The sequence below is a fragment of the Streptomyces sp. NPDC107498 genome (assembly GCF_055582805.1).
The window spans coordinates 173,014-229,788 of sequence record NZ_JBVJPE010000012.1; the positions used below are offsets into that span (position 1 = coordinate 173,014).

The window sequence follows — 56,775 nt, forward strand, 5'->3', positions numbered from 1 at the left end:
AGCGCGCGGCGGCCGGAGGCGACCTCCGTGAGCAGGGTCCGCACGGAGTCCACGTCCGCTTCCCCGACGCCTTCGACATTCTCGACGTTCTCGATGTCTTCGATCTCGTGGAGGAGCCCGATCGCCTCGGCCGCCTCGTGCCGCGCGGTCTCCGCGGCCGCGTTGGCGCGCTGGACCCGGAGCCTCGTCTCGGTCAGCCAGGTGCGTGCCTCGTCGAGGGTGGCCGCCGCGGCCACCCGCGCCGCGGCCGTCCGGGCATCCGCGCGACGGTCCTCGGCGCAGTCGGGGAGGAGGCGCGAGAGGACTCGGGCCAGGGCCTGTCCGACGTCCTCGCGCGCGGCCTCGTCCCCGTCCCGGGGGCCGTCGGCGCCGGAGGGCTCCCCGGGGGAGGCCTCCGGGCGGTCCGCGAACAACTCGGCGGCGTCGACCGGGCGGCGCCCGGCGGTGTGCCCGCTCATGTCGGCGAACAGTTCCGTCGCGAGGGCGCGGGCGGTCCGTTCCCGCAGTTCCCGCTCCGCGCCGGCCAGCGCGCCGTCGGTCTCGGCGCACCAGGTCTCCAGCTCGGACGTGGACTGCGTCCCGAGGACGAGCGGCTCGGGAACGCGTACGGAGACGGCGGCGCCGTACTGCTTCCCGCGCTCCTCCCGGGCCAGGGAGAGCGCCGCGATCCGCGCGTTGCGCGTCTTCACCCCGCGCACGGCCGCGTCCCGGGCGGCCGCCGCCCGGAGGGCCGCCTCGCGGGCGGCCTCCTGACGGCGCCGCGTGGCCTCGCGCACCGCCGAGTCGCGCACGGCCGCGCGCAACTCGGCGGCGGTGAAGGACTGGTCGAGCTGGTACGCCGTGCATTTGGGCCCGCTCATCGCTCCCCCAGACTCTGTGTCCGCTGTGACTGGTGTGCCGTACGCCAATCCCGGTACCGGGCGAGCGCCCAGAGCCCGTACCCCGCCCCGATCACGAAGGGGACCGGTGACCACGCCCGCAGGGTGACGATCGCCCAGATCGCGGTGCCGAGCGCCAGGTAGAGGAGACAGCCCCCGCCGCAGGCGATCGTGCTCCTCCGCAGGGGCTGCAGCTGCGTCGCCAGCGCTCCCTGCCGGTCGGGCAGCCGACGGCGGAGGCCGGCGAGACGGGACCGGAGGGACCACCCCGGGTGGTAGTCCCCGCCGAGCCCCGCCGCCAGCGCCAACTCGCAGGCGAGCGGAATCCCGCAGGTCACCGTCGCGGCGGGGACGAACCGTCCCAGGAACTCCCCCTCGCCGATCAGGGCGCCCAGGACCAGCGGAAGACCGACCGGCAGGGCGAACAGCAGGGCCACTCCGCCGAGGGCGCGCAGCACGGCCTCCCCGGTGCCGGCCCGCCGGTGCTCCTCGGAATCCCGCCACTCGTGCCGGTGGGCCGTCGCCGCGGCCGCGTGGGCGCGGCGCAGGTCCTCCAGGCGACGGGCCTCGGCGACGGCGGCCGGAAGGGCGCGGGTGGCCGCCAGATGGCGGACGGGGTCCCCGCCGTCGGCCAGCAGCGCGTCGAACCAGCCGGTCCTGCCCCGGACGGACGCCGCGGCGGACTCGACCCGCTCGCGCAACGCCCGTGCCCAGTCCGGGGCCACCGCGACGGCCAGTGCCTCCACCCGGATATCGGACCCCACGAGTTCTCGCCGGACCCTGGTCGGCAACGCGGTCGACCTCCGCAGCTCGTCCCACCGGGCGTTCAGGTCGCGCCACCGCCGGTCGACGTCGGCGAGCTGTCCGGCGCCCTCGCCGAACGTCGCGAGGGCGGCGACCAGATCGCCCGCGTACAGTTCGTCGACGAGCTCGCGCGCGGCCCGGCGTGCGTCGTCGTCATGCGGCGACGAGGCCTGTTCGGCGAGGGCGAGCAGGTCCTCGGGAAGCATGCGCCTGCCGCGGTAGACGGGCGGCATCGTCGGGTCGAGCCAGTGCAGCAGCCGCAGCAGCTTCGCGTCCGGGGCGTCGGGGCCGGGCAGGTGGACGTCGACCAGGTCCACCAGGTCTTCGAGGTCGTCGTACTCGGGATCCTCGAACTGCGCCAGCCAGTTGCGCAGTTGGCGCCACCCCTGACTGGGGTCGTCCCGGTCTCCCATGGAGACGAAGAACCGGCGCGCGGCGGTCTCCCAGTCCGCTGCCAGGGCCCGGGCCAGCTCCGCCTTCTCCGTGTGCTTCACGCCCTTGAACTGCAGGGGCCTGCGACCGGTGGCGCCCGCCGGCCGCGTGCCGGGAGGGGGCGGCTCCTCCGGCACCTCCGGGGACCCGCCCCCGATCCACCCGCGGACCTCGGCGGCGCCCCAGCGGCGCCCCGGGTCCCGGACCAGCAGCCCGCCGCACAGCAGCCGCACCCGCTCGTCCGGCACGTCCGACACGTCGACCGGCCGCGTCGCCAGGTGATGCCGGACCGCCTGCTCGGACAGGCCCTCGAACGGGGCGCGACCGGTGGCCAGTTGCCGGGCGATCGCCCCCACGGCCCACCAGTCCTGCGAGCCCGAGACCTCCGCGCCGAACACGTACTCCGGGGCCGCGTACGCCAGCGTCCCGAACACGCGCTGCGTGAACCGGGACGTCGCGTCCAGCGATTTGCTCACGCCGAAGTCGGCCAGCGCCAGCTCCAGCGGCTCCCTGTGGCGGAGGAGCACGTTCGACGGCTTCAGGTCGCCGTGCACGATCCCCGCGCCGTGCAGATGGGCCACCGCCGCCGTCAACTGGGAGACGACCTCGGACAGGACGTCCGGCGCCACCGGGGTCCCGGTGGCGACCAGGTCCTCCAGCGATCCTCCGGGGAGGTACTCCGACACCTCGAAGTCACGCCCGTCCGAGAAGCCCGTCTCGATCACGCGCGCCACGTGGCTGCTCTCCAGCCCCCGCAGGCGCTCCCAGACCTCCGGTGCGACCCGGACCCCGCGGCGGTACACCTTCGCGACGAACTCGGCCCCCGTGGCGTCGCGGACGAGCAGCACATCCGCCTCGCGGCCCTGGTGGGGCAACTCCCGCACCACCGCGAACCGTTCGGCCAGGGCCGAGGGTAATCGCAGCAGGGCCCGGGCCTCTCCGCCGCCGTCACGAAGCGTCACGGCGGCGTCGGGCTCCCCTCCGCCGGAACCCGCGTCGTCACGACGCGTCACATCGGCTGCCGAAGCCCACTCTTCCAAACCGTCACCCCCCGCGGCGGGATTCTATCCGGCCGGGTCTTGCGTCCAGGTGGCCAAAGAGAGAAATGGTCTTCCGCATCACCGGGGGCGGACGGGGGTACGGCCGGGGGTCACGGCTCCGGGGTCGCGTCCGGCGCCCGCCGCGCGCGCGTCAGCCGGTCGAGGTCCGCCGCGCTCACCGGGGCCGCCCCCGTGAGGGTGCCGACCAGCGCCTGGGCGAGGACGGTCGCGGAGCCGAGCCGGGCGTCCTCGCGCTCGTCGCCGGTGACCTTCCCGATGACGGCGTCCCGGACCGCGTCCGAGACGGCGGGGTCCCCGAACAGTTCGGGGAAGGACAACGCCGTCATGCAGACGCCCACGTTGGCGGAGAGGATCGCCTGACCGGCCAGCTCGGGGCTCATGCGCAGGCGCCCGGCGTCGCGGCAGCGCTCCACGGCCTTCAGGAGGATCGCCTGCGCCTCCTTGACCGCCTGCGGCTTGGCGTCGCCCGTCGGCGTGAACATCAGGCGGTAGAGGTGCGGGTTGCGCAGCGCGAACGCGACGTGGCTGTCCCAGGCCGTGCTCAGGTCCGCGACCGGGTCCTCGGTGAGCGGATTGCGCCGCTTCTCGGCGAGGAAGCGCGCGAAGCCGATGTCGGCCACCGCCGTGAGCAGCCCCTGCTTGTCGCCGAACTGGCGGTAGATCTCGGGCATGCCCACCTTCGCCCGGTCGCAGATGGCCCGGGTCGAGATGGCCAGCGCGTCCTTGGTGGCGAGCAGTTCCCCGGTGGCTTCCAGGATGCGCTCTCGTGCCGTCGACATGGCCCCCACGATAACAGCGCTAACACCGCGGACCTGGGCGGATTCCGTGCCGGGAGGCCTGTGGGCGCGCGCCGCCCCACGCGTGTTATCGACGCTAACTAACTGTGTTAGCGTGTGAAACATGCCCGGGGTCGACGTGCCCGGGCCGCCCCGCCGTCCGCGACGAAAGGAACCGCCATGACCGTGTCCACCACCCTGCGCGATGTGATCGGCCTGCCCCAGGAGCTGCCGCGCCTGGGCGAGTCGGCGCTGATCATGATCGACTTCCAGAACACCTACCGCACCGGCGTCATGCGGCTCGACGGCGCGGAGGAGGCCCTGGCCGCCGGCGCCCGGCTGCTCGCCGCCGCCCGCGCCGCGGGCGCCCCGGTGGTCCACGTCGTCAACGACGGCGGTGAGGGCACTCCGTACGACATCCGGGCCGAGATCGGCTCGATCAGCGACGAGGTCGCCCCGGCCGAGGGCGAGAAGGTCGTCGTCAAGCAGTTCCCCAACGCCTTCCACGCCACGGACCTGGAGGAGACCCTCAAGGGGCTCGGCGTGGGCGGCGACCTGGTCGTCGCCGGCTTCATGACCCACATGTGCGTCCTCTTCACCGCCCAGGGCGCCTTCAACCTCGGCTACCGGCCGACCGTGGTCGCCGAGGCCACCGCCACCCGCCCCCTGGAGGCGCCGTCCGGCGCCGCCCTGACGGCGGAGGCCCTCCAGGCCGCGAGCCTCACGACGGTCCGGGACCTGTTCGGCACGGTGGCCCGCACGGTCGACGAGCTGGTCGCCCCGGCACCCGTCGGGTGACCCCGGAGGACGGCCCGGCCGCACCCGACCGGGGCCCGGAGGGCGGCACTTCCGGCTTCTGGCGGGCCCGACCGGGGTCGGGAGGGCGGCACCTCCGGCTTCGGCGGCACCTCCGGCTTCGGCGGGCCCGACCGGGGTCCGGAGGAGGGCACTTCCGGCTTCGGCGGGTTCGGCCGCGCCTTCGGCACCCGGAGTTCACCCGAGGTGTGCCTGGAGAGCGCCTGGTGCTCGGTTGCGGGTCGCCCGCCTCGGCGGTAATGGCGGTCGGCCCGTGACGACCCCTCCGGGCCTCCCCGTGCCGTGCCCCCTGGAGGACGTGTGCCCCCCGCCGTCGAGGCCGCCCGCGCCGAGGACGAGACCGTACGCGACGAGGCGGAGCGGCACCGCGGCGACGAGCGGCGGCGGTTCGCGGTCCTGCGGGCCCCGGTCGCCGCCGCCCTGCTCACCGCGGTGCTGTTCTGCCTCGCCACCCGGCTCTCCCGCACGTACCCCTTCGGCCCGGTGACCCGGAACACCGTCGACCTCGGCCAGCAGTACCTGCCGTTCCACGCCTACTGGCGGGCCTTCCTGCTCGGCGAGACGCACGGGGACGCCTTCCTCAACTGGAACTCCGGCTTCGGCTCCAACTTCCTCGGTGACATCGGCACGTACCTGAGCAGCCCCTTCGACCTGCTGGTCGTGCTCTTCCCGGCGGACCGCGTCGAACTCGCGCTGTACGTCGTCACCGCCGCCAAGATAGCCGCCGCGGCGGCCGCGATGGCGCTGCTGCTGCCGCGGCTGCGCCCCGGCCCGTGGCCGGTCGCCGCCGTGCTCGGCACCGCGTACGCCCTCTCCGGCTGGACCCTCGACCACGGCGCCACCGTCCCGATGTGGCTCGACGGGCTCGTCGCCCTCCCGCTCCTCTGCCTGGTCGGCGAATGGGCCCGCGCCGGCCGCCGCCCCGTCCTCGGCCCCCTCGTCGTCGCCCTGGCCTGGATCGCCAACTTCTACACCGCGTACATGGCGACGCTCGGCGCCGCCGTCGTCCTCGCCGTCCGCCTCCTCACCGCCGAGGAGACCGCCGACGCCCGCCGGCGCCTCGCCGGGATGCTGCGCGCCGCCCGGAGCGTCCTCATCGGCATCGGGCTCGCCGCGCCGCTCGTCACGGTCGTCTTCCTCGCCACGAAGGTCGCCGACCCCACCCCCGTGACCGTCTTCGCGCCGGCCCCCTGGACGGACGTCCTCGCCCGGTTCCTGCCCGCCACCCGAAGCGTCGACAGCCCCGCCCTCTCCATCGGCACGCCCGCCCTCGCCCTCGCGCTGACGCTGCCCTTCAACCGGGCCGTCGCCCCGCGCGTCCGGGCGGGCTGGACGGCCGCGATCGTCCTGGTCGCGCTCTCCCTCCAGTGGGAGCCCACGCATTTGCTGTGGCACGCGGGCGCCTCGCCCAACGGCATTCCGTACCGTCAGGCCTTCGTCCTGTGCGGCCTGCTGCTCATCGCCGCCTGGTTCTCCATCGCCCGGGGCGTGCCCCGGCCGACCGCGCTCCTCGGGGGCGTGGCGCTGCTCGGCGCCCTGGCGTGGGCGGCCCGGGGGAGCGTCGACATCGACGGCTGGACCTTCCCGACCTCCGGCGCGGCCGCGCTCCTCGCGCTCGCCGCCGTCCCCCTCGCCCTGGCCGCCGACCGCCGGAGCCACCCGCGGGTGCCGCCGGACCGGGCGCTCCGCGCGCGCGTGCTCCCCGCCCCGGCCCGCGACGGCCGGAACCTCGCGCGCGTGCTCCCCGTCCTGGCCGTGGTCCTGCTCGTCGCCGCGCAGGCGGGCGAGGCGGCCGTCAGCGGGAAGCGGATCGAGGAGCAGCGGCGGAGCGAGGTCGCCTGGTCGCCCCGGATCGGCCCCTGGCAGACGACCGCCGCGGCCGAGACGGCCCGCGCGGACGCCTGGCCCCGGTACCGCACGGACCCCGGCGAGGTGCCCGGAGGCAACGACGTGCTGCTCGTCGGAGGACAGGGCGCCGACTACTACAGCAGCCTCACCTCTGACACGACCTCCCGGACCCTGGCCTCCCTCGGCTTCGGTCACTACGCGAAGGGCCGGCACCCGGTCAGCCTCGACAACCCCGTCACGGACGCCCTCTTCTCCATCGGCACCCGGTTGCGCTCGGAGCCCGCGGAGCCCCTGCGGCAGGACGCCGCGCCCCGCGCCACGGTCACCGCCACCACCACCCCCGTGCCGCCCCTGGTCACCGTCCGCCCGCCGGGGCGGCCGGCCACGCACCCCGGGGACTCGGCCTTCGCCCGGCAGGAACGCCTGCTCGGCGCCGACGTGTACGAGCTGCCCGCCCCGCGTCGCACCGGACGCGCCCTCACCGCCCGCTGCCCCGCGGGCTCCCAGGTCTGGTTCTGGGCGCCCGAGTACAAGGGCACGGCGACCCTGGCCGGGCGGGGGCCCGTGGAGTTCGACGGCAGGCCGCCCGCCGTCCGCGCCCCCATGCGGGCCCTCGGCACCGTCCCGGGCTCCGGCGCCGTACGGATCGAGCTGCGGCCCGAGGGCAAGCTGCGGCTGCCCCGGCAACCGGTCGGCTGCCTGGTCGGCGCCCGGCTCGACTCCGCGGTGCGGCGGCTCACCGCCGACGGCGCCACGCGCGTGCGTGCCACCGGACACACCGTCACGGCCGAACTGCCGCCGGGCAGCAGGGGCATCGCGGTCCTCGCCGCACCGCGCGTCTCCGGCTGGCGCTGCGCCGCCGGTGACGCGGACGCCCGCCCCGCGCGCGCGTACGAGGGCCTCGTCGCCGTCCCCCTCGACGGGCGGGCGAGCACCGTCAGCTGCTCCTTCCGGCCGCCGGGACTGAAGCTCGGCGGCGCCGTCGGCGCGGCGGCGCTCCTCGCGCTCGTCGTGACGTGGCTCCCGAGCCGCCGACGGACCCGCCGGTGACGGGGTTTCCGCCGGAGACGACAAGAGTTCACCCGGAGTGCACGCACGGCTCGTTCGCCGGGAGGAGTCGGCCGTTACCGTGCCCGCCGTAACGGTGTTGAATTGTTCGAATCAGTGTGGGGATCCCGAGTGCCGAAACTGTCCGTCGTCGTGCCGTTCCACAATGTCGGGGCATACGCGCCCGACACCTTGCGCAGTCTCGCGAACAACGCGGATCCGGAATTCGAGTTCCTGCTGATCGACGACTGCTCGACGGACGACACCCCGGAGATCCTCGACCGCTGGCGGGGCCGCCTGCCGAACGCCACCGTCATCCGGCACGAGACGAACCGGGGCGTCGCCCAGGCCCGCAACACCGGAATCGACGCGGCGCGCGGCGACTACCTCACGTTCCTCGACGGCGACGACTGGTACGCGCCCGGCCACCTGAGCGCCGCCGTGGCCGGGATCTCCCGCCTGGGCTGCGATTTCGCCCGCACCGACCACGTCCTCTCGGAGGGCCGCAAACGGCAGATCCGCTATGCCCCGGCCAAGCGGCGCGACACCGTGATGGACCCCAGGGACGGAATCTCGCCGGCCAGCATGGTGACGATGGTCGACTATCCCTTCGTCCCCTTCGGCATTTACAGCGGACGTCTCTTCGAGAAGGGGGAATCCCGCTTCGAGACGTCCCTGAGGACCGCCGAGGACCGGCTCTGGATCTGGCGGCTCCACCTCAAGGCGCGCACGTTCGCGGCGCTCTCCCTGCACGGCGTCTTCTACCGACGGGGCGTCACCACCTCGCTCACCCAGATCACCGACAACCGGCAGCTGGACTTCATCCCCTCGTACGACCTCCTGCTCGACGACGTCTCCCGGGACGCGGAGGCCGACCGCTTCCTCCCGAAGGCGGTCCGCACCTACTGCGCGATGATCGCCTTCCACACGGGGAAAGCGGCCACGTACGAGCCCGCCGTCGCCGCGCGGCTGCGGGCCGACGTCCGCGACGCCCTGCACCGCATGCCGCAGGAGGTCCTCGACGAGACCCTCGCCACCATGGACACCCCGCGCAGCACCCTCCTCCGGAGCCTGCGCGACACCGGAAGGACCGCCTGACCCATGGCCCCCGACGCCGCAGCCCCCGACCTGCCGGTCCAGATCTTCCAGGTGTCCACCCTGTACGGCGCGGCCACCCTCGCCGCCGCGCTCGACGCCGGACAGTTCGGCCCCCGCGACTCCGCCCGCAGGCTCCTGCTGATCTCGCACAACGCCGAGATCCCGGAGACCGCGCTGCGCCTGGAGACCATGACCGGGTACGAGCGGATCGCCGCCCGCTTCGACGGCACCCTCGACTGGAACGAGACGATCCACCCGTACCACCCCGCCGCCTGGGCCCCCCGCCCCGAGGAGGCCCCGCTCTGGCAGCGCGTCCTGCGCACCGCCTGGGACCTGGGCGCCGGCCCGGTCGAGCTGATCGTCGAATCCATCCAGGTCAACCCGGCCAAGGCGCTCGCCGGCGCCTTCCCCGAGAGCACCGTGCACGTCTACGCCGACGGTCTGATGAGCTACGGCCCGACCCGCTCCGACCTCGCGCAGTCGATCGCCTGCCGCATCCGCCGCGTGCTCCACCTCGACCTGGTGCCGGGCCTCCGCCCCCTCCTCCTGAGCGAGTACGGGGTCGAGCCCGAACTCGTCCCCGACACCGCCTTCCGCGCCGTCCTCGCCGAGCTCGCCGAGGAGGCGGCCGACGACCCGCGGATCGCGCGGGCGGCCGCCGCCGGGCCGACGGCCCTGCTGCTCGGCCAGTACCTCGCCGCCCTCTCCCTGCTCACCCCGGAGGAGGAAGAGGAACTGCACGTACGGATGCTGCGCGGGGCCGCCGCGGCCGGCCACCGGTCGGTGGTCTTCAAGCCGCACCCGACCGCGCCCGCCCGCTACTCCCAGGCCCTGGACGAGGAGGCCGCGCGGAGCGGCGTGCGGCTCACGGTCCTCGACGGGCCGCTGCTCGCCGAGACCTTCTACGAGCGCTGCCGGCCCGCGCTCGTCGTCGGCTGCTTCTCCACCGCGCTGCTCACCGCCGCCGTCTACTACGGCGTCCCCGTCGCGCGCGTGGGCACCGCCGAGGTCCTCGAACGGCTCACCCCCTTCGAGAACAGCAACCGCGTCCCGCTCACCGTCGTCGACCACCTGGTCGCGGACCTGGAGGGCGGCGAGGAGCCCGCCGTGCCCGGACCGGCCCCGGCCTCGCTCACGCCCCTGGTCAGGGCCGTCGGCTACTGCATGCGCCACAAGGCCCACCCGGGGCTCCGCGAGGAGGCCGCCGCCTTCCTGGCGGAGCACCACGCCGACCCCCGCACCGCGCACCACTTCACCGCGGAACGGCTGACCCAGCTCGGCCTCCCGGGCGGCGGCCCCGCCCCGGAGCGGACCGGCGCGTCCCGGCTGCGCCGCGGCCTGGCCCGGAGCCGACGCGGCTGAGCCGTGCCCGGCGGGCCCGGGCCGGCCCCGCCCGCCGGGGGCCGGTGCCGCCGGCGCTCACTGCCCGGCGGACCTGACCAGGGTGAAGACCGCGCCCTCCGGGTCCGCCACCAGGGCGAGCCGGCCCGCCGTGCCCTCGCGCGGCGGACGCAGCACCCGACCGCCGAGCTCCAGGACCAGCTCCGCTGCCGCGTCCGTGTCGGCGACCTCGAAGTACGTCATCCAGTGCGGGCCCCGGTCCCGGGGGAGGGCGTTGCCGATGCCGTGCAGCGAGGCCACCGGGTCCCCGGCCACGTGGAGCGTCGCGTAGTCGTGGTCGGCCGAGACGACCGGCTTCACCTCGTAGCCGAAGACCGAGCGGTAGAACTTGCCGACCGAGGACGTCTCGTACGTGAGGAGCTCGTTCCACACCGGCGTCCCCGGCGGTCCCGCCGTCGCCGTGCCGTGGTGCGCCTCCGCCTGCCAGACGCCGAAGACCGCGCCGGACGGGTCGGAGCAGATGACCAGACGGCCCGCCTCGCCCGCGTCCAGCGGGCCGACGGCGACCGTGCCGCCGCAGCAGCGGATGTCCTCGGCGGTCTCGTCGGCGTCCGCCGTGGCCAGATAGGGGGTCCAGGCGATCCGCAGGTGCCGGTCGGGCGGCAGTTGGCCGATGCCGGCCACCTCCTCGCCGCCGAGCAGCGCGCGCACGTACGGGCCGAGCTGCTGCGGACCGGGGACGAACTCCCAGCCGAAGAGGGCGCGGTAGAACTCCTGCGTGGCGTCGATCCCGTGCACCATCAGGCTCACCCAGCAGGGTGTGCCGGGCGGGCGCGGAGTCGCCTCGGTCATCGTCACCCTCTCCTCGGACCGTCGTCGTGGCCGTGCTCCGTCCGATGGTGACATCGACGGGGGCACGACGTGCCCAGGCCACACCGGACGTGGCGCGATCCCGTCGGAGGTCGCCGGGGCCGTCCCCCGCGGCCGTGCGGCTGCGCGAGGATGGCTCCCATGAAGCCCATCATCTCCGCAAGCGAACTGCTGAGCGAGTCGGCCGGGGTCCGGCCGCCGGTCCTCCTGGACGTCCGCTGGACGCTCGGCGGCCCGCCCGGGCGGCCCGCCTACGAGGCCGGTCACCTTCCCGGCGCGGTCTACGTCGACCTGGACGCGGAACTCGCGGGGCCGCCCGGGAGCGGCGGCCGCCACCCGCTGCCCGATCCGGAGGCCTTCGGGGCCGCGATGCGCCGGGCGGGCGTCTCGGCGGACCGGCCGGTCGTCGTCTACGACGGGGGCCTCGGCTGGGCCGCGGCCCGTGCCTGGTGGCTGCTCCGCTGGGCGGGCCACCCGGACGTGCGGGTCCTGGACGGGGGCCTGGCGGCCTGGACGGGAGAGCTCACGGAGAAGGTCCCCACCCCGGAGCCGGGCGACTTCCGGCCGGAGCCGGGCGCCCTGGAACTGCTCGACGCCGACGCGGCCGCGGCGCTGCCCGGTGCGGGCCTGCTCCTGGACGCGCGGGCGGCCGAGCGCTACCGGGGCGACGTGGAGCCGATCGACCGGGTCGGCGGACACATCCCGGGCGCGGTCTCGGCTCCCACGACGGAGAACGTCGACGCCGGGGGCCTCTTCCTGGGGGCCGACGCCCTGCGGGACCGCTTCACCGCGCTCGGCGCGACCGGGGACGCCCCGGTCGCCGTCTACTGCGGCTCGGGCGTCTCGGGCGCCCACGAGGTGCTCGCCCTGGAGATCGCGGGTATCCCCGCGGGCCTCTACGCCGGTTCCTGGTCGGAGTGGTCCTCGGACCCCGCCCGCCCGATCGCCACGGGCCCGGACCCGCGCTGAGCCCGTACGGCGGGGCCCGCGCCGCCGGGCGACGCGGGCCCCGCCGTCCCCACACGGGGGACGGCCCCGCGCCCCGTGCACGCGGGCGCGTACGGCCGTCAGTCCTGCTTCTTCCTGCGGGTTCCGAAGACGATCTCGTCCCAGCTTGGCACGGCGGCGCGGCGGCCCGGGCGGACGCCGTCCGCCTCGGCCTGGCGGTCCGTGGCACCGTGCAGGCGGTCACGGTGGCCCGAGACCGCGCGGGGCATCAGGACGTCGGCGTAGGCCGAGCCCGCGCCCGCCGAGGCGGCCGGGGCCGGCGGCTCCTCCGCCTCCGCCTCCTCCGAGGGCTCGCTGTCCGGCTGCTCGGGCACGACCATGTCGCCGCGGAAGCTCGGCACGGCCTCCAGGAGGCTCGTCAGCGAGTCCCGCTCCCGCTCCTCCTCCGGCTCGACGGGCGCGGGAGCCCGCTCCAGCTGCCGGTCGGAACGGTCGATCTGGCGGTCCAGGGCCCGGTCGAGCGGCCTGTCCCGGGGCAGCCGGGCGATGCGCGGCACGAAGGGGAAGCTCGGCTCCGGCGCGGCGGCGATCGTGTCGTCCGTCTCGCCGATCAGGGCCCGTGCCTCGTCGTCCACGGCCTGGACCAGCCGCCGCGGCGGGTCGTACGTCCAGCTGGCCGTGTGGACCTCGCCCGCGACCCGGTAGACGAGCAGCACCTCCCAGGTGCCGTCGTCGCGCCGCCAGGAGTCCCACTGCACGGTGTCCTTCTCGGCGCCGCGCAGCAGCAGTCGCTCCTGCACCGCCTCGCCGAGCTGCGGGCCGCTGTTCTCCCCGGGCCTGCGGACCGGGGTCTTGCGGGCGCGCTCGGCCATGAAGGCGCGCTCGGCGAGCACGGGGCCCTCGAAGCGCCGTACGCGGTCGACGGGGATGCCGGCGAGCTGGGCGACCTCCTCGGCGGAGGCACCGGCTCGTATCCGCGCCTGGATGTCGCGGGGGCGGAGGTGGCTCTCCACCTCGATCTCGATCTGGCCGAGGCGCGCGCGGTCGTTGCGCACGGCGGCACGGAGCCGCTCGTCGATCGGAAGTGTGTACTCCGTGCTGTCAGCAGCCTTCAGCACCAGTCGTGTGCCGTCGTTGGAGACGGCCACGACACGCAGTTCGGGCATGGGGACCTCCCGGGTGGTGCCTGCCGACGTCACGTGCGTCGCTGCTTCCGCTAGTCGAGTGTGGCCTGCCCGGGTGCAGCCTGCCACTACCTTGCCGAGTTGCCCGGCGTGTCGGGCATGGACCCTGGAACGCCGTTATGGCACGGTTACCTGTTCGCTACCCGGAGTGACTGGCGGTCACTCTCTGCAGTCGGTTCCCGTGCGATGCCGCGGCGCCGCCGGTTCGAGCGCCGTGTCCGGCCCCCTCCCCTTGATCCCGGGCACCCGTGAGGGCGTCCGGACCCAGGGTTCGTCAATGTACTCCATTCGGGCCACCTGGGTGGACCGGCGCGCCGCCCAACTTCTCGGGCGGTACGGGAGTTGAGTCTCCGTGATCTTCCCCCGTACGTGTCACTCTTCACAGAAACAGCAGAAACGGAACTATTCGCTTCTCCCGTTTGTCCCTTCTGGGTGCAAGGCGAACGGATGAGCCATCAGGGGTCGGAGATGCGTCACGGGCCGGAAATCGACGGGGACGAGCCGGGGGAGGGGAGGAAGAGCGGTGGAAGGATCGACCTGAGCGTGGCTCAGGTCTCCAGCAGTGCCCTGGCCGCGGTCATCGCCGCCAAACTCGCCTCGACCCTCGGCGTGTACGGCACGATCCTCGGCGCCGGTGTGATCAGCGTCATCGCGACCTGCGGCGGTCCGCTCTTCCAACAGCTCTTCAGGCGCACCGGCGAACAGGTCCGCGACGTGACCGCGGCCGCCAGGCCGAAGGCGCGACAGGTCCCGGTCCCGGCCGGGTCGCGGGACGACCGCACCCTCGTGTCGGGCACCCTCCAGGCTCCGCCACCGCCCGCCGGGGAGTTCGACGAGGAGTCCGCCGGGGAGTTCGGCGAGGCGACCACGCACGGCACCCGCGTCCGGGGCTGGAAGCGCCCGGCGATCGCCGCCGCCCTGGTCTTCGGCGTCACCATGGGCGGCATCACCGCCTACGAGCTGGTCGCCGGACAGGACTTCAGCGGCAAGCAGGGCACCACCACCTTCGGCTCCGTCGTCCGGGGCGGCGGAAGCACCGGCCGGGACGCGACCGACCGGGACCAGGAGCTCACGCCGCCGCCGTCGGGGACCGCCGACGGCACCGGGCGGCAGCGGAACGGCGCCGGCACCCCCACGACGGGGTCCACGCCGGCCCCGGGCGGCCGGGAGACCGGAACGGGAACGCCCTCGACGGAGCCCGCCCCCTCCGCCTCCGCCGGTGACGGGACGACGCCCGCCCCGACGCCGCCGCCCGCTCCGACGACGGAACCGACGCGGCCGACGGAACCGACGCGGCCGACCGCGCCGACCCGGGACCCGTCCACCGGCACGGGGCGGCCCGAGGTCCCCGTGGTCCCGGCGCCGACCGGGGCCGACGCCGGGACCGGCACGGGAGCCGGGTGACCGTCAGTCGCCCAGGACCCGGCGCAGGTAGTCGTTGGCGAACAGCCGGTCCGGGTCGAGCCGGTCGCGCAGCGCCGTGAACTCGGCGAAGCGCGGGTAGGCCTCGGAGAAGTAGGCGGCGTCACGGGTGTGGACCTTGCCCCAGTGGGGCCGGCCCCCGTGCGCCGTCATGATGCGCTCCACCGCGGTGAAGTACGCCTGGTGGGGCGTTCCCCTGTAGAGGTGGACGGCGATGTACGCGGTCTCCCGCCCCGAGGCCGTGGACAGCGCGATGTCGTCCGCCGGGGCCGTCCGCACCTCCACCGGGAAGCTCACCTTGAGCGGCGAGCGCTCGACCATCGCCTTGACCTCGCGCAGCGCGGCGACCGCCGCCTCGCGCGGAAGCGCGTACTCCATCTCCAGGAAGCGGACCCGGCGCGGCGAGGTGAAGACCTTGTACGGGACGTCGGTGTACGTACGGGCCGACAGGGCGCGGCTGGAGACCTTGGCGATCGACGGGATCACCGTCGGCACCGCGCGGCCCAGCGAGCAGGCGAGCTGGAAGACCCCGTTGGAGAGGAGCTCGTCCTCGATCCAGCCGCTGATCCGTCCGGGGGGAGCGGCGGGGCCCGCGCTGCGGTTGTTGCGCTTGGTGTTGCAGTTGTCCGTGTGGGGGAACCAGTAGAACTCGAAGTGCTCGTTCTCCGCGTGCAGCGCGTCGAACTCCGAGGTGACCCGGTCGAAGGTCATCGGCTCCTCGCGCGCGGTGAGCAGGAAGACCGGCTCCACCGCGAAGGTGATCGCCGTGACCACCCCGAGGGCGCCGAGGCCGATCCTGGCGGCCGCGAAGACCTCCGGATTCTCCTTCTCCGAACAGGTGAGCAGTTCGCCCGAGGCCGTCACCAGCTCCAGCTCGCGGATCTGCGCGGCGATGGACGCCGATTCGCGGCCCGTGCCGTGCGTGCCGGTGGAGGTGGCGCCGGCGACGGTCTGCTCCATGATGTCGCCCATGTTCGTGAGCGACAGGCCCTCCCGGGCCAGCGCCACGTTGAGCCGCTTCAGCGGCGTGCCCGACTCGACCGTCACGGTCATCGCGCCGCGGTCGATCCGCCGGATCCCGGTCAGCAGGCCCGGCCGGATCAGCACGCCGTCGGTGGCCGCGATCGAGGTGAAGGAGTGGCCGGTGCCGACCGTCTTCACCCGCAGGCCGTCCTCGGCCGCGCGGCGCACCGCCTCTGCGAGCTCCTCGGCCGAGGCCGGACTCACCTCGCGCACCGGGCGGGAGGTGACGTTCCCCGCCCAGTTACGCCACGGGCTGCCCGCCGTCCTGGCGCTCCCCGATCCCGCTGTTGTCGTCCCGCTCACGCTGCCCCTCCCGGTTCGGCACCGGCTTGCGCAGCCGGCGGTGTCCGAGGAGACCCACCACGACCGCGAGCGCGCCCGAGACGACGGGCACCACGTACCCCGCCTCGGCCCCCGACGCGTCGACCACCCAGCCGGCGGCCGAGGAGCCGAGCGCCACGCCGACCGCGAGCCCGGTACCCGTCCAGGTCATGCCCTCGGTCAGCTTGGTGCGCGGTACGTGCGCTTCGACGAGGGCCATGGTGGTCACCATCGTCGGTGCGATGGACAGGCCCGCGACAAAGAGCGCCACGGCCAGCAACGGCAGGTTCCCGGCCAGTAGGAGGGGGATCATACTCACGGCCATCGCACAGATGCCCAGGAGCCACCTGCGGGACGCCTCCCCCCTGAGGTGGAGCAGTCCGAAGACGGCGCCGGCCGCACCGGACCCCAGCGCGTAGACGGCCAGGACGAGACTCGCGGCGGCCTTCCGGCCCTGCTCCTCGGCGAAGGCCACGGTCACCACGTCCACCGAGCCGAAGATCGCGCCGGTGGCGACGAAGGCGAGGGTGAGGACCTGGAGGCCGCGGGAGCGGAGCGCGGAGGCGCCCCGGGCACCGTGCTGGGGGTGGGGGACCGGCTCGGTGGCGCGCTGCGAGGTCAGCCAGAAGACGCCGACGGCCAGGAACGCCCCGGCGAACAGCGGGCCGGCCTCGGGGAACCAGGCGGTCGACAGGCCGATCGAGAGGATCGGCCCGAAGATGAAGCACACCTCGTCGACGATCGACTCCCAGGAGTACGCCGTGTGCAGGCGCCGCTCCTCGCCCCGGTAGATCTCCGCCCACCGGGCGCGGGTCATCGCGCCGACGCTCGGCACGCAGCCGATCACGCCCGTGAAGACGAAGAGGGTCCAGTCCGGGGCCTTCTGCTGCACGCAGAGGAGGAGGCCGGCGGCCGCGGCGAGCGAGACCAGCGTCACCGGGCGGAGCACCCTGCGCTGTCCGTGCCGGTCGACCAGGCGCGAGACGAGCGGGCCGAGGACCGCGGCGGACATCGCGAGCGTCGCCGAGAGCGCCCCGGCGAGGCCGTATCGGCCGGTGACCTGCGAAATCATGGTCACGATGCCGATGCCCATCATGGACAGCGGCATTCGGCCGAGGAAGCCCGCGACGGAGAACGAGGCGGTTCCGGGAGCCGCGAAGATCGCGCGGTAGGGACTGGGCAAGAGAGGTCCTTGATCAACACGTGTAATTAATAGCTAAAGCCTACGGTGTTGAAGTCGATCGGTCATCCTCGTTTTTCGGCCGAAGGATCCCGCGGACGCCAGGCCGCGCCCGTCACCGGCCGAGCCGGGTGGGAGGATCGGTGCCATGTCCGATCAGCACGATCCCGCCCCGTACGACGCCCTGCTGCTGCTCTCCTTCGGCGGCCCCGAGGGCCCGGACGACGTGGTCCCGTTCCTGGAGAACGTGACCCGCGGCCGCGGCATCCCGAAGGAACGGCTCAAGGAAGTGGGGCAGCACTACTTCCTCTTCGGCGGCGTCTCCCCGATCAACGACCAGAACCGCGCGCTCCTCGACGCGCTGCGGACGGACTTCGAGCAGGCCGGACTCGGCCTGCCGGTCTACTGGGGGAACCGGAACTGGGCGCCGTACCTCACCGACACCCTCCGCGAGATGGTCACCGACGGACGGCGCCGCATCGCCGTCCTCACCACCAGCGCGTACGCCTCCTACTCCGGCTGCCGCCAGTACCGCGAGAACCTCGCCGACGCACTCGCCGCCCTGGAGGCGGAGGGGCTCCCGCTGCCCCGGGTCGACAAGCTCCGGCACTACTTCAACCACCCCGGCTTCGTCGGTCCCATGGTCGAGGGCGTCCTCGCCTCGCTCGCCGAGCTCGACCCTGCCGTGCGGGACCGCGCCCACCTCGCCTTCACCACCCACTCCATCCCCGACTCCGCCGCCGACACCTCCGGCCCGGTCACCGGACACGGCGGGGGCGGGGCCTACGTGCGCCAGCACCTCGACGTCGCACGGGTCATCGTCGACGCCGTCCGCGAGGAGACCGGCGTCGACCACCCGTGGAGGCTCGTCTACCAGTCCCGCAGCGGCGCCCCCCACATCCCGTGGCTGGAACCCGACATCTGCGACCACCTGGAGGAGCTGCACCGGGCCGGCGCGCCCGCCGCCGTCATGGTCCCGGTCGGCTTCGTCTCCGACCACATGGAGGTCCTCTACGACCTCGACACCGAGGCCACGGCCAAGGCGGCCGAGCTCGGCCTGCCCGTCCGCCGCTCGGCGACCGTCGGGGCCGACCCGCGCTTCGCCGCCGCCGTCCGCGAGCTCGTCCTGGAGCGGGCGGCGCACGAGCGGGGGAGCAGGGCGGAGCGGTGCGCCCTGGGCGCGCTCGGGGCCTCCCACGACCTCTGCCCGATCGGCTGCTGCCCGGCCAGGGCCGAACGGCCGGCGGCGGCCGGTGCCGACAGCCCGTACGCGTGAAGGAGCCGACGTGACCGACCCCCTGCTCACCGAACTGCTCGACGTCGCCCTGGAGGCCGCCCGGCGGGCCGGAGCGCTGCTGCGCGACGGCCGGCCCGACGACCTCGCCGTGGCGAGGACCAAGTCGAGCCCCGTCGACGTGGTCACCGAGATGGACATCGCCGCCGAGAAGCTGATCACCGGCTTCCTCGCCGAGCACCGCCCGCACGACGGCCTCCTCGGCGAGGAGGGCGCGTCGACCCCCGGGACCAGCGGGATCCGCTGGGTGATCGACCCGCTCGACGGCACCGTGAACTACCTGTACGGCCTGCCCACCTGGGCGGTCTCGATCGCCGCCGAGCGGGACGGCGAGACCGTCGTCGGCGTCGTCGAGGCGCCGATGCGCGGCGAGACCTACCGGGCGGTCCTCGGCGGCGGAGCGTACGCGGGGGAGCGGCGCCTCGCCGTCCGCCCCTCGCCCGGGCTCGACCAGGCCCTCCTCGGCACCGGCTTCGGGTACCTCCAGGCCCGCCGCGCCCACCAGGCCGACGTGGCCCGGCGGATCATCCCGCGCGTCCGCGACATCCGGCGCGGCGGCTCGGCCGCCATCGACCTCTGCGACGTCGCCGCCGGCCGCCTCGACGCGTACTACGAGCGCGGCCTCAGCCCCTGGGACCTCGCGGCGGGCGCGCTCGTCGCCCGCGAGGCCGGCGGCCTCACCGGCGGCCGTCCCGGGGAGCCGGAGTCGGGCGAGCTGACGCTCGCGGCCTCCCCGGGCCTCTTCGGGCCGCTCCAGGAGCTCCTGGAGGAGCTGGGGGCCTGGCACGACTAGGAGGTCCCGTCGATCGGGCCCGGTGGGCCGGGAGACGGACGCACGTGGGCCCCGGTGCCGGGACGGCGCCGGGGCCCACGCACGCGTGTTACGGGTCAGACGCCCGGCAAGGCCACCTCCACGCCGTGCTCGGCGGCCAGCCGGTGCAGGTCCTCCAGCTCCGCCTGCTCCACCTCCGCCAGGTAGTCGTCGCCCGTCTCACGGGCCCGCGTGAGGTCCGTCTGCGTGGTCCTGATGCGGTGCAGCAGTCCTGCGGTGAAAGCGTCCATCGTGCGCCCCCTCCTCGTGGGTCCGGTGGCACGGGGGTGTGCCGAGGGTGGGTGAATCACGCACTGCGAACTCTGGGGGACAGAGAGCTGTAGGTGGCGCGCCACATACGGGGCGTGATCACGGGGTGTGCAGTCGTCCTCCCCAACGCCTTCCTCAGAGAAACCTCAACTGGCCCGCGAATCCGGTGAATTCTTCGTTCCGGCCTGCGCGCCCCGCCGCGCGCCCCCTCCGGCCCGAGGCCCCGCACCCCCGTCTTACAGCCGGTTTATGCGCGTACGGGGCAGGATGGACACGCACAGTCAGTGCTCGGATTTCAGCCGGTCCCCACCCCGGACAGCGGCTCAACGGGAAGGATGTACGACGTGCGCGTACTCGTCGTCGAGGACGAGCAGCTGCTCGCCGATGCGGTGGCCACCGGACTGCGCCGGGAGGCCATGGCCGTCGACGTCGTGTACGACGGCGCCGCGGCCCTGGAGCGCGTCGGGGTCAACGACTACGACGTCGTCGTCCTCGACCGCGACCTCCCGCTCGTCCACGGCGACGACGTCTGCCGCAAGATCGTCGAGCTCGGCATGCCCACCCGCGTCCTGATGCTCACCGCCTCCGGCGACGTCAGCGACCGCGTCGAGGGCCTGGAGCTCGGGGCGGACGACTACCTCCCCAAGCCCTTCGCCTTCACCGAGCTCACCGCGCGCGTGCGCGCCCTCGGCCGCCGCACCACCGTCCCGCTCCCGCCCGTCCTGGAGCGCGCCGGCATCAAGCTCGACCCCAACCGCCGCGAGGTCTTCCGCGAGGGCCGGGAGGTCCAGCTCGCGCCGAAGGAGTTCGCCGTCCTGGAGGTCCTCATGCGCAGCGAGGGCGCCGTCGTCTCGGCGGAGCAGCTCCTGGAGAAGGCCTGGGACGAGAACACCGACCCGTTCACCAACGTCGTGCGCGTCACCGTCATGACCCTCCGGCGCAAGCTCGGCGAGCCGCCCGTCATCGTCACCGTCCCCGGCTCCGGGTACCGGATCTGACCCGATGGCCACCACTCCCGCGCCCCACCCCCAGGCGCCCCCGAAGCCGACCTGGGACCCCCGGGACCCGGTCCGGCCGCTGCTGCGCCCGACCATCCGGATACGGCTCACGCTGCTCTACGGCGGGATGTTCCTGATCGCCGGCATCCTGCTGCTGTCGATCATCTACCTCTTCACCGCCCAGGCGCTGAGCGACAGCACCTCCCAGCTGCCCTTCAAGGTCGTCAACGGCACGGTCCAGCCCACCACCTCCTGGTGCCAGCTGCCCGACTCGCCCACCGGCGACCAGCTCAACAACGCCGTCACGCTCTGTCTGCGGCACCAGAGCGACCGGGCCCTGGAGGACCTCCTGCGCCGGTCCCTGTTCGCCCTGCTCGGCCTGAGCATCATCGCCTTCGCCTTCGGCTACGCCATGGCGGGACGGGTGCTCTCCCCGCTCGGCCGGATCACCCGGACCGCCCGCCAGGTGGCCAGTTCGGACCTGTCCCGGCGGATCGAGCTGGACGGCCCCGACGACGAGCTCAAGGAGCTCGCCGACACCTTCGACGAGATGCTGGACCGCCTGGAGCGGGCCTTCACGGCCCAGCAGCGCTTCGTCGCGAACGCCTCGCACGAGCTGCGGACCCCGCTCGCGATCAACCGCACCCTCCTGGAGGTCCACCTCTCGGACCCCGGGGCACCGGTGGAGCTCCAACAGCTCGGCAAGACCCTGCTCGCCACCAACGAGCGCAGCGAACAGCTCGTCGAGGGCCTGCTGCTGCTCGCCCGCAGCGACAACCAGATCATCGAGCGCAAACCGGTCGACCTGGCCGAGGTCGCCGAGCGCGGCGTCGACCAGGTGCACGCCGAGGCCGAGGCCAAGGGCGTGGAGATCCGGGGCGAGCGCGCGGCCGCCGTCGTCCAGGGCAACGGCGTGCTCCTCGAACGGATCGCGCTGAACCTCCTCCAGAACGCCGTGCGGTACAACGTGCCGGAGGGCGGCTGGGTGGAGGTCACCACCGAGGTCGGGGACGGCCAGGCGGTCCTGGTCGTCTCGAACACGGGACCGGTGGTCCCCGCGTACGAGATCGACAACCTCTTCGAGCCGTTCAGGAGGCTCCGGCAGGAGCGGACCGGCAGCGACAAGGGGGTCGGTCTCGGCCTGTCGATCGCCCGGTCCGTGGCCCGCGCCCACGGCGGCCGTATCATCGCGGAGCCGCGCGAGGGCGGCGGGCTCGTGATGCGCGTCACTCTGCCGATCTGACACACTGCACGAGCCGACCGGTTCCGTTCGCTTTGCGCGGAATTCCGGAGCCCCGCTCCTGAGACGCTCATGTGTGATCGATCACAGGGGAAGGTGTTCGGTCCTCCACTCTCCGTGACCGGGAAATCCCTCGGAAAACCAGGAAAAGTCCGGGTTTCCGGGGCCCGGAATGACGGGAAGTACACGGGGTGGCGCCTGCGAGGGCCGCCCACGGGACCGTGTACGGTCCGGTTCGCCACCCGAAGCCGATCACTCGTGAGAGGGCGCGACGGGTGTCGATTGAGTAACAGACCTTGATGTGAGGCAAAATCTCCGCCTCAGGTCGGGCACAAGTCCGACCTCTCACGCGTTACGTGCGCTGGAGACACCGCAACCACCCAGAGGGGGAGAGCGACATGGCAACGGATTACGACACCCCACGCAAGACCGACGACGACGTCGACTCGGACAGCCTTGAAGAACTGAAGGCCCGCCGGAACGACAAGTCGACCTCGACCGTCGACGTCGACGAGTTCGAGGCCGCCGAAGGCCTGGAGCTTCCCGGCGCCGACCTCTCGAACGAGGAGCTGGCCGTCCGGGTCCTGCCCAAGCAGGCCGACGAGTTCACCTGCATGAGCTGCTTCCTCGTGCACCACCGCAGCCAGCTGGCCCGGGAGAAGAACGGCCAGCCGATCTGCCGCGACTGCGACTGAGACCGCTCGACCGTGGCAGGTGACACACCGTCCCGGAAGCGGCGTCTGCGGCTCCCCGGGAGTCCGAAGACGCGCAAGGGCGGCCCGGGCCCGGCAGAGGGCGCCCAGGAGGCCCCTGAAGCCGAGCGCACCGCCCCCCTGCCCTCCCTCGGAGCACGTGACGACGAGCGGGGCCTCCCGGCCTCGCTCGAAGCGGTCGTCGAGGTCGCCGAGTCGGATCCGGCGCGCCCGCCGGCGGGGCAGGACGACGCACCGGCCGACGCCCGGCAGGGCGGACGCCTCGGCGCCGTCAAGCGGCTGGCCAACCCCGCGCGGGCCCGGCTCGACCGGATCAGGATCGGCTCCGACCGGATCGACGCCGTCCGGCGCGGCGTCGCACAGGGCGTGAAGCGCGGCGGGGACGGCGCCAAGGCCGGCCTCGGCTATCTGGCCGACCGGCTGATCGAGCTCGCCCCGCGGATCCCCGTCCGCGACCTGGCGACCCTGCGCAGACAGTTCCCCGGCCTCGGCCCCGAGCAGCTCGCCGACAAACTCGTCGCCGGCGCGGCGAACGCGAGCTCGACCGTGGGCGCGGGCGTCGGCGCCGCCGCCATGCTCCCCGTGCCCCCGGCCCTGCCCGCCGAGCTGGCGGCCGAGATCACCGGCGTCGCCGCCGTGGAGCTCAAACTCATCGCCGAACTGCACGAGGTCTACGGACTCCGGCCCCCCGGCCGGCTCTCCCAGCGCTCGGCGGCCTATCTGACCTCCTGGGCGGAGGAGCGGGGCATCGACCCCACCAAGCCCACCACGGTGAACGCCGCACTCGGCGGTCAGCTCAAGCGCGAGCTGCGCCAGCAGATCACCAAGCGCATGGTGCGCAACCTGCCGAACCTCATGCCCTTCATGGTGGGCGCCGCCGTCGGCGCCGTCATGAACCGCCGCGACACCAGGAAACTCGCCGGGCACATCCGCAAGGACCTCCGGGCCCGCCAGGTCCCCTGGGACGCCCTCCCGGAACTGCCTCCGCTGGAGCAGCCCGAGAACCCCGAGGAACCGGCCTTCTGACGCGGGCGGACGCGCCGGGTCAGGCGCGCTCCGCCTCCAGGGCCGCGACCAGCGCCTCCGGATCGCGGCTGGACAGGTACACGTACGGCGTCGGGTCCGCCGGGTCGGTCACCTCGACCCGTACCGCCCCCGGAACGTAGCTCCGCATCAGCATGAAGGCGCGCGGGTCCGCCTTGTGGGTGCGCCAGGCGCGCGCCTCCTCCGCGTCGAGGGCCTCGGCCGCCCCGAGCGCCGCGACCGGGATCCGCGCGTCGCCCGCCACCAGCGAACCGGCCACCACCCGGATCCGGGCGGAGCCGTACGAGGAGACCACCACCCCGGCGATCACCGCCGCCGCGATCAGGCCGCCCAGCATCGGGACCGTGCCCAGCGGGAACATGACCAGGGCGCCGGACAGGCCGAACAGACCCACGATCAGCCACCACGAGCGGGGCGCCGTCAGCCGCTCGTCGAAGCGCGGCGCGACGGAGGACGCGGGGGAGGGGTTCGGGGACGGTGCGGAAGGCTGCATGCGTCCAAGCTTGGCACGGCGCGACCTGCGCCCATCCGCGCGGGTAAGGTCTGCGGCTGTGACTGCAACATCTGCCGCCCTCACCCCGCCGGCCGACGCCATACCGCCGGTACGCCACCCGGACGCGCCGGCACCCGGCGAGCCGCTCGGGGCGCACTACGCGTACTGCTTCGGGTGCGGTGGCGGGCAGCCCCACGGCCTCCACCTGGAAGCGCGCGCGGGCGAGGGCGTGACCGTCACCGCCGAGTTCACGGTGACCCCCGACCACCAGGGCGCCCCCGGCCTCGCGCACGGCGGCGTCCTCGCCACCGCGCTCGACGAGACCCTCGGCTCCCTGAACTGGCTGCTGCGGGTCATCGCCGTGACCGGACGCCTGGAGACCGACTTCGCCCGGCCCGTCCCGGTCGGCACCGTGCTCCACCTGGAGGCCGCCGTCACCGCCGTGCACGGCCGAAAGATCTACTCGACCGCCGTCGGACGGATCGGCGGGCCCGAGGGCCCCGTCGCCGTCCGCGCCGACGCCCTCTTCGTCGAGGTCAAGGTCGACCACTTCATCGACAACGGCCGCCCGGAGGAGATCCACGCCGCCATGTCCGACCCCGACCAGGTCCGGCGCGCCCGCGCCTTCGAGGTGAACCCCTGATGCGCAACCCCGTCGACGTACTGATCCGGCGAGTGGACCCGGACGTGCCGATCCCGGCCTACGGGCATCCCGGCGACGCCGGTGCCGACCTCGTGACCACCGAGGCCGTCGTCCTGGCCCCCGGGGAGCGCGCCGTACTGCCCACCGGGGTCTCCATCGCCCTGCCGGACGGGTACGCGGCCTTCGTGCACCCGCGCTCCGGTCTCGCCGCCCGCTGCGGAGTGGCGCTCGTGAATGCCCCGGGGACGGTGGATGCCGGGTACCGTGGAGAGATCAAGGTGATCGTGGTCAATCTCGATCCGCGCGAGGACGTGCGGTTCGAACGATTCGATCGGATTGCCCAACTTGTCGTCCAGCAGGTCGAGAAGGTCCGCTTCCACGAGGTGGCGGAACTTCCCGGTTCGGCGCGGGCCGAGGGGGGCTTCGGGTCCACCGGCGGTCACGCCGCCGTGGGCGGCACGACGGGTGGGAATCGATACGCTTCGGTCGTATCCGACCGGGAAGGACAGTGACGTGTTCGGACGTCGCAAGAAGAGCGGTGCCGCCGAGGACGCGGCGGGCGAGGCCGAGCAGGTCGTCGACGCGGTGGAGGGCGAGGACGCGGCCGAGCCGCGCCGCGTGAACCTTCCGCCGGCGCCCCGGCCCGACGGGCCCTGGGACATCTCCGAGGTCGCCAAGCCCGACGAGGGCCGTGTGGACCTCGGCGGGATCTTCGTGCCCGGAGTCGAGGGCATGGAGCTGCGGGTCGAGGTGGCGGGCGACGCGATCGTCGCGGCCACCGTCGTCCTGCGCGACAGCGCCGTACAGCTGCAGGCCTTCGCCGCACCCAAGAACGAGGGCATCTGGGGCGAGGTCCGCGACGAGATCGCCACCGGCATCGTCCAGCAGGGCGGTGCCATCGACGAGGTCGAGGGCCCGCTCGGCTGGGAGCTGCGGGCCCAGGTCCCGGTGCAGCTGCCGGACGGCAACCGCGGCGTGCAGCTGGTCCGCTTCGTGGGCGTCGACGGGCCCCGCTGGTTCCTGCGCGGAGTGATCTCCGGGCAGGGCGCGGTCCAGCCCGAGGCCGCCGGCCTCCTGGAGCAGATCGTCCGGGACACCGTGGTCGTCCGCGGCGACGGCCCGATGGCCCCGCGCGACCCGATCGTCCTCAAGCTGCCGAACGACGCGCAGATGGTGCCGGACGGCGTGCAGCAGGAGGAGCAGGAGAACTCCCGCTTCTCCGGCGGCATGGGCCAGCTCCAGCGCGGCCCGGAGATCTCCGAGATCCGCTGAACCCGTCGGGCCGCTCGGCCCGGCGTGATCGAGACACGGCCGGTGGGCCGCTCCCCGTACGAGAGGTACGGGGAGCGGCCCACCGGCCGTTCCGCGCGGGCCCGGCCCCCGTCCGCCGTTCTCCACAGGCCCGGGCCCCGGCTCTGGCCCTTGGGCCCGGGCGCGGACCATACTGACCGCGCAAGTGATCGAGGAGGGGGAGCGCAGGATGAGCGAGAGCAGCACCAGGTCCGCCACGGCCGTCGTCGAGGACCCGGCCGGACCGCCGATGGTCCGCGTCGAGGGCCTGCGCCGCTCGTACGGCACGGGCGAGGCCGCCGTCCACGCCCTGCGCGGCGTCTCCTTCGACATCCCGCGCGGCGAGCTCGTCGCGCTCAAGGGCCGCTCCGGCTCCGGCAAGACGACCCTGCTCAACCTCGTGGGCGGCCTCGACACCGCCGACGGCGGCCGGATCGTCATCGACGGCACCGACCTCTCCACGCTCGGCGAGAGCGGGCTCCTGGAACTGCGCCGCGACCGGATCGGCTTCGTCTTCCAGTCCTTCGGGCTGCTCCCGATCCTCTCCGCCGCCGAGAACGTGGGCGTGCCCCTGCGCCTGCGCAGGACGGACCCCGGGGAGCGCGAGGAGCGGGTCGCCCTGATGCTCGGGCTCGTGGGCCTCGCCGACCACGCGAACCAGCGGCCGGGCGAGCTCTCGGGCGGTCAGCAGCAGCGCGTCGCCATCGCCCGCGCCCTCGCCAACAAGCCGGCGCTGCTGATAGCCGACGAGCCCACGGGCCAGCTGGACGCCGAGACCGGCCTCGCCGTCATGCAACTGCTGCGCGCCGTGGTGCGCAGCGAGGGCTGCACGGCCCTCGTCGCCACCCACGACCCCCAGCTCCTGGGCCTCGCGGACCGGGTCCTGGAGCTGAGCGACGGCGAGATCATCGAGCACTGACGCGAGGGGGACGCCGACGGCGGGGCGGGTCGCGGGGCACATCAGGATCACGTCAATACCGCCCCGGGCCCCTCCCCGCGTGCGGAATGTCCGATTGGCTGGACGTAGGGTCGAGCCATGGGACGCGGCAAGCTTCGGATCTACCTCGGCGCTGCGCCGGGCGTCGGCAAGACCTGCGCGATGCTCGCCGAGGCCCACCGCCGGGTGGAGCGCGGCACGGACTGCGTGGTGGCGTTCGTGGAGCACCACGGGCGACCGCGCACGGAGGCCTTGCTGCACGGCCTGGAGGAGGTCCCGCGCCGCGCCCTGGAGCACCGGGGGTCGGTCCGCACGGAGATGGACGTCGACGCCGTCCTCGCCCGCCGCCCCGCCGTCGCCCTCGTCGACGAGCTCGCCCACACGAACGTGCCGGGCTCCCGGAACCCCAAGCGGTGGCAGGACGTCGCCGAACTCCTCGCGGCCGGCATCGACGTCGTGTCGACCGTCAACATCCAGCACCTGGAGTCCCTCGGGGACGTCGTCGAGGCGATCACCGGGGTGCGCCAGCCGGAGACCGTCCCCGACGAGGTGGTGCGCCGGGCCGACCAGATCGAGCTGGTCGACATGTCCCCGGAGGCGCTGCGACGACGGATGGCCCACGGCAACGTCTACACCTCGGACAAGGTCGACGCGGCCCTCTCCAACTACTTCCGCCCCGGTAACCTCACGGCCCTGCGCGAGCTGGCCCTGCTCTGGACCGCCGACCGGGTCGACGAGCACCTCCGCCGGTACCGCGGCGAGCACAACATCCGCTCCACCTGGCAGGCCCGCGAGCGCATCGTCGTCGGCCTGACCGGCGGCCCCGAGGGCCGCACCCTCATACGACGCGCCACCCGGCTCGCGGAGAAGGGCGCCGGCGGCGAGGTCCTCGCCGTCTACATCGCCCGCAGCGACGGGCTCACCGCCGCCTCCCCGAAGGAGCTGGCCGTCCAGCGCACCCTCGTCGAGGACCTCGGCGGAACGTTCCACCACGTCATCGGCGACGACATCCCCCCGGCGCTCCTGGAATTCGCCCGCGGGGTCAACGCCACCCAGATCGTCCTCGGCTCCAGCCGCCGCCGGACCTGGCAGTACGTGCTCGGCCCCGGCGTCGGCCAGACCGTGGCCCGCGACTCCGGTCCCGACCTCGACGTCCACATCGTCACCCACGGCGAGGTCGCCAAGGGCCGGGGCCTGCCCGTCGCGCGCGGAGCCCGCCTCGGCCGCTCCCGGATCCTCGGCGGCTGGCTCGTCGGCGTCGCGGGCCCGATCGCCCTGGCCCTGCTCCTCACGCACGTCGACGCCGACCTCGGCCTCGCCAACGACATGCTGCTCTTCCTCGCCCTGACCGTGGCCGCCGCGCTGCTCGGCGGGTTCCTCCCGGCGCTCGCCTCGGCCGCCGCCGGCTCCCTCCTCCTCAACTGGTTCTTCACCCCGCCGGTCCACCGCCTGACCGTCTCCGACCCCCTGAACATCGTCGCCATCGCCGTCTTCTTCGGCGTCGCGATGTCGGTCGCCTCCGTGGTGGACCTCGCCGCCCGGCGCACCCACCAGGCGGCCCGGCTGCGCGCCGAGTCCGAGGTGCTCTCCTACCTGGCCGGCAGCGTGCTGCGCGGCGAGACGAGCCTGGAGGCCCTCCTGGAACGGGTCCGCGAGACCTTCTCCATGGAGTCGGTGGCCCTCCTGGAGCGCGCGGACGGGACCGAGCCGTGGACACGGGCGGCGAGCGTCGGACCCCAGCCCGTGGCCCGACCGGAGGACGCGGACGTCGACATGCCCGTCGGCGACCACCTGGCGCTCGCCCTGACCGGCCGGGTGCTGCCCGCCGAGGACCGGCGGGTGCTCGGCGCCTTCGCCGCCCAGGCCGCGGTCGTCCTCGACCGGCAGCGGCTCGTCGGCGAGGCGGAGGAGGCCCGGAAACTGGCCGAGGGCAACAAGATCCGCACCTCCCTGCTCGCCGCCGTCAGCCACGACCTGCGGACCCCGCTCGCGAGCATCAAGGCCTCCGTCTCCTCCCTCCGTTCCGACGACGTCGAATGGTCCGAGCAGGACCGGGCCGAGCTCCTGGAGGGCATCGAGGCCGGCGCCGACCGCCTCGACCACCTCGTGGGCAACCTCCTCGACATGTCCCGCCTCCGGACCGGCACCGTCACCCCCCTGATCCGCGCCGTCGACCTCGACGAGGTCGTCCCCATGGCCCTCGGGGGAGTGCCGGACGGCAGCGTCGAGCTCGACGTCCCCGAGACGCTGCCCATGGTCGAGGTCGACAAGGGCCTCCTGGAGCGGGCCGTCGCCAACATCGTGGAGAACGCCGTGAAGTACAGCCCCGAGGGCGTGCCCGTCGCCGTCGCCGCCAGCGTCCTGGGGGACCGGGTCGAGCTGCGGGTCGTGGACCGCGGCCCCGGCGTCCCCGACAAGGCCAAGGACGGCATCTTCGAGCCCTTCCAGCGCCTCGGCGACGCCCCGCGCGGCTCCGGCGTCGGCCTCGGCCTCGCGGTCGCCCGCGGCTTCGCCGAGGCCATGGGCGGGACGCTCGGCGCCGAGGACACCCCCGGCGGCGGCCTCACCATGGTGCTCACCCTGCGCGCCGCGAGGCCCACGGGCGGGCCCAAGGCGCCGACCGCGGACCTCGCGGCGCAGACCGTGACCTGACACCGCGACCCGACCGCCGGGCCCCGGCCCGGCCCGATCCGACCACAGGCCCCGCCCCGGCCCGACCGTCGCGCCCGGCCCGACCGCCGGGCCGAGCCCCGCACCCGTACCCCCATCCCCGTACCCCCCTCCCCGTACCCCCCTCCCCGTACCCGCCCCCCCAACCGAGAAGGCAGGCCCCCTCCATGACCCGGGTCCTCGTGGTCGACGACGAGCCGCAGATCGTCCGTGCCCTGGTGATCAACCTGAAGGCACGGAAGTACGAGGTCGACGCCGCGCCCGACGGCGCCACCGCCCTCCGGCTCGCCGCCGAACGCCATCCCGACGTCGTCGTCCTCGACCTCGGACTGCCCGACATGGACGGCGTCGACGTGATCAAGGACCTGCGCGGCCGGACGAGGGTGCCGATCCTGGTCCTGTCCGCCCGGCAGACCTCCGACGAGAAGGTCGAGGCGCTCGACGCGGGCGCCGACGACTACGTCACCAAGCCCTTCGGCATGGACGAGCTGCTCGCCCGGCTGCGCGCGGCCGTGCGCCGTGCCGAGCCGGTCGGCGGCGCCGAGGACGGGGCCGCCGTGGTCGAGACCGAGGGCTTCACGGTCGACCTGGCCGCGAAGAAGGTGCACCGCGACGGGCGCGACGTCCGGCTCACCCCCACCGAGTGGCACCTCCTGGAGGTCCTCGTCCGCAACGGCGGCCGGCTCGTCAGCCAGAAGCAGCTGCTCCAGGAGGTCTGGGGACCCTCGTACGGCACGGAGACCAACTACCTCCGGGTCTACATGGCGCAGCTCCGCCGCAAGCTGGAGACCGACCCCTCGCACCCGCGCCACTTCGTCACCGAACCGGGCATGGGGTACCGCTTCGAACGCTGAAGCGGAGGGCGTGCGGACGGGTGGTCCGGGGCCGCTCCCGGTGACAGCGGCGGCCGGTACGCTTTCTGTATGAGTGCTGCACCACGTACAGAGAAGCCGGCCGGAAGGTTTCGCCGGATGCTCGACCGGCTCTCCTCCTCCCCGGAGGACCTGGAGTCGGAGGAGCTCCAGGAGGACGCCGAGGCCTCGGGGTGCACGCGTATCTCCGACTGCTCCGACCGACAGATAGTCAAGGTGACTGGTACCTTGCGCACGGTCACGCTGCGTCCCCGGGCCGGTGTGCCCGCGCTGGAGGCCGAACTCTTCGACGGCACGGCACCGCTCGACGTCGTGTGGCTCGGCCGGCGCTCCATCGTGGGCATCGAACCGGGCCGCAAGCTGATCGCCTCCGGCCGGATCTCCATGAGCCACGGCCGGCGGGTCCTCTTCAACCCCAAATACGAGCTCCGACCGCTCGGACAGGAGTAGCCGGTGACGTCCCTCGACAAGCCGACCGCGGACCGGTCGACCCCGGACCAGGACGCCCAGGCGGACAAGGCCGTGACCGAGGCCGCGCTCTTCGAGGCCTTCGGCGGTCTGCGGGGCATGATCGAGACGGTCCTGCCCGGCCTGCTGTTCGTCACGATCTTCACGATCAACAAGGACCTGCACGTCTCGGCCATCGCCGCGCTCGCGGTCTCGCTGGTCCTGGTGGCCGTCCGGCTGATCCGCCGGGACACCGTCAAGCACGCCTTCAGCGGCGTCTTCGGCGTCGCCTTCGGCGTGGTCTTCGCGATGATGACGGGCAACGCCAAGGACTTCTACCTGCCGGGCATGCTCTACACCCTGGGCCTCGCCCTGGCGTACATCGTCACCGCGCTCGCCGGAGTGCCCCTGATCGGCCTGATCCTCGGCCCGGTCTTCAAGGAGAACCTCTCCTGGCGCACCCGCAACCCGGGCCGCAAGAAGGCCTACACCAAGGCCAGCTGGGCCTGGGGCCTGATCCTGCTCGGCAAGTGCGCGATCCTCTTCCCGATGTACTGGTGGGCCGACACCACCAAGTTCGGCTGGGTGCTCATCGCCCTCAAGATCCCGCCGTTCCTGCTGGCGGTCTACCTCACCTGGATGTTCCTCGCGAAGGCCCCGGCGCCGATCGACGTCTTCGCCGAGATGGAGGCCGAGGAGCGCGCCGAGAAGGAGCGCAAGGCGGCCGCCGCCGCGCAGCGCCACCCGGAGGTCTGAGACGCGGTGCGCGGAAGGGCCCGGACCTGCTCGACAGGTCCGGGCCCTTCCGTACGCACTCCGGGCGCCAGGCCGGGGCGTCAGGCTTCCGAGTCGGTCTCGCGGCGGACCTGGAGGAGGTCCTCCAGCTGCTCCTCGCGGGCCTGCGCGGCCACGAACAGCAGCTCGTCGCCGGCCTCCAGGGTCTCCTCGGGGCTTGGCGTCAGCACCCGCGAACCGCGGATGATCGTCACCAGCGAGGTGTCCTGCGGCCAGGCCACGTCCCCGACGGCGGTTCCGGCGACCGCCGACTCCGGCGGGAGCGTCAGCTCGACCAGGTTCGCGTCGCCGTGGCTGAAGCGGAGCAGCCGGACCAGGTCGCCGACGCTCACCGCCTCCTCCACCAGGGCCGACATCAGTCGCGGCGTCGAGACGGCCACGTCCACGCCCCAGGCCTCGTTGAACAGCCACTCGTTCTTCGGGTTGTTCACCCGGGCGACCACGCGCGGCACGCCGTACTCGGTCTTGGCGAGCAGCGAGACGACCAGGTTCACCTTGTCGTCGCCGGTCGCCGCGATCACCACGTTGCAGCGCTGCAGCGCCGCCTCGTCCAGCGAGGTGATCTCGCAGGCGTCGGCGAGCAGCCACTCCGCCTGCGGCACCCGCTCCACCGAGATGGCGGTCGGCGCCTTGTCGACCAGCAGGACCTCGTGCCCGTTCTCCAGGAGCTCGCCCGCGATGGAACGGCCCACCGCCCCCGCGCCCGCAATAGCGACACGCATCAGTGACCGCCCTCCTCGGGACCCTCGGCGAAGGCCGCCTCGACCTTCGCGATCTCGTCCGTACGCATCATCACGTGCACCAGGTCACCTTCCTGGAGCACCGTCTGCGAGGTCGGCAGAATCGCTTCGCCCAGCCGGGTGAGGAAGGCGACGCGGACGCCGGTCTCCTCCTGGAGCAGGCTCACCTTGTGGCCGATCCACGCCGGGGAGGTGTGCACCTCGGCGAGCTGCACGCCACCGCTCGGGTCGCGCCACAGCGGCTCCGCGCCCGAGGGCAGCAGCCGGCGGAGCATCTGGTCGGCGGTCCAGCGGACCGTCGCGACCGTCGGGATCCCGAGGCGCTGGTAGACCTCGGCGCGACGCGGATCGTAGATCCGCGCCGCCACGTTCTCGATGCCGAACATCTCGCGCGCGACCCGCGCCGCGATGATGTTGGAGTTGTCACCGCTGCTCACCGCGGCGAAGGCACCGGCTTCCTCGATCCCGGCCTCGCGCAGCGTGTCCTGGTCGAAGCCCACGCCCGTGACCCGCCGACCGCCGAAGCCCGACCCCAGACGGCGGAAAGCCGTCGGGTCCTGGTCCACGACCGCGACGGTGTGCCCCTGCTGTTCGAGGGTCTGCGCGAGAGCGGCTCCCACTCGCCCGCAGCCCATGATGACGATGTGCACGTCCCCTTACCCCGCACTCCTGATCGCCCTGCTGACCTGCGAATACACCCTGCTCACAACTTTCCTCGCCCGATCGGCCCGGGCCGTGGCGGACAACGCCCTGACGGGTCGCCCGGTCCGAGCTTAAGCGGCAACGCTGGCGGGGACCGCATCCGAGGTGGTACGGAGGGAGATTCGGTGCGGATCGGGGGTGCCGGTGCGCGTGGCTCTTTTCGAACGCTTACGATCCTCTCCGTGTCCAAACTGACCGACGTGCCCAAACGGATCCTGATCGGGCGGGCCCTGCGCAGCGACAAGCTGGGAGAGACCCTTCTCCCGAAGCGGATCGCCCTCCCCGTCTTCGCCTCCGACCCGCTGTCCTCGGTGGCGTACGCCCCCGGTGAGGTGCTGCTCGTCCTCTCCGTCGCCGGCCTGTCGGCCTACCACTTCAGCCCGTGGATCGCACTCGCGGTCGTCGTCCTGATGTTCACGGTGGTCGCGTCGTACCGGCAGAACGTGCACGCGTACCCGAGCGGCGGTGGCGACTACGAGGTCGCCACCACCAACCTCGGACCGAAGGCCGGGCTCACCGTCGCGAGCGCCCTGCTCGTCGACTACGTCCTGACCGTCGCCGTGTCGATCGCCTCGGGCATCGAGAACCTCGGCTCGGCCGTCCCGTTCATCGTCGAGCACAAGGTGCCCTCGGCGATCGCGGTCATCGTCCTCCTCACCCTCATGAACCTCCGGGGCGTGAAGGAGTCGGGCAGCCTCTTCGCCGTCCCGACGTACGTCTTCGTCGCGGGCGTCTTCATCATGATCGCCTGGGGGGCCTGGCGCGGCCTCGTCCTCGGCGACACCATGAAGGCCCCCACCGCCGCCTTCGAGATCAAGGCCGAGCACCAGGGACTCGCCGGCTTCGCGCTGGTCTTCCTGCTGCTGCGCGCCTTCTCCTCCGGCTGTGCCGCCCTCACCGGCGTCGAGGCCATCTCCAACGGCGTCCCGGCCTTCCGCAAGCCGAAGTCGAAGAACGCCGCCACCACGCTCGCCCTCATGGGCGGCCTGGCCGTCACCATGTTCTGCGGCATCATCTTCCTGGCCATGGCCACCGACGTCCGGATGGCCGAGAACCCCGCCGAGGACCTGCTGCACAACGGGCAGCCGCTCGGCGCGGGCTACGTCCAGGACCCGGTCATCTCCCAGGTCGCGGCCGCCGTCTTCGGCGACGGCACGTTCTTCTTCGTCGTCCTCGCCGCCGCCACCGCCCTCGTCCTCTTCCTGGCCGCCAACACCGCGTACAACGGCTTCCCGCTCCTCGGCTCGATCCTCGCCCAGGACCGCTACCTGCCGCGCCAGCTGCACACCCGCGGCGACCGCCTCGCCTTCTCCAACGGCATCGTGCTCCTCGCCGGCGCCGCCGCCCTGCTCGTCTGGATCTACGGAGCCGACTCCACCCGGCTGATCCAGCTCTACATCGTCGGCGTCTTCGTCTCCTTCACGCTCAGCCAGATCGGCATGGTCCGGCACTGGAACCGGCACCTGAGGACGGAGCGCGACCCGGCCCAGCGCCGCCACATGATCCGCTCCCGCGCGATCAACGCCTTCGGCGCCTTCTTCACCGGCCTCGTGCTCGTCGTCGTCCTCGCCACCAAGTTCACCCACGGCGCCTGGGTGGCCCTGCTCGGCATGGTGATCTTCTACGTGACGATGACCGCGATCCGCCGCCACTACGACTCCGTGGCGGCCGAGATCGCCGCCGCCGAGGAGCGCCCCGACGAGTACGTCCGGCCCTCCCGGGTCCGCTCGGTCGTCCTCGTCTCCAAGCTCCACAAGCCCACCCTGCGCGCCCTCGCGTACGCCAAGCTCATGCACCCCGGCGACCTCGAAGCGCTCACCGTCAACGTCGACCCGGTCGAGACGAAGGCGCTCAAGGAGGAGTGGGAGCGGCGCGGCATCAACGTCCCGCTGAAGATCCTCGACTCGCCGTACCGCGAGATCACCCGCCCGGTCATCGACTACGTCAAGACCCTGCGGCAGCAGAGCCCGCGCGACGCCGTCTCCGTCTACATCCCCGAGTACGTCGTCGGCCACTGGTACGAGCACCTGCTCCACAACCAGTCCGCGCTCCGCCTCAAGGGCCGGCTGCTCTTCACCCCCGGCGTGATGGTCACGTCCGTCCCGTACCAGCTCCAGTCCTCCGAGGCCGCGAAGAAGCGGGCCAGGAGGCGCCAGGAGTGGAACGCGCCGGGCTCCGTCCGCCGCGGACCGGTGGAGAAGCGCCAGAAGGAACCCACCGCAAAGAACAACTGAGAAACAGCAACTAGACTGGTGGGCTGCCGTCGGACCGAGGTCCGCCCGGCAGCCCCCTTTCTTCTCCCCCTTCTCCCTGGAGTCCCCGGTCATGCAGAACATCCCTGTTACGTCGCTGGTCGGGGCGGAGTACGAGGTAGAGGTCGGTCCGGTCGCCCACGGCGGTCACTGCATCGCCCGTACGGAAGCCGGCCGGGTCCTCTTCGTCCGCCACGCCCTGCCCGGCGAGCGCGTCCGGGTGCGGGTCACCGAGGGCGAGGAGACCTCCCGCTTCCTGCGCGCCGACGCGATCGAGATCCTGGACGCCTCCAAGGACCGCGTCGAGGCCCCCTGCCCCTTCGCCGGGCCCGGCAAGTGCGGCGGCTGCGACTGGCAGCACGCCAAGCCCGGCGCCCAGCGCCGGCTGAAGGGTGAGGTCATCGCGGAACAGCTCCAGCGCCTGGCCGGGCTCACCCCGGAGGAGGCCGGCTGGGACGGCACCGTCATGCCCGCCGAGGGCGACAAGCTCCCCGCGGGCGAGGTCCCGCAGTGGCGCACCCGCGTCCAGTACGCCGTCGACGCCGAGGGCCACGCGGGCCTGCGCAAGCACCGCTCCCACGAGGTCGAGGTCATCGACCACTGCATGATCGCCGCCGAGGGCGTCTCGGAGCTCGGCATCGAGAAGCGCAGCTGGGAGGGCATGGCCGCCGTCGAGGCCATCGCGGCCTCCGGCTCGAACGACCGCCAGGTCATCCTCACCCCCCGCCCGGGCGCCCGTCTCCCCCTGGTGGAGCTGGACAAGCCGGTCTCCGTGATGCGCGTCGACGAGAAGGACGGCGGCGTCCACCGCGTCCACGGCCGCGCCTTCGTCCGCGAGCGCGCCGACGACCGCACCCACCGCGTCGGCAGCGGCGGCTTCTGGCAGGTCCACCCGAAGGCCGCGCAGACCCTGATGCTCGCCGTCATGCAGGGCCTCACCCCCCGCAAGGGCGAGACGGCCCTCGACCTCTACTGCGGCGTCGGCCTCTTCGCGGGCGCCCTCGCCGACCGCGTCGGCGACCAGGGCGCGGTCCTCGGCATCGAGTCCGGCAAGCGCGCGGTCGAGGACGCCCGCCACAACCTGGCCGGCTTCCCGCGCGTCCGCATCGAACAGGGCAAGGTCGAGTCGGTCCTCCCGCGCACCGGCATCACCGAGGTCGACCTCATCGTCCTGGACCCGCCCCGCGCGGGCGCCGGCAAGCAGACGGTCCACCACCTGGCCGCCCTGGGCGCCCGCCGCATCGCCTACGTGGCCTGCGACCCGGCAGCCCTAGCCCGGGACATCTCCTACTTCGCGGAACGCGGCTACAAGGTCCGGACCCTGCGCGCGTTCGACCTCTTCCCGATGACGCACCACGTGGAGTGCGTGGCGATCCTGGAGCCGGTGAAGAAGGACGCCTGAGTCGGGGATCGCGCGTGGGGCCGGGTGACCCCACGCGCTGTTCGTTCAGGGGCTCAGGGTGAGGGGATCAGCGAGCGGAGCTTCTCGCGGGTCTCGGGGTCTGTCGAGTAGATGATCGTGCCGATCATGCCCCGGGTCAGCAGCACCTTGTAGGTGTTGCGGACCAGGCGGTCGACGTCCTCGTCCGGGGTGGCCCTGGTGAAGGACGGGTCCTTGGACGCCGTTCGGTCCACGACCCAGCGGTCGGTCCGCCAGACGAGGTCCGGGCCCATGATCACGCCGGACCAGTCGTACTCGAAGCCCTGTGCCGTGTAGACGCAGCCGACCTGGCCGAACCCCGCGGGGTCGGTCGCCCACAGCGGTGCCGGCGGGGCGCCGAGCAGGGAGCGGTCGCCTGCCAGGTTCCAAGGCTTCGCCCAGTCGCCGACGACCACGTCGGCCGGCAGCTCTGTCATGCTTGGTGTGATCTTCGTCGTCCACTTCCAGCAGTAGCCCGCGGACAGCCGGGCCTCGTAGTCCTCGGCGCGCCGCGCGGCCAGGAACGCCTCCAGTTCCTGAGGGCTCTCGGCCGTGAGCAACCGCACCTTGCCGTCGGGCTCCCACTCCAGGGGCCCGTCACCCTCCAGTCCCAGAAGCCCGGTCACCCAGCGCAGGTAGCCGTCGCTGCCACCGCACCGGAACTGGCTGTCCAGCTCCACCACCGTGCACTCCAGCCCCTGCTCGGCCGCCGCCTCGCGGATCTCCTCCACCGTTCCCATCTCGCCCGGGCGGACCACCTGGTGCTGGTCCAGGAGAAACACAGGCACCCGGGCCGCGTCGATCAGCTCCGCCACCTGGGGGCGGCCGGTGCGCAGGGCGGCCCTGGTGTACCGGTTCGCGGAGGTCTTCCGGAGCCGGTGAGCCTCGTCGCAGACGAGGACGTCCAGATCGTTGGGCTCGGCCTCCATGAAGCTGTTGAAGTAGCGGAACAGCTTCTGGACCTCGGGCTTGCGGGCTCCCGCGACCTTGCGCATCGTCTTGGTGAACGACTGCGAGCCCGTGGCGTGGAGGGCGGGCACCCCACGCCGGTACAGGTCGCCGAGCAGGGACAGAGCGATCACGCTCTTGCCAGAGCCCGGGCCGCCGGCCACCACGACCACCTGCTTGTGGTGGGACCGCCGTGCCTTCCTCACAGCCGACATCACCGTCTCGTAGGCGAGCCGCTGCTCACCCAGGAGCACGAACTGCTCCCGGTTGCGGACCTCTTCCGCCGCCACGGCCATGAGCTGCTTGGACGGCCTGACCTTGCCCTGGAGCAGGATGTCGGCCGCGTCGCTGCCGGGCTTCGGTGCCAGCACCGAGCGCAGGTAGTCCATGAACGCGCCGCGCTGCTCACCGGTGAACATCCTGCCCCGGCGGTCCTCCGTGACGGCGCGCAGTCCGGCCACGCCGAACTCGGTCGCGTTGTGCAGGTACGCCACGCCGGCGATCGACTCCGGCGCCCGCTCCAGGGCCCCGTTGAACGACACCAGGTAGTCGCAGTAGCCGCGTACCTGCTCGATCGGGTTGAGGACGGGTTCCGCGTACGCGTCGACGCGGCACCGCACAGGGTCGTCGTCCTCCGGCTCGGCGTTGCTCCACTGCTTCAACTCGACCACGACGTAGGACGGTCCGCCGGTGGTCGGATGGACACCGGCGAGTATCACGTCCGCCCGCTTGCTCGTCAGGGGGAGCCCGTACTCCAACAGCATCTCCACATCGCCGAGTCCGGCCTCGACCAGTGTGTTGGTGAGTGCCGGGATGCTGCGTTCCCAGGAGCGGACCTCCGCGGGGTGCGGCCGGTGGCGGTGCTTGTGCAGGAAGTTCTCGCTCAGCAGCTCTGCCAGTCGTCCTTCGAGGTGGGTGCGGGTGGCCAACGACGCCGCGGACTCACGGAACAGCAAGGGAACGCCCCCAGGCAGCACGAAGTAGCTCGTGCGGGTGGGGGCATGTCCTTCAGTTCCGCGGAAGCGGAGCGGAAGCCCGGCGGGCCGCTGAGATGGTCACCGCAATCCTAGGGCAGGGGTCGGAGGCGGTTCCTGGGGGCGGGACGAAGCGGTCGGGGCGGGTGCGCCGTGGGCCGGGTCCCGAGGGGCCTCGGCACAGCTCCCGACCGCAGCCCGCAGCCCCGCGAAGTCGGTCCGCACGGGTGCGAGGCGGAGGAGGCTGGAGAGGCCGATGGTCTTCTGGGTCGGGCAGCGGGTGTTCAGCACCTTCGTGGGCAGGACGTAGAAGATCCACTGGTCCAGGTCCAGGGGGTCGAGCGTCCGCTTGTCCTCGTGGTGCAGCAGGCAAAAGACATAGACGTCCGAGGAGCGCAGCGCCTCCGGTGCGGAGGTGCCTGTGCGGGCGTCCCAGGAGGCGGTGGGCGCGATGCCGAACGTGGGGACGGACGGCCGGGACTGGGCCCACGACTGGAGGTACGCGGTCGACTTGACCTCGACGCGCCACTCCTCGGGTGTCCGGACGTCGACGGCGTCCCACTCGGTGCGGACGCCGTCGGCCACACCGAGTGCCATGGCCACCAGGTACTCGGCCAGCACGCCGCGCATGGTGTTGCCCGCCAGGTCCGAGCACGCCCAGCTCCAGAAGTCGGCCAGCGCGGCCACGCGTTCGTCGTCGGCCCGGATCGGCTCGTCTCCGCTGCGGCGCGAGACGGGCAGCGGGTCGAGAGGGGAGTTCATGTGGTCCTCCGGTCCTCGGGCTGGTGGGGGCACTCGAGGGTCATAGGATGATGTTGCAAAATCACAGCACGGCGCTGGGGGAACCATGGACGAACTGGTCGAGTTCAAGACGGACAGCGGTGCCTCGGTCGTGGTCGCCGTCGCGGAGCAGAGCCGTGGTGCCCGGCCGGTCTCCCGCGGGGACGGCGTGCTGAGGCAGGCGGGGCAGACCTTCAACGGCGCCCTGGAGAGCATCCACACCGCGGCCGAGTCGGCACTGCGCGTCTTCCGTGACGGCGAGCTCAAGCCCGACACCGTCGAGATCGAGTTCGGCGTGAGGCTCACCGCCGAGGCGGGCGCGGTGATCGCCAAGACGTCCATGGAAGGGCACCTTGTCGTGAAGCTGAGCTGGACGCCGTCCGCCGGGACGACCCCGGCTGGTTGATGAGCTCCAAGTCCTGGCAGGTGCGGGTCACCACCACCGCCGATGTGGGTTCCGGCTTCCTGGTGACCGAACGTCATGTACTCACCTGTGCGCACGTCGTGGACGGCGCGGAGCACGTCGACGTGACGTTCGCCCAGCACCCGGACCTGTCGCCCTGCCGCGCGACCGTGATCGCCACCGGCGAGTGGCGCCGGGACGGCGAGGACCGGGGCGACGTCGCGGTGCTCGAACTCGAACGGCCGGTGAGCGTGACCCCGGCCCGGTTCGCCACCGTGCACGCACCGCTCGCCCATCAGGCGGTCCGGCTGACCGCGTACGGCTTCCCCCGTGGGTACGACGAGGGCATCCTCGGTGAGTTCCGGAGCACCAGCGACCAGCTGATCGCAGGGGAGTGGCTTCAGCTGGAGGCCTGGACGGGCCACGGCGCACCCCTGGAGGAGGGGTTCAGCGGAGCCGCGGTCGTCCGGGAGGACACCGGCGAGGTGGTGGGCATGGTGACCGCCCGCCACCCGGAGGGCGGCGGCGGGCGCATGCTCCCCGTCAGAGCGCTCGTCCGCCGCTGGCCCGACGCGGCCGATCTGGTGCCCGTGCCCGACCACAAGCCCGGCTCCGTGGCCGCCCTGCGCGATCTCATCCAGCGGTGCGCGGACGATCACGCCCCCGAGACGGCGTACCTGAGCGTCATGGAGAAGCTGTCGCCGCTGCCTCCGCCTCCGCCCGCCGGTGGCTTCCTCTCCCTCTGGGACGTGGCCTGGTTCCTTCTGACGGAGGTCAAGCCGGCACCGGGGACCGCCCCGTGGGCGGATTTCGCGGCGCACCTCGCCGGCCGTTCCCCGGACCCGGCCGTCCGGCGCGGGCTGCTGGCCTGGGCCGAGGAGCACGGGGCGGGGACCGCCCCCCGAGGATCGTGGGCACCGGATCCGGTGACATGGTCCCCGATCCTCGTCGAGATCGAATACAGCGGCTCCGACCGCGACACGTACCTCGTCTCGGTCCACGCGGTCCGGGACGGGCGGGCGCGGCTCGTGGCCAGCAGCACCCTCGCCCGGGGACGCGTGCAGGAGTACGTGAGGGAGCACCTCGGCCACGCCTTCGCGCACATCGACCGTGAGAACGGTGACGAGCTCATCGCGTTCGCGGTCCCGGGAGACTGGCTCGGCGAACCCGTCGACGAGTGGCACACCAGCGCGGACGATGCGGCTCCGCTGGGGTGCTCCTCGCCGGTCGTGGTGATGGACCTGAGGCGTCGGCGGGAGTCCAGGCTCCAGTTCAGGCTCCAGAAGGCCTGGGAGACCCTCGACCGCCGGACGGAGGGCGCCGCTTGGCACCGGGTGGAGTGCGACAGCTTCCAGGATCCCGCCAAGCTCACCGTCAGGCTCCGTCTGTTGGAGACGACCGCCGTGGGATACGGGTCGCCGCTCTCCTCTGCGCGGTCGCGCGATCTGTTGCGGGCGGGTCTGAACGCGGCGGTTCCCGTCGTCGTCTGGTCACGGGCCGGTTGCTCCGACCGCCACGACGGGGCCACCGCGGCCGAGCACGCCTGCACGGGCGCCCGCTTCCTCGACACCCTGCAGGAACAGCTCGCGTCCGTGCCGCTGGCCGAGCTCCCGCGCCGGGTGCACACCCTGCGGCAAGAGGCGTACCTGGCCGACGAGCACTGGGCCACCGGTCTGACCCTCGTCTGGGAGGACCCCCGGTGCTTCCCCGAGACGCACGTCTACACACAATCACCGATCTTCTGAGCGAAACCGTACGAGCTGGAGAACTCCCATGTCCCTGTGGCCTGTGTACACCGGTACGGACGAGCCGCACGACGGTGTGTCCCGCCTGCCCGACCCTCCCCCCTGGCGTGCCTTCGACGGCGGACCGCCCCTGCCCTCCCCGTCGGGCGGGGACGACTCCGTGTCGCGTGACCGGAAGCACCGGGCCGGCACCTATCGGGCGACCCGGGAGAGCATCGACCTGGTGAACGCGGCCATGGTCCTGCGCCGGCCGCTGCTCATCACAGGCCCGCCCGGCAGCGGCAAGTCATCGCTGCCCTACGCCGTGGCGAGGGAGCTGAAGCTGGGACCCGTACTGCGCTGGAACATCACCAGCCGCAGCACCCTCCAGGACGGTCTCTACCAGTACGACCCGATGGCCCGCCTCTACGCCGCAAGCAGGGGCGCGGGACGCACGTCACCTGAGAAGCCCGGCGACGGGAACTCCACGGGTGACGCCATCGAGGACCACCTGAGCCTCGGCCCGCTGGGAACCGCCCTGCTCCCCTACGAGCGGCCCCGCGTCCTGCTCATCGACGAGATCGACAAGAGCGACCTCGACCTGCCGAACGACCTGCTCAACGTGTTGGAGGAGGGACAGTACGAGATCCCCGAGCTGGTACGCGCCGCTGAACACACGCCCACGGCACGGCTGATGGCCGCGGGCGGCGAGGACCGCGTCACCGTGGAACGGGGTCTCGTACGCTGCCGGGCGTTCCCGTTCATCGTGCTCACCAGCAACGGCGAGCGGGAGTTTCCTCCCGCCTTCCTGCGCAGGTGCGTCCCCCTGTACCTCAGCCGGCCCGATCCGCGCCATCTGGAAGCGATCGTGCGGGCGCACCTGGGGGACCTGAACGGGGAGACGAAGCAGATGATCGCCACGTTCCTGGAGCGCCGCAGCACCGGGGAACTCGCCACCGATCAGCTGCTCAACGCCATCTACCTGTCGCGCGTCCCCGGTCTGACGACCGAGTCCCGCGAGGCACTGGCCGCCTCCCTGATGACCCATCTCGGCCCGGCCTCGGAGTTCCATGACTTCTGATCCCGGCCGACCGGGCCGGCCCTCGTCCCCGTCCGACCCGGACGGCTCCTCGTCCGCGTCCGATACCGGCCGCCCCCCGTCGCCGTCCGAATTCACGCGTCTCCTCGACGTCCTGCACCGGGCCGGGGGCCAGGGTGTCACCGCGACGGAGGTCGCCGAGCTGATCTGGCTGGCGCGCCACGGCGGCGCGTCAGCACCAGCCTCCGGGCCGGGAGCGCAGGAGCCGATACCAGAGGCGGAGCCGGCCCCGTCGGGCGCGGCGGCTGAACCCGCCGCGGCCCCGGAGCCCTCGCGAGCGTCGGCCGGCGGACCGGGGACTCAGCTGTCACCACGGTCCGACGCGGAACCGCCGGGCGAGGGCGGGGACGAGGAGCGGTACAGATCGTTCCTGGCGCCGCTGCCGCCCATGCTGGCGTATCCGCTTGCGCTCCAGCGTGCCCTGCGGCCACTCCGGCGGCAGGTGCCTTCGCGCCTGAACAGGGAGCTGGACGAGCGGAGCACGGCCTACCGCATCGCCCGTCAAGGCGCCCTGCCCGGTACCTGGCTGCCCGTGTTCCGGGCGAAGCCCGAGCGCTGGCTGACCCTCTACCTTGTGTACGACGCGGGGCCGACGATGCCCATGTGGCGCCCGTTGTGGCGGGAGCTCCACCGTGTCCTGGGGCAGACAGGCGCGTTCCGAGAGGTCAGGCTGCTGGCCCTCACCGAGGACGGCCGCCTCCGGCAGTCCCCCGGCGGCCGCCCGGCCGCGCTGCCGCCGCGCGACGGCCGCGCCGCGGCGCTCGTCCTCAGCGATTGCAGCGGCCCCCACTGGTACGCCGGCCACGAGGCGACCGCGCGCTGGTACGGAGTGCTGGGCCGGTGGGCGCGCACGATGCCGGTGGCCGTCGTCCAGCCCCTCCCGGAGCGGCTGTGGCGCCGCACCGCACTCCCCGGTACGGCGGGTCTGCTCGCGGCGAGGGGACCGGCCGCCGCCAACTCCGCTCTCCGTTTCACCCCGTACGAGCCGACGGGCGAGGAACACTCGGGGCTGCCGCTGCCGCTTCTGGAACCCTCCGCGCGCTGGTTCGCGCACTGGGCGGAACTCGTGGCGGGGAGCACCGGGACGGAGGTGCCCGGAGTGGCCGCCCTGCTGCCCGCCGGTCTTTCGGCGACCCCGCTCGAACGCGGCGGCGTCGAGGCCGCTTCGCTCTCGCCCGAGGAGCTCGTCCTCGACTTCCGCGCCCATGCCTCTCCGCAGGCCCTCCGTCTCGCGACCCATCTGGCCGCGGGCGAACCGATCCTTCCCGTCATGCGATTGGTCCACGCCGTCACAGAGGCGCGGCCGGAACCGCAGCACTTGGCCGAGGTCGTCCTGAGCGGCCTGCTCACGACCGCTCCCGGAAAGCCGGCCTCCTCGGGCCACTACGCCTTCCGCCCGGGTGTGCGGGAGGTGCTGTCACGGGCCGTGCCCCGCTCCACCGCGGCACGGATCGGCGCCGCCATCCAGCGGTACGCCGACGCTGGACCAGGGGAGTTCCCGGTCGTGGCGCGCGACGAGGACGGCGACGGGACGAAGGGGCGCCCGGAGGGGGAGCCCGTGGCGGTGGTGACCGATGAGACGGTCCGGAGGCTGGGCGGCAGCCCGGACCGGGCCCTGGGCGAGGACAGGAGGGACACGGGCACCGGTGGTCCCGGCTCCCTCATCGACGGGCGCTATCGGCTGGTCGAACGACGTCACGCCGGACCGACCTCCGATCTATGGCGGACGACGGACGAGGCGCGGGACCGGGAGGCCACGCTCAAGCTCTTCCACGCGCCGGTGGGGGACGAGACCGGACGGCAGGCCTTCCTGGTCGATGCGGAGTTGCTGGCGGCGACCGACATCGGGGGACTGGCGCGCGTTACCGGTTTCGGATTCCACAAGGGCCGTCCCTACGCGGTGACGGACCCCATCGAGGGGGAGCCGTTCGAGGACCTGCTCGACCCTGTCGCCAGGCCCCTGACCTGGGAGTCGGTCCGGGCGATCGGCGGACAGGTCATCGAGATCCTCGACGCATTGCACCGAAACGGCCTTCCGCATCTGGACCTCGACGCGGCGACCCTGGTAAGGCGCCACGACGGGCGGGTGGTCGTCGTCGATCCCGGCCTAGGCGTCCACGGCCTGTCGGGCGACCGCGGTGACGCGTACAGGCGATGGACGGCCCCCCCGCCCGCGTACCGCTCGCCCGAGCAGCTCTTCGGCCGGCAGGTCGATCACCGAAGCGACCTGTACGCGCTCGGCTGTCTGTTCTACGCGATGGTCACCGGGGCCGCTCCCGCCCTGACCCACCGCGCCGTGCGTAACGCGTGGGCGCACGGAGGTCTGCATCCCGGGCCGGAGTTTCACTCCGTCCACCCGCCCGGTTTCGACGCGCTCGTCACCGACCTGCTCGCCGCCCGGCCCGAGGACCGGCCCGCCGATGCACAGACGGTGAAGGCGAGGCTCATGAGTGTGCCCGCGGACGATCCGGAACTGACAGCGGTCGCCGGGACCGTGCTGGCCCTGGATCCGGACGGCACTCGCATGGGACGGGTCCTGCGGGACACCATCGACACCGTCCTCGATGGTGAGCGGACCGGCCGCTACGACTGGACGGACCTCTTCAAGACGGAGAGGACACACCTTGGGACGCTGGTGGAGATCGCCGTCCAGCGCGAGTTCGGGTTCGACAACGGGGACGCGATGGACTACCGGATCGCGGGGGTGGAGGTGGACTGCAAGTACTCCCAGCGGTTCGGTGGATGGATGATCCCGCCCGAGGCCGAGGGCCACCTGTGTCTGCTGGTGTGGGCGGACGACCACGAGAGCCGTTGGAGCGTCGGACTGGTGCGCGCCGCCAGGGAACGGCTCAGCGTCGGCTCGAACCGGGACAGGAAGGCTACGGTCAGGGCCGAGCGTCGCGACGAGATCGTCTGGCTCTGGCGCGACGCGGACCTGCCGGAGAACGTCCTCCTGCACATCCCGGCCGAGGACCGCGCCGCCATTCTCGGGCACACGTCCGGTCAGCGACGGCTCGATGAGTTGTTCCGGCGGGTGCAGCAGCGCCGGATCGGGCGGAACACGGTCCGTACCGTCGCACAGCAGAAGGACTACATGAAGCGGGTCCGCGGGAACGGCGGGTCGCGCTCCACGCTCCGGCCCCACGGGATCGTCGTCCTCGGCGACTACCGGTCCCATCAGGAGATCGCCCGCGGACTTGGACTTCCCATCCCCCGGGAAGGGGAATTCGTCAGTGTCCGGCTGGCGAGGGCTGTTCCCGGCGATGACCGGCCCTTCGTGGAGTTCGACGGCGCGCGGTGGTCGGTGGCGTCCCCCGATGACCCCGTCGTCACGGCACCCGAACTTCCCTCCAGCCTCGGACGGGTGGGAGACGAAGGGACGTGAGCAGTCTTCCGTGACCACCGTCACCCCCGTAGCCCGTGATGTCTCTGCGGGCGGGGGGCAACCGCCGGGTTCCGTCGCTTCTTTGGTGAAGGGTGGGCTTCAGTGGACTGCGAGAGTTTTGTGTTGTGTGCGGCCGGTATGGAGGAACGTGCTGCCGAGTTCGTGGATCGGGCGGGGGTGCGGCTGCCCCTCGACTACTCCGTGGGGAGCCTGCGGGTCGTCGACCGGATCGTCGACGGGCTGTGGCGGGGAGGTGCCGGGCGAGAGGCCGTCGCCGGGACCCTGCTCGGGCTCGGCGCTTACGTCGGGGAGGTGCTGGTGCGGGAGGCTGGGCCGTGTGGGTGGACCTGCCGGACGGGCACCTGCTGCGCTCCGTCTTCGCCCACCCCGTCGCCGTGCGGATGCCGGATGGGCGCGTGTGGAACCCGCTCGGCAGGACCATGAACCGTTTCGAGATCGGTCCCAAGAAGTCGCTGCACCTCTACTTCCTCACCTTGCACGGGCGGCGGACCGACCGAGAACCGGGTACGGGGCGGCGTGCTTCGCGCAGGACCCAGCCTCGGAATTCCAGGAACCGGACGGTGGCCATCGAGATCTGGTCGTGTCGGGCCGAAGCCCACTCCTCGGCCCCGAGGGCTTCGACCGTGACGTACCCGGAGCCGTGGGTGCAGCTCCGGAATGTCCGTCACGCGGCTGCCTGGGTGTGGGAGGCGAGCTGGGGGAAGGCGTCTTCCCATACCGTGCGCACAGTGCGGCCGACGAGGGTGCGCAGCACCTGCCACAGATGGAGGATCAGGTTCCGGCCGAGGTGGAGGGGCAGGTCCTCGCGCAACCCCTCGTGCAGGACGGTGCGGTACAGGCCCATACGCTGGCGCGGCTTGCTCATGTCATACGACGTCATTTTCGACCAGGCCATGTGCAGAGGCAGCTCTACGACCCCTTGGATCGGGCCGTGCAACTCCGGTATGCGCCCCCGGGACTTCTCCCGGTACAGCGCGAGGTCCTCGGCCTCCGTCCCCGAGGGGTTCTTCGGCATGGGTGCGGGGTGTGGTGGGCTGGAGGCCATGCCTCCATTCTGGGGCCGGAGTGGTGGCGCGGGTCATAATGAGCCAGCTGGTCTCCGGAGTGAGCGGGACGGAGTCTGCTGGGGCGACTGGTCATGGCAGCTCGGTCTGGCTCGAATGGGCGGGACAGGCTGTCGACCGTGACGCTCTGGACGCAGTCATGACGCGCGACGAGCTGAGAAAGCTGCTCTGACCTGGTCTTTTCCATGACTCGCTCATGTCGACATCTTTTCGATGACCCGCCACGTGGAGTGCGTGGCGATTCTGGAGCCGGTGAAGAAGGACGCCTGAGCTGGGGTTTCGCGGGGGCGTGGTGGGGGTGCTGGGCCTTCTGCGGGTGCGGGTGCGGGGCGGTCGGGGTGAGGGTGACGGGCCCGGGTGTCGTCGTCGGTGATCGCTTTCGGTGTTCCCTCCTTGATTAGGGTGGCAAGTGCCGTGCTTGGCAACGGCGTTGGGACCGGGGAGGGGTGGAGGATGCGGCGTGAGCGGGTGAAGGGGGCTTCGGTCGGCGTGTTGCCTTCCGTGGTGCGGGTCGGGCTCGGGGGGATCGCGGGGCTCGCCGCGGTGGTGGTCGCCGTGCTCGGGGTGATGTACGCCGGTGACAGTGAGCCCGGGAGCGTCGACGTGCGGGTCTGGGCCGGGGTGGAGGGGGTGGTGCCGCCGTGGCTGTGTGTCGCGCGGGCCGTGGACTTCCTGGGGGAGCCCGTCGGAGCGGTCGTGCTGGTCGGGGGCGCCGTCGTCGGGTGCCTGCTGCTGCGGTGGCCCCGGGCTGCCGTGTTCGTCGGGGTCGGGGTCGGGGCGGCCGTGGTCGTGGCCCGGCTGCTCAAGTTCCTGGTGGGGCGGACCATTCACGGGGACAATCTGTCTTTCCCCAGTGGGCACACCGCCTTTCTCACCGCGTTCGTCCTCGTGGTGGCGTTGCTCGTGGTCGGGCGGTTCGGGTTCGGGAGGGTGGCCGGGCCGGTGCTCGTGTTCACCGTCGCGCTCGTCGCCGGTGTCGTCATGGGGTGGGCGCAGGTCGTCCTGGGCGCGCACTACCCGACCGACGCCCTCGGCGGCTGGTGCACCGCGCTCGCGGTGGTGCCGGCGGTCGCGTGGGGCGTCGATCGGGTCGGAGGCTCCGGGCGGTGACCTCGCGTCACGCCCGGCGGCGGAAGACCGGCTTCACCGGGCGGCCCCCCAGCCAGGGAGTCGGGTCCCCGGCGTCCAGCGCCTTCCGGTAGACCGCGCAGGCCCGGGACACCGCCTCGACGGTGTGGTCGATGTCGGCGTCGTCCAGCGCGCTGCTCACCACGAACGACGGGGCCAGCACCCCGCCCGCGAGGAGTCCGCGCAGGAACAGGGTGCGGTACTCCTGCGACGGTCGGCCCTTCTCGTCGAGGGTCGCGAAGACCAGGTTGCTGGCCCGGCCCCGTACGACCACGTGGTCGCCGACGCCCATCGCGGTCGTCGCTTCGCGGACTCCGGCGGCCAGACGCTCGCCCAGGGCGTGCAGACGGGCGGTGACGCCCTCTTCCGTGTAGGTGGTCTGCACGGCCATCGCGGCCGCCAGGGAGTGCGTCTCCGCGCCGTGCGTGGTGGAGAGGAGGAACACCCGGTCGTCGGAGTGACGCAGGCCGCCGCGTTCCATCAGCTCGCGGCGGCCCGCCAGTGCGGAGACCGCGAAGCCGTTGCCCAGCGACTTGCCGAACGTGGAGAGGTCGGGGACGACTCCGTACAGGCCCTGGGCGCCCGCCTCGGACCAGCGGAAGCCCGTGATCATCTCGTCGAAGACCAGGACGCAGCCGTACCGGTCCGCCAGTTCGCGCAGGCCCGCCAGGTAGCCGGCCGGCGGCTCGGTGTGGGTCGCCGGTTCCAGGATCAGGCAGGCTATCTCGCCCTCGTGCCGCGTGAGCAGGTCCTCCGTGGCCTTCAGGTCTCCGTAGGGGAACGTCACCGTGAGGTCCGTGGGCGGGATTCCCGCCGACATCGGCGTGGTGCCGATGAACCAGTCGTCCACCGAGAAGAACGGGTGGTCGGCGCACAGGGCCACCCGCGGGCGTCCCGTGACGGCGCGGGCGAGGCGTACCGCCGCCGTGGTGGCGTCCGAGCCGTTCTTCGCGAACTTCACCATCTCGGCGGTCGGGACGGTCGCGAGGAAGCGCTCCGCCGCCTCGGCCTCCAGGATCGACGGCCGGACGAAGTTGCCGCCCCGGTCGATCTCCCGTCGCACCGCCTCGACCACGCGCGGGTGGGCGTGACCGAGGCTGACCGACCGCAGGCCGGAGCCGTACTCGACGTAGCGGTTGCCGTCGACGTCCCACACGTGGGCGCCGCGACCGTGGCTGATGACCGGGGCCAGGTTCTCGGGGTACTGGTCGTCGCCCTTGGCGTAGGTGTGCGCGCCCCCGGGGATCAGGGCGTGCAGGCGCTCGTTCGCCTTCCGCGACCGGGGGAGCTCGAACTCTTCAGTGTCCACGCCGACCTCACTTCTCTCCGTGCTTCAGGACCTCGGCGAGGCTCGGCGCCTCCCGGTCCCGTGGGGACATCGACGTGACCGGCAGCGGCCAGGGGATGGCGAGTTCGGGGTCGTCGAAGGCGATCGTCACGTCCTCCGCCGGGTCGTGCGGACGGTCGATCCGGTACGAGGTGTCGGCGGTCTCGGTCAGCGCCTGGAAGCCGTGGGCGCACCCCGCCGGGATGTACAGCGTCGCCTGCGTCTCGCCGGACAGCTCGAAGAAGGCCCGGTTGCGGTAGGTCGGAGAGTCGGCCCGCAGGTCCACGACGACGTCGAAGACCTTGCCGTACGAGCAGCGCACCAGTTTGGCCTCGCCCGCGCCCGAGCGCAGGTGCAGGCCGCGCAGCACCCCCCGCACCGAGCGGGACAGGCTGTCCTGGACGAAGGCGTCCGGGTCGAGGCCGACCGAGCGGAGCACCTCGGCGTCGAAGGTGCGGCAGAAGAAGCCGCGTTCGTCGGCGTGCGGCGTCGGTTCGAACAGGTATGCGCCCGCGATCTCCGGGACTTCGGTCGCTTTCATGGAGCCTTCCGCGAGGTGGGGGTGGTCGTCGGGAACAGGGCCGCCGTCAGGGCGGTGAACTGGTGGGCGAGTCGCCGGGCGGCGGCCTCGTTCCGCTCGGCGAGCGTCTGCCGCAGCTCCGCCGAGCGCTTCTCGAGGTCCCGGAACTGTTCGAGCAGCCGGTCGGCGTCGACCTCGCGCGCCGGGTGGCGGTACTCGGCGAGGCCCATCCGCGCCATGAGGGCGTCGCTCTTCGCCGCGTAGCTGACCGCGAGCACCGGAGTGCCCGCCTTCAGCGCGCAGATCAGATTGTGGTAGCGGGTCGCCACCGCCGTGTCGGCGGCCGCCATCTCCTTCGTCAGGTCCGCCAGCGAGGCCGTCCCGGCGGCGGTGACCAGCGGCGAGTCCACCGCGTCGAGGATCGCGGCGACCACCGTCGCGTCGACGTCGTCGCCGGTGAGCAGCCGGACCGGCCTGCCGTCCTCGACCAGCGCGCGGACGAAGCGGATCGTCCCGTCGAGATAGCGCCGGTGGATCGCCCCGGCCCGGGCACGGTCGTCGTTGCCGCCGTGGAAGTCCATGACGCCGACGCAGACCAGGCCCGGCGGGCCCGCCGGGGGGGACGGCGGCACCGGCAGGGAGAACGCGAGGTCCGGGTACACCTCGTCGCGCGCGGTGTCCACGCCCATCGCCCGCAGGGCGTCGCGGGACTGGTCGTCCCGGTACGACCGGTAGGCGGCGAGCCGCGCCGACCAGCGGACCAGGGCCCGGGTCGGCCGGTCGCGGATCGGTGCGGCGCCGACGCCGACGAGCGCGACCGGGGTGCCGAGGAGCCGGCCGGCCGCGCAGAGCAGGAACAGCGCGTACGGGAAGCCCCACGGCCGCAGGGGCAGCGTGGCCTCCAGGACGCCCATGCCCGGGACGATCACCACGTCGTGCCGGCGCACCCAGGCGGCGGTGCGGAAGACGTCGACGAGCTTGCCCAGGCCCTTCCCCGCGACCGCGCCGGCGCGCGAAGCGGTCCGGTACTCCCCGCGGTACCAGTGCAGACGGGTCGCGGGGATCCCGTAGCGGGCCGTGACCGCTCCGGGGCCGCCGCACAGCGCGTCGACGACCGCCCCCGGGTGCTCGGCGCGGAGGTATCCGAGGACGGCCTCCAGCGATCCGTCGTTGCCGAGGTTGCCGGAGCCGAGCAGGCCGAAGACCCCGACCCGTACGGGAGTCATGACCGCCTTCCCTCGCGCCCGGCCACGAGGTCGTCGACGGAGGCGGCGAGCCGGGCCGGGTCGACCGGCGCGCGGTCCTCGACCCGCTCGCCGGCGCCCGGCCGGGCCCGGCTGGCCGCCCACTCGACCAGGTGGCCGTAGCACGCGCGCCGGTCGGCCACGGACAGCGGCGCCCGCCGGATCGCCGAGACGAAGCCCAGGACGTACTCGGCGAGCAGCCGGGGCGTCGGGTGCAGCGGGCCCGCCCGGCGCGGGTCCAGGTTGACGCACCGGGAGCGCTTGGAGGGGTTCGCCCGCTCGGCGCGGGTGGGGTGGTCGCGGCGGAAGTACAGCAGCTCCGGCACCTGGTGGAAGGGGCCGTGCAGACCGATCTCGCAGACGAACGTGCGGTCCGCGTGGTGGTAGCTGTCCATCGGCTTCACCCGGCGCAGCACGTCGGCCCGTATCACCCCGTAGAAGTCGTCGCCGCCGGGCTCGAACAGCATGCTGCGGAAGCGCTCCGGCGCGCGCCGGGAGGCGGTGGCGAGCGTGTACTCGTACGGGACCTTCACCCGGCCGTCGCCGTCGATGACGGCCTGGTCGGCGTGGGCGAGGATCACCTCCGGCCGCTCGTCGAGCGCGTCCACGCAGCGCCGCAGCAGGTCGCGCGCGTACAGGTCGTCGTGCGAGGCCCACTTGAACAGCTCGGTGCGGCACTCGGCGAACAGCCGGTTGTGGTTCGGCGTCGCGCCGATGTTCCGGGGCAGCCGGAGGTAGCGGACGCGCGCGTCCGCGGCCGCGTACGCGCGGCAGATGTCCTGGGTCCCGTCGGTCGAGGCGTTGTCGGACACGACCAGCTCGAAGTCCTCGTAGGTCTGGCCGAGCAGGGCGTCGAGCGATTCGGCGAGGTACTCCTCGCCGTTGTACACGGGCAGGCCGATGGTCAGCCTGGGTCGGGCGGTCATGAGGTCCTCACTTCGGGGATGGGGTTCCGGTGGCGCTCGCGCAGGGCGGAGTGCAGCTGCAGCCACCACACGGCCGAGCCGACGGCGGTCGCGGCGGCGACGCCCCAGGCCGAGCCGACGGTGCCGGCCACGAGCGCCCCGCCGAGCCCGCCGGTGACGTAGCAGGCGGAGGCGAACAGCTGGGCGCGCAGGCTGCGCCGGGCCGCGCCGAGCGCGCGCAGCCCGGCCGCCGCGCCGGTGCCGAGGCCGGCGCCCGCGACGCCGAGCGTGGCCGGCACGACGAGCTGGGCGGCGGAGGGCCAGACGCCGCCGAGCACGAGCTCGCCGAGCCGGTCCGGCACGAGCAGCAGCGCGGCGCCCCAGAGCAGCGCGGCGACGGCCTGTCCGCCGCCGAGCAGGAGGCAGAACCGGCCGAGGCGGTGCGGGGCCCGGCGCAGCACCCGGGCCGCCTCGGCGACGGTGACGAGCGACAGGCCCATCAGCAGGGCGAGGAACGGCCCGAGCAGGAGCTCGGCGCCGCGGACCGCGCCCACCGCGCCGACCCCGACGATCACGCCGAGCCCGTACGACCGCAGCTGGCCCGCGCCGCTGAGGCTGCCGTTCTCGACCAGGTAGCGGTAGCCGAGGTCGCGCTGCTCGCGGAGCCAGCCGCGCGCCCCGGCCGTCCGGGGCCGGAGGCCGGACTGGAGCCCGCCGTACGCGGCGGCGACCGCGGCGGACGCGCCCCAGGCGAGCACGAAGGCGGCCACGCTGCCCACGCGGGCCGCCACGACCATGGCCGGGACGAGCGCGACGCCCCACACCAGGTCGTTGACGAACGCCTTCCGGCCGGCGCCGGCGGCGAAGAAGGCGAACCGCCAGGCGTCCTGCAGCAGCAGCCCCGGCAGGACGACGCCCAGGCAGGCGAACGCGGCCCCCACGTCGCCGCCGAGGGCGAGCCCGGCCAGCAGGCACACCGCGCCGACGGCGGCACCGACGGCGAGCGCGGCGCCCGTCGACCGGGCCGCCGCCGCGCGCCAGGCCGTGGGCGACACACCGCTGAAGCGCACCACCAGCGGATCGGTGGCGAGCCCCCGGGAGGCACCGAGCACCACGCCGTAGGTCACCCACGCGAGGCTGAACACGCCGAAGGCGGTCACCCCCAGCGAGCGCGCCACGTAGAACCCCACCACGAAGTTGGACATGCTGGAGGCCGCCTGGTCGGCCAGTCCCCAGGACAGTCGGCCGACGACGGCGCGCCGGACGGACCGGGCCGGTGCCGTCGTCGTCTCCTCCTCGGTGGTCATCGGCCTCACGCCTTGATCAGTCCGGCGGCGACCAGGGCGTCGGCGGCGGCGGCGACGGTGTCGAACGGCAGCCCGGACCGTTCGGCGACGTCCAGCAGACCGTGCTCGCCGTCGGAGAGGTTGAGCACCCAGAGCATGGCCATCTGGGCCTGCTTGGTGTCGCTGCGGCCGCCGAGCGCGTCGTACAACCCGCGTCGGCCGAGCTGCGGTTCGCCGTAGGGGCTGAGGTTGAGGTGGCGCCGGTTGCGGTCGAGGACGGCGAAGGCCTCGCGGCAGACGGCGAGGGTGTCCGCCATCGCCTCCGGGGAGACGAAGTCCGGGTTGTCCGCCGAGGTGTGGTACTCGGGATAGCCGGCGTACGGGGTACGGGTGAGCGAGCCCACGCCGAGGTCGAAGCCGGGCGAGCAGAACTGCCGCTCGTCGTAGCCGTACGGAGTGAACTCGACGATGTCGTGCGGTCGTCCGGAGGCGGCCAGCACGTGCCGCATCACCCGGTCGATCTCCGCGTCGCCCCGCCGGCTCCGCTTGTACGTCAGACTGCCCCGGTCGCCGGCGCAGGCCAGCACGACGCCGTGCTTCACCCGGTCGATCCGCTCCTTGTTGCGGGCCAGCCAGGTGATCGCCCCGATGGTGCCGGGCGCGAAGAGGAACCGGTACGTGTAGTACGGCGTCCCCTCCGCGAGCGCCCGGGCGAGGAACGTCGCTACCGCGATGCCGGCCAGGTTGTCGTTGGCCAGCGACGGGTGGCAGACGTGGCAGGAGACGATCACCTCCTCGGCGACCCGGCCGGGGACCACGTGCTCGGCGTAGGTGAGGTGCCCGTCGGCGAGCGTGGAGTCGATCCGCACCTCGTACTCGCCGTCCGGCAGCGCGTCCAGGGTCTCCTGGGCCAGGCAGAAGCCCCACTCCGGCTTGTAGTAACTGGTGCGGTACGGCACCAGCTCCGGCTGCTCCGGCAGGGTGTGCAGGTGCCCGCGCAGCTCGCTCAGCGGCATGGTCGCCGACACCGGGACGCTGTAGCCGAGGACGTGCAGGCTGGACGCGGCGAAGTCGACGACCCGGTTTCCGGCCGCGTCGGCGACGTACGCGTCCCGGATGTTCCACTCCTGCGGCACCGTCCAGTCCAGGACCTGCGTCCCGGTCGGCACCTCGTGCACCTCCAGCGGGAGGTACTCGCCGACGATCTCCAGGGTGGCGCGCACCCCGTCGCCGGTGATGCTCCGGCACAGCGGGTACAACCGCTCCACCAGCGCGTGCATCTCCTCGCCGACCGCCGTCATCGGCGCCACCGCAGGGTGTCGTCGACGGCGCCGGTGCCGGAGGCCGCGCGCAGCACGGCGAGGCGGGTGAAGCGCCGCTCGAAGTCCTCCCGGGTGAGGCCGTGCTCCCGGTAGGCGTCGGCGAGTTCCAGCGCGCCCCGCTTCACCGTCCACTCGCAGTCGAAGCCGGGGACCGCGGCGCGGAACCGGGAGAAGTCCACCCGGTACGACCGCGGATCGGCGCCGGTCTCGCCGGTGATCCGCACCTTCGCGCCGTCCACCGCCTCGGCGACCTGCTCGGCGATCTCGGCGACCGTGACGTTGTTGGTCTCGCTGCCGATGTTGAACGCCCGGTCGTGCACCGCCTCCCGGGGCGCCTCCAGCGCGGCCGTGAAGGCCCGCGCGATGTCGGCGGCGTGCACCAGCGGGCGCCAGGGGGTGCCGTCGGAGAGCACGAGCACCTCGCCGGACAGCAGCGCGTGGCCCACCAGGTTGTTCAGCACGATGTCGGCGCGCAGCCTGGGGGAGTAGCCGAAGGCGGTGGCGTTGCGCATGTACACCGGGGTGAAGTCGTCGTCGGCCAGGGCGTGCAGGTCGTCCTCCACCCGCACCTTGGACTCCGCGTACGGCGTCACCGGGCGCAGCGGGGCGTCCTCGGTCACCAGCTCGTCGCCGCCCGCCGCCCCGTAGACCGAGCACGTCGACGCGTACAGGAAACGTCCCACCCCTGCCTCGCGGGCCAGCCGGGCGAGGCGCACGGACGCGTGGTGGTTGATGTCGTAGGTGAGTTCGGGCGCCAGCGACCCCAGCGGGTCGTTGGACAGCGCGCCCAGGTGGATCACGGCGTCCACCCCGGCCACGTGCTCGGCCGTGACGTCGCGCAGGTCCACCCGGTGGCCCGCCGGGTCCCTCGGCGCCGGGCCGAGCACACAGTCGGCGAACAGGCCGGAGTCGAGCCCGACGACCTCGTGCCCGGCGGCGGTGAGGACGGGAGCCATGACGGTTCCCAGGTAGCCCTGGTGGCCGGTCAGCAGTACGCGCAAGGTTCAATCCCCCAGGTCGAGAGTGAGTTTGGTGACGGCGAACGCCTCGGCGTAGCGCGCGTGGCATTCGATGCCGCGGATCCGTGCGAGGCCGAGGAAGGCCTCCCGGTCGTACCAGGGCCGGTGCCGCTGCGAGGGGTAGTGCTCCTGCAGCAGCCGCACCTTCTCCTCGGCGATCTCCGGCGACAGCGGCTGGTACGCCACCGGACGGCCGAGGTCGGCGTCCCACTTGACGATCTCGTAGCCGAGCACGAGGTGGTCGCGGAACGCGGTGGACATCAGCTTCGCCAGGGTGCGGTGGTCCTGGTGCGCGTCCTCGGTGCGCGGGGCCAGGACCAGATCCGGCTCGGTCCGCTCGCGCAGCTCCTCGACCGCCGCCTTGGCCTCCTCCCAGTGCGCGGGAAGCCGGCCGTCCGGCAGCTTGAGCACGGTCAGCCGCAGGTCGGCGTCCGGGCAGAAGGCGGCGAGCGCGGCCTGCTCCTCCTGCTCCCGCTCGCTTCCGCCGCCGGAGAGCACCAGCGCGTCGACGCGGATGCCCGGCCGCGCGAGGCACAGCGCGAGGAGCGTGCCGCCGGCGCCGATGGCGACGTCGTCGCAGTGCGCGCCCACCGCGACGATCCGGTCCAGGTGCCCGGCACCGAGGCGGATCACGCGGTCACCCCCGCGGCGTCCCGTTCCCACACGGCCCACGGGCGGTCGCCCCGGGCGTAGGCCTCGTCGAGCGCGGCCCGCTCCTTCACGGTGTCGGTCGGCTTCCAGAAGCCGCGGTGCCGGTGTGCCACCAGACGGCCTTCCTTGGCCAGACCGGCGCAGCCGTCGGCGACCAGGTCCCCGCCCTCCGGTATGTGGTCGAAGACCTCCTGGCGGAGCACGAAGTAGCCGCCGTTCTCCCACAGCGGCAACTCGCTGACCGCGGTGATGCCCCCCACGAGCCCGTCCTCGCCCAACTCCACGCAGTGGAAGG

General features: G+C 73.0%; 50 protein-coding genes (2 of these 50 cut by a window edge). 27 read left to right on the forward strand and 23 right to left on the reverse strand.

The genetic code is table 11. The features are described 5' to 3' along the window. The 3 genes from ACZ66Z_RS22225 to ACZ66Z_RS22235 form a co-directional block, all read right to left on the reverse strand. A protein-coding gene (locus ACZ66Z_RS22225) for a hypothetical protein (protein ID WP_469936485.1) crosses the window boundary here: on the reverse strand, window positions 1–860 show its 5' portion. Its footprint begins 469 nt before the window's first position; 860 of the gene's 1,329 nt are visible here — the first part of the coding sequence; its start codon is at window positions 858–860; its stop codon lies off the left edge, out of view. Next, window positions 857–3,076: a protein kinase domain-containing protein gene (locus ACZ66Z_RS22230; protein WP_469936487.1), complete on the reverse strand. Its 2,220-nt coding sequence runs from the start codon at window positions 3,074–3,076 to the stop codon at window positions 857–859. Before ACZ66Z_RS22230 ends, ACZ66Z_RS22225 begins: the two co-directional genes overlap by 4 nt. A 188-nt stretch (window positions 3,077–3,264) precedes the next feature. Continuing rightward, window positions 3,265–3,954, reverse strand: coding sequence for a TetR/AcrR family transcriptional regulator (locus ACZ66Z_RS22235; protein WP_469936489.1), 690 nt, complete (start codon window positions 3,952–3,954; stop codon window positions 3,265–3,267). A 177-nt stretch (window positions 3,955–4,131) separates the two neighbouring features. Here ACZ66Z_RS22235 and ACZ66Z_RS22240 point away from each other — a divergent pair, with 177 nt between their 5' ends. From ACZ66Z_RS22240 to ACZ66Z_RS22255, 4 genes are all read left to right on the forward strand, one after another. Then, on the forward strand, window positions 4,132–4,749 hold the full coding sequence (locus tag ACZ66Z_RS22240; RefSeq protein ID WP_469936491.1) for an isochorismatase family protein: 618 nt from the start codon (window positions 4,132–4,134) through the stop codon (window positions 4,747–4,749). Between the two features lie 318 nt (window positions 4,750–5,067). Beyond that, window positions 5,068–7,665: a YfhO family protein gene (locus tag ACZ66Z_RS22245; RefSeq protein ID WP_469936493.1), complete on the forward strand. Its 2,598-nt coding sequence runs from the start codon at window positions 5,068–5,070 to the stop codon at window positions 7,663–7,665. A 129-nt stretch (window positions 7,666–7,794) separates the two neighbouring features. Continuing rightward, window positions 7,795–8,760, forward strand: a complete 966-nt coding sequence (locus tag ACZ66Z_RS22250) for a glycosyltransferase family 2 protein (RefSeq protein ID WP_469936495.1) — start codon at window positions 7,795–7,797, stop codon at window positions 8,758–8,760. Window positions 8,761–8,763: 3 nt separating this feature from the next. Beyond that, window positions 8,764–10,122: a polysialyltransferase family glycosyltransferase gene (locus ACZ66Z_RS22255; protein WP_469936497.1), complete on the forward strand. Its 1,359-nt coding sequence runs from the start codon at window positions 8,764–8,766 to the stop codon at window positions 10,120–10,122. A 57-nt stretch (window positions 10,123–10,179) separates the two neighbouring features. Here ACZ66Z_RS22255 and ACZ66Z_RS22260 read toward each other — a convergent pair whose 3' ends face one another. Next, window positions 10,180–10,953: a VOC family protein gene (locus tag ACZ66Z_RS22260; RefSeq protein WP_469936499.1), complete on the reverse strand. Its 774-nt coding sequence runs from the start codon at window positions 10,951–10,953 to the stop codon at window positions 10,180–10,182. Between the two features lie 159 nt (window positions 10,954–11,112). On the opposite strand from ACZ66Z_RS22260, the gene ACZ66Z_RS22265 reads away from it, so the two are divergent. After that, complete coding sequence (locus tag ACZ66Z_RS22265; RefSeq protein ID WP_469936501.1) at window positions 11,113–11,940, forward strand: sulfurtransferase; 828 nt, start codon at window positions 11,113–11,115, stop codon at window positions 11,938–11,940. A 98-nt stretch (window positions 11,941–12,038) separates the two neighbouring features. On the opposite strand, the gene sepH is transcribed toward ACZ66Z_RS22265, so the two are convergent. Beyond that, window positions 12,039–13,085, reverse strand: coding sequence for a septation protein SepH (sepH, locus tag ACZ66Z_RS22270; protein ID WP_469936503.1), 1,047 nt, complete (start codon window positions 13,083–13,085; stop codon window positions 12,039–12,041). Window positions 13,086–13,571: 486 nt separating this feature from the next. Between sepH and ACZ66Z_RS22275 the strand changes: the two genes are divergently transcribed. Continuing rightward, window positions 13,572–14,507, forward strand: coding sequence for a hypothetical protein (locus ACZ66Z_RS22275; RefSeq protein ID WP_469936609.1), 936 nt, complete (start codon window positions 13,572–13,574; stop codon window positions 14,505–14,507). 3 nt (window positions 14,508–14,510) lie between these two features. On the opposite strand, the gene ACZ66Z_RS22280 is transcribed toward ACZ66Z_RS22275, so the two are convergent. Both ACZ66Z_RS22280 and ACZ66Z_RS22285 read right to left on the reverse strand, forming a co-directional pair. Then, a complete protein-coding gene (locus ACZ66Z_RS22280) occupies window positions 14,511–15,851 on the reverse strand; it encodes a D-arabinono-1,4-lactone oxidase (protein ID WP_469936505.1) in 1,341 nt (446 codons plus the stop codon). Continuing rightward, entirely contained in the window at window positions 15,790–17,052 is a 1,263-nt protein-coding gene (locus ACZ66Z_RS22285) for an MFS transporter (RefSeq protein ID WP_469936507.1), read from the reverse strand. The genes ACZ66Z_RS22280 and ACZ66Z_RS22285 overlap by 62 nt, the downstream gene beginning before the upstream one ends. A 145-nt stretch (window positions 17,053–17,197) precedes the next feature. On the opposite strand from ACZ66Z_RS22285, the gene ACZ66Z_RS22290 reads away from it, so the two are divergent. Beyond that, a complete protein-coding gene (locus tag ACZ66Z_RS22290) occupies window positions 17,198–18,325 on the forward strand; it encodes a ferrochelatase (protein WP_469936509.1) in 1,128 nt (375 codons plus the stop codon). A gap of 10 nt (window positions 18,326–18,335) precedes the next feature. After that, window positions 18,336–19,136: an inositol monophosphatase family protein gene (locus ACZ66Z_RS22295; RefSeq protein WP_469936511.1), complete on the forward strand. Its 801-nt coding sequence runs from the start codon at window positions 18,336–18,338 to the stop codon at window positions 19,134–19,136. A 95-nt stretch (window positions 19,137–19,231) separates the two neighbouring features. Here ACZ66Z_RS22295 and ACZ66Z_RS22300 read toward each other — a convergent pair whose 3' ends face one another. Next, entirely contained in the window at window positions 19,232–19,405 is a 174-nt protein-coding gene (locus ACZ66Z_RS22300; RefSeq protein ID WP_469936513.1) for a hypothetical protein, read from the reverse strand. A gap of 363 nt (window positions 19,406–19,768) precedes the next feature. Here ACZ66Z_RS22300 and ACZ66Z_RS22305 point away from each other — a divergent pair, with 363 nt between their 5' ends. From ACZ66Z_RS22305 to ACZ66Z_RS22320, 4 genes are all read left to right on the forward strand, one after another. Further along, window positions 19,769–20,422 (forward strand): response regulator transcription factor, encoded by a 654-nt coding sequence (locus tag ACZ66Z_RS22305; protein WP_030687123.1) that lies wholly within the window; start codon window positions 19,769–19,771, stop codon window positions 20,420–20,422. A gap of 4 nt (window positions 20,423–20,426) precedes the next feature. After that, window positions 20,427–21,665, forward strand: coding sequence for a sensor histidine kinase (locus ACZ66Z_RS22310; RefSeq protein ID WP_469936515.1), 1,239 nt, complete (start codon window positions 20,427–20,429; stop codon window positions 21,663–21,665). A 395-nt stretch (window positions 21,666–22,060) separates the two neighbouring features. Continuing rightward, complete coding sequence (locus tag ACZ66Z_RS22315) at window positions 22,061–22,357, forward strand: DUF4193 domain-containing protein (RefSeq protein WP_003955561.1); 297 nt, start codon at window positions 22,061–22,063, stop codon at window positions 22,355–22,357. A 12-nt stretch (window positions 22,358–22,369) separates the two neighbouring features. Beyond that, window positions 22,370–23,401, forward strand: a complete 1,032-nt coding sequence (locus ACZ66Z_RS22320; protein WP_469936517.1) for a hypothetical protein — start codon at window positions 22,370–22,372, stop codon at window positions 23,399–23,401. 19 nt (window positions 23,402–23,420) lie between these two features. Here ACZ66Z_RS22320 and ACZ66Z_RS22325 read toward each other — a convergent pair whose 3' ends face one another. After that, on the reverse strand, window positions 23,421–23,912 hold the full coding sequence (locus tag ACZ66Z_RS22325) for a DUF3093 domain-containing protein (protein WP_469936519.1): 492 nt from the start codon (window positions 23,910–23,912) through the stop codon (window positions 23,421–23,423). A gap of 58 nt (window positions 23,913–23,970) precedes the next feature. On the opposite strand from ACZ66Z_RS22325, the gene ACZ66Z_RS22330 reads away from it, so the two are divergent. The 8 genes from ACZ66Z_RS22330 (at window position 23,971) to ACZ66Z_RS22365 (ending at window position 31,527) form a co-directional block, all read left to right on the forward strand. Continuing rightward, window positions 23,971–24,555: a PaaI family thioesterase gene (locus ACZ66Z_RS22330; protein ID WP_469936521.1), complete on the forward strand. Its 585-nt coding sequence runs from the start codon at window positions 23,971–23,973 to the stop codon at window positions 24,553–24,555. Beyond that, window positions 24,555–25,067, forward strand: a complete 513-nt coding sequence (gene dut, locus ACZ66Z_RS22335) for a dUTP diphosphatase (RefSeq protein WP_469936523.1) — start codon at window positions 24,555–24,557, stop codon at window positions 25,065–25,067. The genes ACZ66Z_RS22330 and dut overlap by 1 nt, the downstream gene beginning before the upstream one ends. A gap of 1 nt (window position 25,068) precedes the next feature. Then, complete coding sequence (locus ACZ66Z_RS22340; RefSeq protein WP_093873630.1) at window positions 25,069–25,827, forward strand: DUF3710 domain-containing protein; 759 nt, start codon at window positions 25,069–25,071, stop codon at window positions 25,825–25,827. A 208-nt stretch (window positions 25,828–26,035) separates the two neighbouring features. Beyond that, entirely contained in the window at window positions 26,036–26,764 is a 729-nt protein-coding gene (locus ACZ66Z_RS22345) for an ABC transporter ATP-binding protein (RefSeq protein WP_469936525.1), read from the forward strand. A gap of 117 nt (window positions 26,765–26,881) precedes the next feature. After that, on the forward strand, window positions 26,882–29,434 hold the full coding sequence (locus ACZ66Z_RS22350) for a DUF4118 domain-containing protein (protein ID WP_469936527.1): 2,553 nt from the start codon (window positions 26,882–26,884) through the stop codon (window positions 29,432–29,434). A gap of 185 nt (window positions 29,435–29,619) precedes the next feature. Then, complete coding sequence (locus ACZ66Z_RS22355; RefSeq protein WP_469936529.1) at window positions 29,620–30,306, forward strand: response regulator; 687 nt, start codon at window positions 29,620–29,622, stop codon at window positions 30,304–30,306. Between the two features lie 69 nt (window positions 30,307–30,375). Next, the gene (locus ACZ66Z_RS22360; protein ID WP_015036728.1) at window positions 30,376–30,774 is read left to right on the forward strand and encodes an OB-fold nucleic acid binding domain-containing protein; all 399 of its coding nucleotides are present in this window, start codon (window positions 30,376–30,378) and stop codon (window positions 30,772–30,774) included. A gap of 3 nt (window positions 30,775–30,777) precedes the next feature. Further along, entirely contained in the window at window positions 30,778–31,527 is a 750-nt protein-coding gene (locus tag ACZ66Z_RS22365; RefSeq protein WP_469936531.1) for a DUF3159 domain-containing protein, read from the forward strand. Window positions 31,528–31,607: 80 nt separating this feature from the next. Here the strand turns inward: ACZ66Z_RS22365 and ACZ66Z_RS22370 are convergent, their stop codons facing one another. Both ACZ66Z_RS22370 and ACZ66Z_RS22375 read right to left on the reverse strand, forming a co-directional pair. Further along, the gene (locus ACZ66Z_RS22370) at window positions 31,608–32,288 is read right to left on the reverse strand and encodes a potassium channel family protein (protein WP_469936533.1); all 681 of its coding nucleotides are present in this window, start codon (window positions 32,286–32,288) and stop codon (window positions 31,608–31,610) included. Then, a complete protein-coding gene (locus ACZ66Z_RS22375) occupies window positions 32,288–32,956 on the reverse strand; it encodes a potassium channel family protein (protein WP_030687099.1) in 669 nt (222 codons plus the stop codon). Before ACZ66Z_RS22375 ends, ACZ66Z_RS22370 begins: the two co-directional genes overlap by 1 nt. A gap of 234 nt (window positions 32,957–33,190) precedes the next feature. Between ACZ66Z_RS22375 and ACZ66Z_RS22380 the strand changes: the two genes are divergently transcribed. Together ACZ66Z_RS22380 and ACZ66Z_RS22385 are read left to right on the forward strand one after the other, a co-directional pair. Further along, window positions 33,191–35,242 (forward strand): APC family permease, encoded by a 2,052-nt coding sequence (locus ACZ66Z_RS22380; RefSeq protein ID WP_469936535.1) that lies wholly within the window; start codon window positions 33,191–33,193, stop codon window positions 35,240–35,242. 91 nt (window positions 35,243–35,333) lie between these two features. Beyond that, a complete protein-coding gene (locus ACZ66Z_RS22385; protein WP_469936536.1) occupies window positions 35,334–36,662 on the forward strand; it encodes a class I SAM-dependent RNA methyltransferase in 1,329 nt (442 codons plus the stop codon). Window positions 36,663–36,715: 53 nt separating this feature from the next. Here ACZ66Z_RS22385 and ACZ66Z_RS22390 read toward each other — a convergent pair whose 3' ends face one another. Both ACZ66Z_RS22390 and ACZ66Z_RS22395 read right to left on the reverse strand, forming a co-directional pair. Continuing rightward, entirely contained in the window at window positions 36,716–38,584 is a 1,869-nt protein-coding gene (locus tag ACZ66Z_RS22390) for a DNA/RNA helicase domain-containing protein (protein WP_469936537.1), read from the reverse strand. Between the two features lie 99 nt (window positions 38,585–38,683). Beyond that, window positions 38,684–39,364: a hypothetical protein gene (locus ACZ66Z_RS22395; RefSeq protein WP_469936538.1), complete on the reverse strand. Its 681-nt coding sequence runs from the start codon at window positions 39,362–39,364 to the stop codon at window positions 38,684–38,686. Window positions 39,365–39,449: 85 nt separating this feature from the next. Between ACZ66Z_RS22395 and ACZ66Z_RS22400 the strand changes: the two genes are divergently transcribed. Genes ACZ66Z_RS22400 through ACZ66Z_RS22415 form a run of 4 tightly spaced genes read left to right on the forward strand, consistent with a single transcriptional unit; the run spans window position 39,450 to window position 45,993 of the window. Continuing rightward, window positions 39,450–39,788 (forward strand): CU044_2847 family protein, encoded by a 339-nt coding sequence (locus ACZ66Z_RS22400; RefSeq protein WP_469936540.1) that lies wholly within the window; start codon window positions 39,450–39,452, stop codon window positions 39,786–39,788. Beyond that, window positions 39,788–41,530, forward strand: coding sequence for a VMAP-C domain-containing protein (locus ACZ66Z_RS22405; RefSeq protein WP_469936542.1), 1,743 nt, complete (start codon window positions 39,788–39,790; stop codon window positions 41,528–41,530). The genes ACZ66Z_RS22400 and ACZ66Z_RS22405 overlap by 1 nt, the downstream gene beginning before the upstream one ends. 28 nt (window positions 41,531–41,558) lie before the next feature. Further along, entirely contained in the window at window positions 41,559–42,590 is a 1,032-nt protein-coding gene (locus ACZ66Z_RS22410; RefSeq protein ID WP_469936544.1) for an AAA family ATPase, read from the forward strand. Beyond that, window positions 42,580–45,993, forward strand: coding sequence for a NaeI family type II restriction endonuclease (locus tag ACZ66Z_RS22415; protein ID WP_469936546.1), 3,414 nt, complete (start codon window positions 42,580–42,582; stop codon window positions 45,991–45,993). The genes ACZ66Z_RS22410 and ACZ66Z_RS22415 overlap by 11 nt, the downstream gene beginning before the upstream one ends. Window positions 45,994–46,678: 685 nt before the next feature. Here ACZ66Z_RS22415 and ACZ66Z_RS22420 read toward each other — a convergent pair. Beyond that, window positions 46,679–47,029 carry a hypothetical protein gene (locus ACZ66Z_RS22420; RefSeq protein ID WP_469936548.1) on the reverse strand — a complete coding sequence of 117 codons (351 nt, stop codon included), beginning with the start codon at window positions 47,027–47,029 and terminating at the stop codon, window positions 46,679–46,681. 502 nt (window positions 47,030–47,531) lie between these two features. Here ACZ66Z_RS22420 and ACZ66Z_RS22425 point away from each other — a divergent pair. Beyond that, on the forward strand, window positions 47,532–48,188 hold the full coding sequence (locus ACZ66Z_RS22425; RefSeq protein ID WP_469936550.1) for a phosphatase PAP2 family protein: 657 nt from the start codon (window positions 47,532–47,534) through the stop codon (window positions 48,186–48,188). A 7-nt stretch (window positions 48,189–48,195) separates the two neighbouring features. Here the strand turns inward: ACZ66Z_RS22425 and ACZ66Z_RS22430 are convergent, their stop codons facing one another. The 9 genes in view from ACZ66Z_RS22430 to ACZ66Z_RS22470 are tightly spaced (at most 7 nt apart) and all read right to left on the reverse strand, a layout consistent with a single transcriptional unit that may run on beyond the window. After that, window positions 48,196–49,515 carry a glutamate-1-semialdehyde 2,1-aminomutase gene (locus tag ACZ66Z_RS22430; RefSeq protein ID WP_469936552.1) on the reverse strand — a complete coding sequence of 440 codons (1,320 nt, stop codon included), beginning with the start codon at window positions 49,513–49,515 and terminating at the stop codon, window positions 48,196–48,198. 7 nt (window positions 49,516–49,522) lie between these two features. After that, on the reverse strand, window positions 49,523–50,074 hold the full coding sequence (gene rfbC / locus ACZ66Z_RS22435; protein WP_469936554.1) for a dTDP-4-dehydrorhamnose 3,5-epimerase: 552 nt from the start codon (window positions 50,072–50,074) through the stop codon (window positions 49,523–49,525). Continuing rightward, on the reverse strand, window positions 50,071–51,279 hold the full coding sequence (locus ACZ66Z_RS22440) for a polysaccharide pyruvyl transferase family protein (RefSeq protein WP_469936556.1): 1,209 nt from the start codon (window positions 51,277–51,279) through the stop codon (window positions 50,071–50,073). The genes rfbC and ACZ66Z_RS22440 overlap by 4 nt, the downstream gene beginning before the upstream one ends. Beyond that, complete coding sequence (locus tag ACZ66Z_RS22445) at window positions 51,276–52,223, reverse strand: glycosyltransferase family 2 protein (protein ID WP_469936558.1); 948 nt, start codon at window positions 52,221–52,223, stop codon at window positions 51,276–51,278. Before ACZ66Z_RS22445 ends, ACZ66Z_RS22440 begins: the two co-directional genes overlap by 4 nt. Next, entirely contained in the window at window positions 52,220–53,509 is a 1,290-nt protein-coding gene (locus tag ACZ66Z_RS22450; protein ID WP_469936560.1) for a hypothetical protein, read from the reverse strand. Before ACZ66Z_RS22450 ends, ACZ66Z_RS22445 begins: the two co-directional genes overlap by 4 nt. A gap of 5 nt (window positions 53,510–53,514) precedes the next feature. Next, entirely contained in the window at window positions 53,515–54,798 is a 1,284-nt protein-coding gene (locus tag ACZ66Z_RS22455; protein ID WP_469936562.1) for a DUF4910 domain-containing protein, read from the reverse strand. Further along, a complete protein-coding gene (locus ACZ66Z_RS22460) occupies window positions 54,786–55,811 on the reverse strand; it encodes an NAD-dependent epimerase/dehydratase family protein (protein WP_469936564.1) in 1,026 nt (341 codons plus the stop codon). Before ACZ66Z_RS22460 ends, ACZ66Z_RS22455 begins: the two co-directional genes overlap by 13 nt. Window positions 55,812–55,814: 3 nt before the next feature. After that, complete coding sequence (locus tag ACZ66Z_RS22465; RefSeq protein WP_469936566.1) at window positions 55,815–56,462, reverse strand: PIG-L deacetylase family protein; 648 nt, start codon at window positions 56,460–56,462, stop codon at window positions 55,815–55,817. Then, on the reverse strand, window positions 56,459–56,775 hold the 3' end of the coding sequence (locus ACZ66Z_RS22470) for a glycosyltransferase family protein (protein WP_469936568.1). 478 nt of this gene lie beyond the right edge of the window; the window shows 317 of its 795 coding nt (coding positions 479–795); its start codon lies off the right edge, out of view; the stop codon is at window positions 56,459–56,461. The genes ACZ66Z_RS22465 and ACZ66Z_RS22470 overlap by 4 nt, the downstream gene beginning before the upstream one ends.

Excerpts from the sequence above, each read along its gene's own strand:
- ACZ66Z_RS22235 (WP_469936489.1), bottom strand. The coding sequence starts at position 3,954 with ATGTCGACGGCACGAGAGCGCATCCTGGAAGCCACCGGGGAACTGCTC.
- ACZ66Z_RS22240 (WP_469936491.1), top strand. The coding sequence starts at position 4,132 with ATGACCGTGTCCACCACCCTGCGCGATGTGATCGGCCTGCCCCAGGAG.
- ACZ66Z_RS22255 (WP_469936497.1), top strand. The coding sequence starts at position 8,764 with ATGGCCCCCGACGCCGCAGCCCCCGACCTGCCGGTCCAGATCTTCCAG.
- ACZ66Z_RS22260 (WP_469936499.1), bottom strand. The coding sequence starts at position 10,953 with ATGACCGAGGCGACTCCGCGCCCGCCCGGCACACCCTGCTGGGTGAGC.
- ACZ66Z_RS22265 (WP_469936501.1), top strand. The coding sequence starts at position 11,113 with ATGAAGCCCATCATCTCCGCAAGCGAACTGCTGAGCGAGTCGGCCGGG.
- sepH (WP_469936503.1), bottom strand. The coding sequence starts at position 13,085 with ATGCCCGAACTGCGTGTCGTGGCCGTCTCCAACGACGGCACACGACTG.
- ACZ66Z_RS22275 (WP_469936609.1), top strand. The coding sequence starts at position 13,572 with ATGCGTCACGGGCCGGAAATCGACGGGGACGAGCCGGGGGAGGGGAGG.
- ACZ66Z_RS22290 (WP_469936509.1), top strand. The coding sequence starts at position 17,198 with ATGTCCGATCAGCACGATCCCGCCCCGTACGACGCCCTGCTGCTGCTC.
- ACZ66Z_RS22300 (WP_469936513.1), bottom strand. The coding sequence starts at position 19,405 with ATGGACGCTTTCACCGCAGGACTGCTGCACCGCATCAGGACCACGCAG.
- ACZ66Z_RS22310 (WP_469936515.1), top strand. The coding sequence starts at position 20,427 with ATGGCCACCACTCCCGCGCCCCACCCCCAGGCGCCCCCGAAGCCGACC.
- ACZ66Z_RS22315 (WP_003955561.1), top strand. The coding sequence starts at position 22,061 with ATGGCAACGGATTACGACACCCCACGCAAGACCGACGACGACGTCGAC.
- ACZ66Z_RS22325 (WP_469936519.1), bottom strand. The coding sequence starts at position 23,912 with ATGCAGCCTTCCGCACCGTCCCCGAACCCCTCCCCCGCGTCCTCCGTC.
- dut (WP_469936523.1), top strand. The coding sequence starts at position 24,555 with ATGCGCAACCCCGTCGACGTACTGATCCGGCGAGTGGACCCGGACGTG.
- ACZ66Z_RS22345 (WP_469936525.1), top strand. The coding sequence starts at position 26,036 with ATGAGCGAGAGCAGCACCAGGTCCGCCACGGCCGTCGTCGAGGACCCG.
- ACZ66Z_RS22350 (WP_469936527.1), top strand. The coding sequence starts at position 26,882 with ATGGGACGCGGCAAGCTTCGGATCTACCTCGGCGCTGCGCCGGGCGTC.
- ACZ66Z_RS22355 (WP_469936529.1), top strand. The coding sequence starts at position 29,620 with ATGACCCGGGTCCTCGTGGTCGACGACGAGCCGCAGATCGTCCGTGCC.
- ACZ66Z_RS22360 (WP_015036728.1), top strand. The coding sequence starts at position 30,376 with ATGAGTGCTGCACCACGTACAGAGAAGCCGGCCGGAAGGTTTCGCCGG.
- ACZ66Z_RS22370 (WP_469936533.1), bottom strand. The coding sequence starts at position 32,288 with ATGCGTGTCGCTATTGCGGGCGCGGGGGCGGTGGGCCGTTCCATCGCG.
- ACZ66Z_RS22385 (WP_469936536.1), top strand. The coding sequence starts at position 35,334 with ATGCAGAACATCCCTGTTACGTCGCTGGTCGGGGCGGAGTACGAGGTA.
- ACZ66Z_RS22395 (WP_469936538.1), bottom strand. The coding sequence starts at position 39,364 with ATGAACTCCCCTCTCGACCCGCTGCCCGTCTCGCGCCGCAGCGGAGAC.
- ACZ66Z_RS22400 (WP_469936540.1), top strand. The coding sequence starts at position 39,450 with ATGGACGAACTGGTCGAGTTCAAGACGGACAGCGGTGCCTCGGTCGTG.
- ACZ66Z_RS22405 (WP_469936542.1), top strand. The coding sequence starts at position 39,788 with ATGAGCTCCAAGTCCTGGCAGGTGCGGGTCACCACCACCGCCGATGTG.
- ACZ66Z_RS22410 (WP_469936544.1), top strand. The coding sequence starts at position 41,559 with ATGTCCCTGTGGCCTGTGTACACCGGTACGGACGAGCCGCACGACGGT.
- ACZ66Z_RS22415 (WP_469936546.1), top strand. The coding sequence starts at position 42,580 with ATGACTTCTGATCCCGGCCGACCGGGCCGGCCCTCGTCCCCGTCCGAC.
- ACZ66Z_RS22420 (WP_469936548.1), bottom strand. The coding sequence starts at position 47,029 with ATGCCGAAGAACCCCTCGGGGACGGAGGCCGAGGACCTCGCGCTGTAC.
- ACZ66Z_RS22425 (WP_469936550.1), top strand. The coding sequence starts at position 47,532 with ATGCGGCGTGAGCGGGTGAAGGGGGCTTCGGTCGGCGTGTTGCCTTCC.
- rfbC (WP_469936554.1), bottom strand. The coding sequence starts at position 50,074 with ATGAAAGCGACCGAAGTCCCGGAGATCGCGGGCGCATACCTGTTCGAA.
- ACZ66Z_RS22440 (WP_469936556.1), bottom strand. The coding sequence starts at position 51,279 with ATGACTCCCGTACGGGTCGGGGTCTTCGGCCTGCTCGGCTCCGGCAAC.
- ACZ66Z_RS22445 (WP_469936558.1), bottom strand. The coding sequence starts at position 52,223 with ATGACCGCCCGACCCAGGCTGACCATCGGCCTGCCCGTGTACAACGGC.
- ACZ66Z_RS22450 (WP_469936560.1), bottom strand. The coding sequence starts at position 53,509 with ATGACCACCGAGGAGGAGACGACGACGGCACCGGCCCGGTCCGTCCGG.